59 protein-coding genes (1 of these 59 only partly in view) are annotated in these 56,463 nt (G+C 57.0%); 22 read left to right on the top strand and 37 right to left on the bottom strand.

The genetic code is table 11. The annotated features are described in order from the left end of the window. From C8N36_RS17970 to phnF, 11 genes are all read right to left on the bottom strand, one after another. Positions 1–666, bottom strand: a 666-nt coding sequence (locus C8N36_RS17970; RefSeq protein WP_425451799.1) for a PhnE/PtxC family ABC transporter permease, incomplete at its 3' end; no start/stop codon positions are given. 110 nt (positions 667–776) lie between these two features. Next, positions 777–1,697 (bottom strand): phosphate/phosphite/phosphonate ABC transporter substrate-binding protein, encoded by a 921-nt coding sequence (phnD, locus tag C8N36_RS17975; protein WP_097806304.1) that lies wholly within the window; start codon positions 1,695–1,697, stop codon positions 777–779. Positions 1,698–1,735: 38 nt separating this feature from the next. Beyond that, positions 1,736–2,539, bottom strand: a complete 804-nt coding sequence (phnC, locus tag C8N36_RS17980; protein WP_097806263.1) for a phosphonate ABC transporter ATP-binding protein — start codon at positions 2,537–2,539, stop codon at positions 1,736–1,738. Between the two features lie 79 nt (positions 2,540–2,618). Continuing rightward, a complete protein-coding gene (locus tag C8N36_RS17985; RefSeq protein ID WP_097806262.1) occupies positions 2,619–3,812 on the bottom strand; it encodes an alpha-D-ribose 1-methylphosphonate 5-triphosphate diphosphatase in 1,194 nt (397 codons plus the stop codon). After that, positions 3,799–4,518: a phosphonate C-P lyase system protein PhnL gene (locus tag C8N36_RS17990; protein WP_097806261.1), complete on the bottom strand. Its 720-nt coding sequence runs from the start codon at positions 4,516–4,518 to the stop codon at positions 3,799–3,801. Before C8N36_RS17990 ends, C8N36_RS17985 begins: the two co-directional genes overlap by 14 nt. Continuing rightward, complete coding sequence (locus C8N36_RS17995; protein WP_097806260.1) at positions 4,515–5,315, bottom strand: ATP-binding cassette domain-containing protein; 801 nt, start codon at positions 5,313–5,315, stop codon at positions 4,515–4,517. The genes C8N36_RS17990 and C8N36_RS17995 overlap by 4 nt, the downstream gene beginning before the upstream one ends. Then, positions 5,312–6,223 carry an alpha-D-ribose 1-methylphosphonate 5-phosphate C-P-lyase PhnJ gene (locus tag C8N36_RS18000; protein WP_097806259.1) on the bottom strand — a complete coding sequence of 304 codons (912 nt, stop codon included), beginning with the start codon at positions 6,221–6,223 and terminating at the stop codon, positions 5,312–5,314. Before C8N36_RS18000 ends, C8N36_RS17995 begins: the two co-directional genes overlap by 4 nt. Then, positions 6,220–7,296, bottom strand: coding sequence for a carbon-phosphorus lyase complex subunit PhnI (locus C8N36_RS18005; RefSeq protein ID WP_097806258.1), 1,077 nt, complete (start codon positions 7,294–7,296; stop codon positions 6,220–6,222). Before C8N36_RS18005 ends, C8N36_RS18000 begins: the two co-directional genes overlap by 4 nt. Then, positions 7,296–7,832 carry a phosphonate C-P lyase system protein PhnH gene (phnH, locus tag C8N36_RS18010; protein WP_097806257.1) on the bottom strand — a complete coding sequence of 179 codons (537 nt, stop codon included), beginning with the start codon at positions 7,830–7,832 and terminating at the stop codon, positions 7,296–7,298. The genes C8N36_RS18005 and phnH overlap by 1 nt, the downstream gene beginning before the upstream one ends. Beyond that, positions 7,832–8,275, bottom strand: a complete 444-nt coding sequence (locus tag C8N36_RS18015) for a phosphonate C-P lyase system protein PhnG (RefSeq protein WP_097806256.1) — start codon at positions 8,273–8,275, stop codon at positions 7,832–7,834. The genes phnH and C8N36_RS18015 overlap by 1 nt, the downstream gene beginning before the upstream one ends. Continuing rightward, on the bottom strand, positions 8,272–8,994 hold the full coding sequence (gene phnF / locus C8N36_RS18020) for a phosphonate metabolism transcriptional regulator PhnF (RefSeq protein ID WP_097806303.1): 723 nt from the start codon (positions 8,992–8,994) through the stop codon (positions 8,272–8,274). Before phnF ends, C8N36_RS18015 begins: the two co-directional genes overlap by 4 nt. Before the next feature lie 280 nt (positions 8,995–9,274). Between phnF and C8N36_RS18025 the strand changes: the two genes are divergently transcribed. Further along, positions 9,275–9,553 carry a helix-turn-helix domain-containing protein gene (locus C8N36_RS18025; protein ID WP_097806255.1) on the top strand — a complete coding sequence of 93 codons (279 nt, stop codon included), beginning with the start codon at positions 9,275–9,277 and terminating at the stop codon, positions 9,551–9,553. Continuing rightward, the gene (locus C8N36_RS24255) at positions 9,534–9,722 is read left to right on the top strand and encodes a hypothetical protein (RefSeq protein WP_141468191.1); all 189 of its coding nucleotides are present in this window, start codon (positions 9,534–9,536) and stop codon (positions 9,720–9,722) included. The genes C8N36_RS18025 and C8N36_RS24255 overlap by 20 nt, the downstream gene beginning before the upstream one ends. Positions 9,723–9,725: 3 nt before the next feature. Here C8N36_RS24255 and C8N36_RS18030 read toward each other — a convergent pair whose 3' ends face one another. Further along, positions 9,726–10,043: a hypothetical protein gene (locus tag C8N36_RS18030; protein WP_245910950.1), complete on the bottom strand. Its 318-nt coding sequence runs from the start codon at positions 10,041–10,043 to the stop codon at positions 9,726–9,728. A 156-nt stretch (positions 10,044–10,199) separates the two neighbouring features. Here C8N36_RS18030 and C8N36_RS18035 point away from each other — a divergent pair, with 156 nt between their 5' ends. The 16 genes from C8N36_RS18035 (at position 10,200) to C8N36_RS24265 (ending at position 21,980) form a co-directional block, all read left to right on the top strand. Beyond that, complete coding sequence (locus tag C8N36_RS18035; protein WP_097806254.1) at positions 10,200–10,553, top strand: hypothetical protein; 354 nt, start codon at positions 10,200–10,202, stop codon at positions 10,551–10,553. Between the two features lie 43 nt (positions 10,554–10,596). Then, the gene (locus C8N36_RS18040) at positions 10,597–11,217 is read left to right on the top strand and encodes a lytic transglycosylase domain-containing protein (RefSeq protein ID WP_097806253.1); all 621 of its coding nucleotides are present in this window, start codon (positions 10,597–10,599) and stop codon (positions 11,215–11,217) included. Next, complete coding sequence (locus C8N36_RS18045; protein WP_072632276.1) at positions 11,214–11,507, top strand: TrbC/VirB2 family protein; 294 nt, start codon at positions 11,214–11,216, stop codon at positions 11,505–11,507. Before C8N36_RS18040 ends, C8N36_RS18045 begins: the two co-directional genes overlap by 4 nt. After that, positions 11,500–11,778 carry a VirB3 family type IV secretion system protein gene (locus tag C8N36_RS18050; protein ID WP_073145946.1) on the top strand — a complete coding sequence of 93 codons (279 nt, stop codon included), beginning with the start codon at positions 11,500–11,502 and terminating at the stop codon, positions 11,776–11,778. Before C8N36_RS18045 ends, C8N36_RS18050 begins: the two co-directional genes overlap by 8 nt. Beyond that, a complete protein-coding gene (locus C8N36_RS18055) occupies positions 11,768–14,143 on the top strand; it encodes a VirB4 family type IV secretion/conjugal transfer ATPase (RefSeq protein WP_097806252.1) in 2,376 nt (791 codons plus the stop codon). The genes C8N36_RS18050 and C8N36_RS18055 overlap by 11 nt, the downstream gene beginning before the upstream one ends. Further along, on the top strand, positions 14,140–14,307 hold the full coding sequence (locus tag C8N36_RS24260; RefSeq protein WP_170125915.1) for a hypothetical protein: 168 nt from the start codon (positions 14,140–14,142) through the stop codon (positions 14,305–14,307). Before C8N36_RS18055 ends, C8N36_RS24260 begins: the two co-directional genes overlap by 4 nt. A 55-nt stretch (positions 14,308–14,362) precedes the next feature. Then, on the top strand, positions 14,363–15,451 hold the full coding sequence (locus C8N36_RS18060) for a lytic transglycosylase domain-containing protein (RefSeq protein ID WP_097806301.1): 1,089 nt from the start codon (positions 14,363–14,365) through the stop codon (positions 15,449–15,451). Then, positions 15,451–16,266 carry a type IV secretion system protein gene (locus C8N36_RS18065; RefSeq protein ID WP_097806251.1) on the top strand — a complete coding sequence of 272 codons (816 nt, stop codon included), beginning with the start codon at positions 15,451–15,453 and terminating at the stop codon, positions 16,264–16,266. Before C8N36_RS18060 ends, C8N36_RS18065 begins: the two co-directional genes overlap by 1 nt. Positions 16,267–16,381: 115 nt before the next feature. Continuing rightward, complete coding sequence (locus tag C8N36_RS18070; protein WP_097806250.1) at positions 16,382–17,035, top strand: VirB8 family type IV secretion system protein; 654 nt, start codon at positions 16,382–16,384, stop codon at positions 17,033–17,035. A gap of 1 nt (position 17,036) precedes the next feature. After that, entirely contained in the window at positions 17,037–17,732 is a 696-nt protein-coding gene (locus C8N36_RS18075) for a TrbG/VirB9 family P-type conjugative transfer protein (protein WP_097806249.1), read from the top strand. Beyond that, a complete protein-coding gene (locus C8N36_RS18080) occupies positions 17,729–19,123 on the top strand; it encodes a TraB/TrbI/VirB10 family type IV secretion system protein (RefSeq protein WP_097806248.1) in 1,395 nt (464 codons plus the stop codon). Before C8N36_RS18075 ends, C8N36_RS18080 begins: the two co-directional genes overlap by 4 nt. A 4-nt stretch (positions 19,124–19,127) precedes the next feature. After that, on the top strand, positions 19,128–20,114 hold the full coding sequence (locus C8N36_RS18085; protein WP_097806247.1) for an ATPase, T2SS/T4P/T4SS family: 987 nt from the start codon (positions 19,128–19,130) through the stop codon (positions 20,112–20,114). Continuing rightward, positions 20,111–20,314, top strand: a complete 204-nt coding sequence (locus C8N36_RS18090) for a hypothetical protein (protein WP_097806246.1) — start codon at positions 20,111–20,113, stop codon at positions 20,312–20,314. The genes C8N36_RS18085 and C8N36_RS18090 overlap by 4 nt, the downstream gene beginning before the upstream one ends. Further along, positions 20,314–20,724: a hypothetical protein gene (locus C8N36_RS18095; RefSeq protein ID WP_245910953.1), complete on the top strand. Its 411-nt coding sequence runs from the start codon at positions 20,314–20,316 to the stop codon at positions 20,722–20,724. Before C8N36_RS18090 ends, C8N36_RS18095 begins: the two co-directional genes overlap by 1 nt. Positions 20,725–20,736: 12 nt before the next feature. Beyond that, a complete protein-coding gene (locus C8N36_RS18100) occupies positions 20,737–21,813 on the top strand; it encodes a TrbL/VirB6 family protein (protein ID WP_097806245.1) in 1,077 nt (358 codons plus the stop codon). Positions 21,814–21,815: 2 nt separating this feature from the next. Continuing rightward, entirely contained in the window at positions 21,816–21,980 is a 165-nt protein-coding gene (locus tag C8N36_RS24265; RefSeq protein WP_170125916.1) for a hypothetical protein, read from the top strand. Between the two features lie 497 nt (positions 21,981–22,477). Here the strand turns inward: C8N36_RS24265 and C8N36_RS18105 are convergent, their stop codons facing one another. The 5 genes from C8N36_RS18105 to C8N36_RS24390 form a co-directional block, all read right to left on the bottom strand. Beyond that, positions 22,478–23,302, bottom strand: coding sequence for a cyclase family protein (locus C8N36_RS18105; protein ID WP_097806244.1), 825 nt, complete (start codon positions 23,300–23,302; stop codon positions 22,478–22,480). A gap of 36 nt (positions 23,303–23,338) precedes the next feature. After that, complete coding sequence (locus C8N36_RS18110) at positions 23,339–24,397, bottom strand: cupin domain-containing protein (RefSeq protein ID WP_097806243.1); 1,059 nt, start codon at positions 24,395–24,397, stop codon at positions 23,339–23,341. Continuing rightward, positions 24,397–25,398, bottom strand: coding sequence for a 4-hydroxythreonine-4-phosphate dehydrogenase PdxA (gene pdxA / locus C8N36_RS18115; RefSeq protein ID WP_097806242.1), 1,002 nt, complete (start codon positions 25,396–25,398; stop codon positions 24,397–24,399). Before pdxA ends, C8N36_RS18110 begins: the two co-directional genes overlap by 1 nt. Continuing rightward, positions 25,395–26,000 (bottom strand): nucleotide-binding domain containing protein, encoded by a 606-nt coding sequence (locus C8N36_RS24385; protein WP_211318254.1) that lies wholly within the window; start codon positions 25,998–26,000, stop codon positions 25,395–25,397. Before C8N36_RS24385 ends, pdxA begins: the two co-directional genes overlap by 4 nt. A gap of 72 nt (positions 26,001–26,072) precedes the next feature. Next, on the bottom strand, positions 26,073–26,447 hold the full coding sequence (locus tag C8N36_RS24390; RefSeq protein WP_211318255.1) for a four-carbon acid sugar kinase family protein: 375 nt from the start codon (positions 26,445–26,447) through the stop codon (positions 26,073–26,075). A 75-nt stretch (positions 26,448–26,522) separates the two neighbouring features. Here C8N36_RS24390 and C8N36_RS18125 point away from each other — a divergent pair, with 75 nt between their 5' ends. Then, positions 26,523–27,398: a LysR family transcriptional regulator gene (locus C8N36_RS18125; RefSeq protein WP_097806241.1), complete on the top strand. Its 876-nt coding sequence runs from the start codon at positions 26,523–26,525 to the stop codon at positions 27,396–27,398. A gap of 176 nt (positions 27,399–27,574) precedes the next feature. Here the strand turns inward: C8N36_RS18125 and C8N36_RS18130 are convergent, their stop codons facing one another. The 6 genes from C8N36_RS18130 to C8N36_RS18155 all read right to left on the bottom strand — a co-directional run bounded on the left by C8N36_RS18130 (position 27,575) and on the right by C8N36_RS18155 (position 35,766). Beyond that, positions 27,575–29,566, bottom strand: a complete 1,992-nt coding sequence (locus C8N36_RS18130; protein ID WP_097806240.1) for a type IV secretory system conjugative DNA transfer family protein — start codon at positions 29,564–29,566, stop codon at positions 27,575–27,577. A gap of 8 nt (positions 29,567–29,574) precedes the next feature. Continuing rightward, on the bottom strand, positions 29,575–31,818 hold the full coding sequence (locus C8N36_RS18135; RefSeq protein ID WP_097806239.1) for a relaxase/mobilization nuclease domain-containing protein: 2,244 nt from the start codon (positions 31,816–31,818) through the stop codon (positions 29,575–29,577). Next, positions 31,805–32,386: a helix-turn-helix domain-containing protein gene (locus C8N36_RS18140; RefSeq protein ID WP_097806238.1), complete on the bottom strand. Its 582-nt coding sequence runs from the start codon at positions 32,384–32,386 to the stop codon at positions 31,805–31,807. The genes C8N36_RS18135 and C8N36_RS18140 overlap by 14 nt, the downstream gene beginning before the upstream one ends. Positions 32,387–32,959: 573 nt before the next feature. Next, positions 32,960–33,166, bottom strand: coding sequence for a hypothetical protein (locus C8N36_RS18145; protein WP_097806237.1), 207 nt, complete (start codon positions 33,164–33,166; stop codon positions 32,960–32,962). Positions 33,167–33,525: 359 nt separating this feature from the next. After that, positions 33,526–34,602, bottom strand: a complete 1,077-nt coding sequence (locus C8N36_RS24910; RefSeq protein WP_097806236.1) for an SH3 domain-containing protein — start codon at positions 34,600–34,602, stop codon at positions 33,526–33,528. Positions 34,603–34,836: 234 nt separating this feature from the next. Beyond that, a complete protein-coding gene (locus C8N36_RS18155; RefSeq protein ID WP_097806299.1) occupies positions 34,837–35,766 on the bottom strand; it encodes a DUF2493 domain-containing protein in 930 nt (309 codons plus the stop codon). Between the two features lie 1,400 nt (positions 35,767–37,166). Between C8N36_RS18155 and C8N36_RS24395 the strand changes: the two genes are divergently transcribed. The 3 genes from C8N36_RS24395 (at position 37,167) to C8N36_RS18170 (ending at position 40,345) form a co-directional block, all read left to right on the top strand. Next, a complete protein-coding gene (locus C8N36_RS24395; RefSeq protein WP_211318256.1) occupies positions 37,167–38,162 on the top strand; it encodes a toll/interleukin-1 receptor domain-containing protein in 996 nt (331 codons plus the stop codon). An 84-nt stretch (positions 38,163–38,246) separates the two neighbouring features. Beyond that, on the top strand, positions 38,247–39,086 hold the full coding sequence (locus C8N36_RS24400) for a hypothetical protein (protein WP_211318257.1): 840 nt from the start codon (positions 38,247–38,249) through the stop codon (positions 39,084–39,086). After that, entirely contained in the window at positions 39,083–40,345 is a 1,263-nt protein-coding gene (locus C8N36_RS18170; RefSeq protein ID WP_211318258.1) for an argonaute/piwi family protein, read from the top strand. The genes C8N36_RS24400 and C8N36_RS18170 overlap by 4 nt, the downstream gene beginning before the upstream one ends. Before the next feature lie 1,089 nt (positions 40,346–41,434). Here the strand turns inward: C8N36_RS18170 and C8N36_RS24555 are convergent. From C8N36_RS24555 to repB, 14 genes are all read right to left on the bottom strand, one after another. Continuing rightward, complete coding sequence (locus tag C8N36_RS24555) at positions 41,435–41,599, bottom strand: hypothetical protein (protein ID WP_245910955.1); 165 nt, start codon at positions 41,597–41,599, stop codon at positions 41,435–41,437. A 12-nt stretch (positions 41,600–41,611) separates the two neighbouring features. Continuing rightward, on the bottom strand, positions 41,612–41,974 hold the full coding sequence (locus tag C8N36_RS24560; RefSeq protein WP_245910957.1) for a hypothetical protein: 363 nt from the start codon (positions 41,972–41,974) through the stop codon (positions 41,612–41,614). Positions 41,975–42,181: 207 nt separating this feature from the next. Beyond that, positions 42,182–42,910 (bottom strand): DUF736 family protein, encoded by a 729-nt coding sequence (locus C8N36_RS18180; protein WP_097806234.1) that lies wholly within the window; start codon positions 42,908–42,910, stop codon positions 42,182–42,184. A 213-nt stretch (positions 42,911–43,123) separates the two neighbouring features. Continuing rightward, positions 43,124–43,336 carry a hypothetical protein gene (locus C8N36_RS18185; RefSeq protein ID WP_097806298.1) on the bottom strand — a complete coding sequence of 71 codons (213 nt, stop codon included), beginning with the start codon at positions 43,334–43,336 and terminating at the stop codon, positions 43,124–43,126. Between the two features lie 109 nt (positions 43,337–43,445). Further along, entirely contained in the window at positions 43,446–47,711 is a 4,266-nt protein-coding gene (locus C8N36_RS18190) for a strawberry notch-like NTP hydrolase domain-containing protein (protein WP_097806233.1), read from the bottom strand. A gap of 119 nt (positions 47,712–47,830) precedes the next feature. Beyond that, entirely contained in the window at positions 47,831–48,487 is a 657-nt protein-coding gene (locus C8N36_RS18195; protein WP_097806232.1) for a DUF6927 domain-containing protein, read from the bottom strand. Beyond that, positions 48,487–49,080: a regulator gene (locus tag C8N36_RS18200; RefSeq protein ID WP_097806231.1), complete on the bottom strand. Its 594-nt coding sequence runs from the start codon at positions 49,078–49,080 to the stop codon at positions 48,487–48,489. The genes C8N36_RS18195 and C8N36_RS18200 overlap by 1 nt, the downstream gene beginning before the upstream one ends. 81 nt (positions 49,081–49,161) lie before the next feature. Then, complete coding sequence (locus C8N36_RS18205) at positions 49,162–51,144, bottom strand: ParB/RepB/Spo0J family partition protein (RefSeq protein WP_097806230.1); 1,983 nt, start codon at positions 51,142–51,144, stop codon at positions 49,162–49,164. 148 nt (positions 51,145–51,292) lie between these two features. Next, positions 51,293–51,682 (bottom strand): DUF3768 domain-containing protein, encoded by a 390-nt coding sequence (locus C8N36_RS18210; protein ID WP_090270679.1) that lies wholly within the window; start codon positions 51,680–51,682, stop codon positions 51,293–51,295. 90 nt (positions 51,683–51,772) lie between these two features. Then, positions 51,773–52,705, bottom strand: a complete 933-nt coding sequence (locus C8N36_RS18215; protein WP_097806229.1) for an ArdC family protein — start codon at positions 52,703–52,705, stop codon at positions 51,773–51,775. Between the two features lie 41 nt (positions 52,706–52,746). Then, positions 52,747–53,217 (bottom strand): hypothetical protein, encoded by a 471-nt coding sequence (locus C8N36_RS18220; protein WP_097806228.1) that lies wholly within the window; start codon positions 53,215–53,217, stop codon positions 52,747–52,749. Between the two features lie 472 nt (positions 53,218–53,689). Beyond that, positions 53,690–54,721: an IS110 family RNA-guided transposase gene (locus C8N36_RS18225; RefSeq protein WP_097806227.1), complete on the bottom strand. Its 1,032-nt coding sequence runs from the start codon at positions 54,719–54,721 to the stop codon at positions 53,690–53,692. 198 nt (positions 54,722–54,919) lie between these two features. Then, positions 54,920–55,999: a helix-turn-helix domain-containing protein gene (locus tag C8N36_RS18230; protein WP_245910959.1), complete on the bottom strand. Its 1,080-nt coding sequence runs from the start codon at positions 55,997–55,999 to the stop codon at positions 54,920–54,922. A gap of 124 nt (positions 56,000–56,123) precedes the next feature. Next, a protein-coding gene (gene repB, locus C8N36_RS18235; RefSeq protein WP_090270676.1) for a plasmid partitioning protein RepB crosses the window boundary here: on the bottom strand, positions 56,124–56,463 show its end. It continues 656 nt past the right edge of the window; the window shows 340 of its 996 coding nt (coding positions 657–996); its start codon lies beyond the right edge, outside the window; it ends in the stop codon at positions 56,124–56,126.

Consider the following 56,463-nt stretch of genomic DNA (forward strand, 5'->3'; position numbering starts at 1 on the left):
CCCACCTGCCGCCTTCACCCCTTCCAGCGGGCGCATGTCGATGTTTTCGTTCACCTCAGAGTAAAGTTTCCCCAAAGCACCGGTTGCATGCAACCCAATCGCCAGAACGCCGGCCATGGGCCCTACGGAAAAACAAAAGACGAAGATAAGCGCCCAGACCAGTTCAGGCACTGTACGGGCAATTTCAAGATAGCGGCGCGTGATCCAAAGCACCGATTTGTTAGGCGCTAAATTGCGGGACGCAGGAAATGACAGAACGAACCCGCCAATCACACCTAGTACCGTGGCCATAAAGGCGATCAGGATCGTCTCGAAAAGTAGTTCCAGCCAGATCTTCCAGCGCCAGAACCAGTTGCCAAGGTCCGCGCCAAGGGTATCCCAACGCACAATGGGGATCGTTTGCTCGATGAATTCGCCCAGTCGCGGGATGCCTGCAGAGATGATCCAGCGCCATTCGCGCGATCCGTCCTGCATCGTCACCTGCGTGACCTTGAAAAAATCGCCAATCCAGCTTGTCAGTGCGAAGACGATCAAAAATAAAACGGTGCCGATTGCCCAGCCAATGCGCATGCGGCGGCGGCGGTTTTCAAAATCAACCTCGAATTGCGAGATCGGCGACGCGGCGATGGCGATATCTAATGGGTCTGGATCAGCGGTGGCGGTCATGTCCGTCCCTCGGCTCTATGCTTGGGGGTACCTATGACACAGCCCGTGCCATGGGTATTGGATGAGATAGGCGTCGAGTGGGGCCTTTGCCCCACCCTGCTTTTTCTGGATCAGGAACCGGAACGGCGCTCTTGCTTGATCCATTCGCGCATCTCAACAATCCACTCATAACGCTCTGCGTTGACACGCATAAAACCTGTATCGGGATTAGGGTCTTCGGCGGTCCACGAAGAATAGAGTTTATAGCCCTCGGGGTCTGCCGTAGGGAAGGCTTCGATCGCAGCGGTAACATCTTCGATCAGGGCTTCTGGAAGGTTGCCGCGGAACGTCCAGGGACCAGATGTAATCTCGGGGCTTTCCCAGATTTTGCAGACCAGACCGGCATCGATCATTCCTTTGTCTTCCATACGCTGGAAGACACCGTCCGCATCATTGTTCTGATAGGTTGCGGCTGTATCAAACGTCCCATTCACGACACCTGTCACACCTGCTTCGTGGCTGCCAGAAAACGTGACGGTGCCAAAATGCTCTTCCGGCTTGAAACCTTCAAGATTGACCATATTGAAATAGGGCACGGCGTAGCCCGATGTGCTGTCAGGGTCGGCAAAGGCATGAACCTTGCCCGCTGCATCCTCGAGGTTTTCAATACCGCTATCGCAGCGCGTCACAACGATAGAATAATAGCCTGTGCTGCCGTCCATTTTTTCAGATGTTAGCGTTGGTACGACGCCTCCATTCGTGGCGGTATAGGCCGCCGCATAGGACGAAGAGCCGAGCCGCGCGATTTCAATCTGGTCAGCGGCAAGTGCCTGGATCACACCATCGTAGTTGCCTGCTGTGAAGATCTCGACTTCGACACCAAGCGTCTCGGCCAGATAAGCGCGCAATGGGTCATTGCGCATAATACGGTCCTGCTCGTTCTCGCCGGACAGGATGCCGAATTTCAGAACTTGATAGTCATCCTGCCAACCCTCGGCGAGGGCAGAAGACGCGACCAGCAAGGCCAGAGCAGTTGTGGTAAAGAGTTTCATGGAGGTCTCCATTGGTTGAGTTGTTAAATGAATATTGCTCAAGCCGCGACGACAGCGCGCGCTTGGGTGGAGGTGACAGCCTCGTTGAATTCAGCGAGGCCTTTGAGCCCGTAAATTTCGCGCACAACATCGTCGGTCAGTTGTCGCGCGCTTCCATCAAAGAAGACGCGGCCGTCACGCATCGCGACAATGCGGTCACAATAAGCGCGAGCGGTATCGAGTGTATGGAGATTGACCATAACGGTTAGCCCGTCTTCGGTGTTGATCTGCTTCAACCCGTCCATCACAAGCGTGGCGTTGGCCGGATCAAGCGATGCGATAGGTTCATCCGCCAGCATAATTTTCGGCTGTTGCACCAAAGCCTTTGCAATGGCTACGCGCTGCTGCTGGCCACCCGAGAGCGTCCCCGAACGTTGCAAAGCCTGCGGGACCAGACCAAGCCGGTCGAGAGCTTGAATAGCCATCGCGCGCTCTTCATCGGTAAACCGCATCGCCATAGAGGATAGAAAGCCGTGTTCGGCCAAGCGCCCGATCAGCACATTTGTCAGAACATCCAATCTGTCCACCAGATTGAATTGCTGAAAGATCATCGCACAATCGCGCCGCCAAGCACGCAAAGCCTTGCCCTTCAGGGACGTCACTTCGGACCCCTGAAATGAAATCGACCCCGCAGTGGGGTCGACCAAACGATTGATCAATCGCAACAACGTGGACTTACCGGCGCCTGACCTTCCGATCACGCCAACAAACTGCCCCGGCTCAATTGACAGTGTCACATTATCAACCGCCGTGGTGTCTCCAAATGTCCGCGTTACACCAGACAGGATCAGATTCTCAGTCATATAGGCCCCCTAAAAAACGGATGATTCTATTCATCCGAATGAATATAAGGACAGCCTATCGACGCTTTATGGCAATTAGTTAAACGTTCTGTAAATTCTCTTTGACAATTTCGACGGGCCCCTTTGATGGCAGATCAAGGGTGCCGTTGGCGTAGATTTTTTTCCCCTGGCGCAGCGTCAAAGCCACGTGGCCATCGGGATCAATGAGTACCAAATCCGCACGTTTTCCGACCGTGATGTCTCCCCGATCTGTTAAACCAAGCGCCTTTGCAGGGTTGGCCGTCGCGAGCCTTGCGGCACCCGCCAAACCGTTCGGATCTTGTTCTGCCAACGCCATAATGGCCGGTAGAATCGACGCAGGGTGATAGTCCGCCGCCAGAATCGACAGCAACCCCGCCGCATGCGCATCACGCGCAGACAAGTTGCCAGAATAGCTTTGGCCGCGCATTGCGTTCGGAGCACCCATAGCAATCATCAGACCGCGCGCGGCTGCCGCCTCGGCAGCCTCAATTGTCACAGGAAATTCGCTGATCACGGCGCCGATATCCGCCATCAGATTTGCTTTCGCGACCGTATCGTCGTCGTGGCTTGCCATTGCAACGCCATGGCTCTGGCACAGGCGCGAAACGCGTTCGAGGTTATCGAGAACCTGATCCGCCGGAACAGAGGCGGCGATCCTTTCTTCGATCTGCACGCGCGCCTCCTCCATAGACACACCTTGACCATGGCTTCGGTAGGCGATGAGCTTTTCAAGGTCACGGTACTGGCCCTGCCCTGGCGTGTGGTCCATCACCGACACAAGATCGACAGCGCCAGAGCTGAGCAGCCCGTCGAGCGCCGCAATGGCATCAGTATAGGTCACATCGAACCGGGCATGAATCCGATGATCAACGCGCAGCCTTTCGATATTGTCTTTGAGCGCGCGAATGATCTGAGACGTATGCTCAAAAGAGCGTCGTTCGTTGTCTTTGGCTGTACGCGAAAAGGACACACCCGCATAGGCTGTTGTTACACCAGATGCCGCGAGGCGAGCATCCAAGTGCCCGATTGCAACCTCCATTGGGAAATCGACACGCGGGCGGGGCTCCAGCTCTAACTCGATCATATCACCGTGCATGTCGATGAACCCAGGGAATAACCGATGTCTAGGTGTGCGCACACTGTCCTTAACCGGCCGCTCTGAAATCTCGGCGATCAGGCCATCTTGAACGCGCACCGCGCCGTTCTGGATAAGTCGGTCTGGCAGGACGATGGAAATATCAGACAACCACATCTTCACGCTCCTCTTGGGATTGGGTCTCTGGGGTCAAATCAATCTCTCGGTTGATCAACTGGGCCACGTCGCCCGGGTGGTGAAACACACCAATCATCGCGGTACCCTTGGCCTTCAACTCCGCCAGACGATCGATCAGCGCCGCGCGGGCAGAGGCATCTAGCGAGGCGGTCGGTTCATCCAGCAACAAAAGCCGCTGCGGCAGGATCAGCGCCCTTGCAAGGTTCACCTTCTGCTGCTCGCCACCGGAGAAAGTCGTGGGATAGGCCGCCCAAAGCGCACGTTTAACACCGAAGGCATCAAGCCAGTGCCGCGCTTCTTCCAACGCCTCGCCCGCCGCAACGCCAGACAGGCGCAAAGGTTCGGCCACCAAAGCCTCAGCGCTAACGCGCGGTCGCGCGGTCAGGAATTGGGTGACAAAACCGACTTCGGTCTTGCGAAGAAAGCTGACATCTACATCTGCCGCTCGCGCCAGATCGATCACACCATGAGACGAGTGAAACAGAATTTCGCCACTGCCGGGCAAGTATGATCGGTAGAGCGTGCGCAGCAGCGTTGATTTGCCAGCCCCGTTGCGCCCTTTCAACAGAAGGAACTCGCCTGCATGAAGCTGGAACGAGATGCCGGCGAAGGCAGCCATCTTTGTGCCCAAATGGTGCATGGTGAACCCTTTGTCGAGGTCGCGAATATCCAGAACAAGTGTCATAGTTTTGCATGTACCAATTGTTGCGTATAACTGTGTTGTGGGTCCTGAAAGACCTGATCGACCAGCCCCTGTTCGACCACTTGACCATGGCGCATCACCATAACCCGATCAGACAGCGTCTGGATGACACCAAGGTCATGACTGACGATAACCATGGTAATCTGTCGCTCTTGCTGGAGCCGTTTAAGTGTGTCGAGGACCAAGGCCTGCACGCTCACATCAAGGCCTGTCGTCGGCTCGTCCAGCAGCAAAAGCGCAGGTTCCAGCGCGATAGCTTTGGCCAATTGCACGCGCTGTTGCATGCCCCCCGACAGCTCGCTCGGCGGGGCGTCCATGCGTTCCAGCGGAAATTCCGACGCATCCAGCGCATCGCGGGCTTTGTCGCGCAGCACATCAAAACTGCGCTCGCCCGCGACAAGCAAGCGTTCCGCCACGTTGCCCGAAGACGAGTGGTTCATCAGCAGACCAAGATGCGGGTTCTGATAGACGATCCCGATCTGCGTGGCGCAGAGCATCCGGCGCGCGTAGCGGTCCAGATCAAAAAGGTTCCCCTGAACATCCGGCAAGTCGAGCGAATAGCTGCCCGCGTCCGGAACCTCCTCAAGATTGAGGCAGCGCAAGAACGTTGACTTGCCTGAGCCACTTTCACCAACGATGCCAAGCACCTCACCGGGATAGACTACCGCCGACACGTCACGAAGTGCACGCACGTCGCCGTAGGATTTGCACACATTGCGCGCCGTCAAAAGTGGCTTTGTGTCGACAAATTGGGGGGCATTCAATGTCACCACCGTCATACCATCTCTCCGCTTTTGTACCAGGTTTCACCGACTTGTGCAGCCTCGCCATCGCGGCAGCGGATGGTTTTGACACCCAATTCGCTATCAGATACCTCATAGGTAGACGTCCCGTCACCCTGCGGGATCTCATTCATAAAGAACCCGCGCGCACCAGACCGTGAACAGGTCAGTGCTGCGTGCTCCTCAACGCGGTAAGGGACATCGTCAAACACAAGCGGTTCAACCCGCGTATAGGGGGGCACCGCGTGCAGGCGTTTTTCACGTCCAGCAGACAAGATCGTCAGGTGCGCAGCCATATCCATCTTGGGCACGTCCCAGCGCGGTATAGGTGACGGTGTCATGACAAAGCGACCATTGACGAGGCTAGGATAGCTGGCCCCCTGCATGACGCGGCCCGACCGCACGATTTGTTCGTACAGCTGCAACCACATACGCCCGTAATCTGCGTCTGCATGCATTTGCCGCGCAATAGACATGTTAGGTTGCACCGGGCGAAGTGGTTCGGGATTGGGCACCTGCAGCACAAGGATTTGATCCTCGCGCAGTTTTTCCTCAGGAATGCGGTGACGCGATTGGATCAGGTCAGCCTCAAGCGTATTCATTGTCGTTGGCGCACCTGACACCCGCGCCAGAAACTTGCGTATCGAGGCGGCATTGACGCTGTCATCTGCGCCCTGATCGATCACTTTCACCTGCATCCCAGGATTGATCAGCGTGCAGGAGACCTGCAATCCCCCGGTGCCCCAACCGCGCGCCATCGGCACTTCGCGGCTAGCGTAGGGTATCTGGCACCCGGGCACGGCAATAGCCTTGAGCATCTTGCGCCGGATTTCACGCTTGGCCGAAGCGTCAAGGAAACCGTAAGACATCGGCTCCCACGTCTTGGTAAGGGATTTGAGGCTCATTCTGCGGGCTCCATCTGTGGCTTGACGTCGGTTTTTGAAACTGCGCGTTTGGCCTTGGCATCGCGCATCGCGTCTAGGCTGGATTGAAACGTCACGTAATGCGGCAACTTGAAGTGAATGCAAAAGCCGGAACTTTCCACGCCTTCGGTATGGTACAGAAAGAATTCCTCTTCGGTGGGCGATCCCTTGGGGGCGCCGTGGGCATTCAAATCCAGCGTCGCAGCGGCGATCACCTTGACCTCGTTCCATCCCAGCGTTGCGGCAAACCCTAGCCCCAGTTCTGTATCCTTCTTGGACACGACCTCGGCTTGGCTGACCTTGACCCGACCTGCGCTGAAGACCGTCCCGCACGGATGGCGCACACGGATGTCCGCCTCTGCCAAACGCAGTTCATTCACCGTCGGATGCGCCTGCCCGTAGCCGCGTTGCGCGGCATAGCCAAGCGCCAGAACGCCGCCTGTTTCAGCGCGGGCAAGGCTTTGCAGCGTATGGGCGCGTTTGGCGGGGAACAAAAGCGGCTCGCGGGTGACGTCGGGAATATCATTGCCAATGGCGGTGTCGGTCGTTGGCGCAGTCAGCAGGTTGTTTTCTGCCTGCCATGCCGCCACAGAAGGCTGCTGCGCCGGTGAAGGCGTCGACGCGGGATCCACCGGAACCGGCTGGAACGTGGCCCCTGTCAAAACGTCGGTGGCAAGGATGCGGTGCGCGTAATCAAGCGTCGGCCCCAAGACCTGCCCGCCAGGAATATCTTTGAACGCTGCCGAGATACGACGATGCGTGAACAGACTTTCTTGTGTAACGGGCTCCGCCACTGTCAGACGCGGCTGGGTCGTACGCCACGCCCGCAACAGCAGCACCGCCTCATAAAGCTCTCCGCCAGTTTGGGCCAGCGCAAGGGCGGCAAGATCCTCGTCATACAGCGAGGATTCGCCCATGACACGGTCCACAAGATAGGGCATCGCCGTGCGGATTTCGGTCACTCGGTTTGGCGTGATCTCGCCCATTTCCGCGCGAAACAACCGTTCGGATTGCTCGATCGCGCGTTCACCGCCGCGGGTTGCAACATATGCCATTACAGCACCTCCACATGACAAGATCGCGGCAAACCCAGCACCTGCGCACCGTCGATCAAAAACACTTCAAACCCCATGGGGTAGCGCATCAGGCGCGCCCGATTTTGCCAAAACCCATCAGGAAGCCCCGCGACCTGCACATCGACAGGTCCGTTGCAGCCCGGACCAGAGAGACGCAGATGCACGCCCTGCCCCAGCACCGCATTGCAAACCAGCGTCGCCCCTATTTCGGGGTAAAGATCAGAGCCGAGGTTGATTTGCTCAAGCGTGTCCGCATCGGGCAGGCTGTCGAAAAAGAGATGGTCGGCATGGTCTGACGCCACAAGCGCCGCTCCGGTCCGTGCAACACTCGAAGCCAGTGCGGGGTCGGCACAGTGGGCCTTGCATTCCCGATCCAGCAACGCCTCGATCACACCAGCCTGACCTGTTTCAGGCATGTGTCGGATCAGACCTGGCCGCGACAGCGCCCACATTAGCGCGTCATAGGTAGCGTTTGTGCGGGTCTCGAAATCCGACGGGACGGGATGGGTTGTCATTAGAAGGTCTCCATGTTCACGCGGGTGGCTTCGACGCGACACAAAGTGTCGTGATCTGCAGTGGCCTGCGCGTCCGCCTCTGCCGCAAGAAAGGCCAGACACTCGGCTGTCGAAACCCCAAGCGCCACAGCGACATCAATCACGGCCATCGCCATGACTGCCTCCAGATCGCGACCTCGGCGCATGCCGTATCCGTCTTGAGTGCCTGCCGTTATGCGGGCCTCGCTCATTAAGATTTCACCCAGATGGAAATGCGTCCCTTGGGCTGTGTCACGCATGGGCAACATCACGAGACCCGTGCGATTTTCCAAAACCTCGATCTGAGGCAGATCGGCGATCAGCGGCTCGGCAAAGGCCTTTAGCCGCTCTGCATCGGCCCTCGCCAGTGTCGACAGGACCGCGTCATGGCCCCATTCTGGCAGCACGTCCTGCGCAATCGTCATATGTTGTTCTCCGTGTTAGAAATATCGAAAGTGACGCGCGCTGCGGACCAAATCACCTCGGTGTATGCGATAGGTCTACCACTCATGTCGGCATCAATGGACTGGACAACGATCACCGGCATATCCGGATGCTGTGATAACAGCTGCGCTTCATCCGCGCGGCCCGGGCGCGCGTGCATCTGTGTGCTAGCGCGTTTATAATCCGGCACGCCATAAGACGCATAGACCGCGCTCACCGAGCCCATAGCCTCTCGCCGTTCCGGGAAGTCCGCGAAGCGATTCGCGTCATGAAACAGGGTTCCGAAAGACACTGGCACGCCATCCGCAAAAGACCGTCTTCGCGTTGCGATGACCGGTGCGCCGAGACTGATGGCCAATGCGCCTGCAATCCTGTTCGACGCTTGCAGATGCTCAGCAGACAGCATTTCGCTTGCCACATCGACCCCCTGCGCGTTCATGTTGCTCCGCATCCGAGTCCGGGCGCCGATCGCATAAGTCAGTCTTGGGCGAGATTGCACAAAGGTCCCACGCCCTTGCTCGACGCTCAGCAGTCCTTCTTTGCCCAACTCGGTCACTGCACGCCGGACGGAATGGCGCCCTGCTCCGTAACGCTGGGCCAATACCGGTTCAGTTGGTAGTCTTGATCCGGGTTCCAGCATGCCGCTTTCGATATCCTGTTTAATGGTTGCGCTAATGTCGCGCCAACGGTTTTTGATCATGGTTAAATTCATCCGAATGATTTTATGATTACATTGGGAATGTTACATCTATATGTCAGCTGCAAGGGAATTTTGCATTTGCTGGCGGGTGCAAACGAACGACTGACTATGGGCTGGTCTATTGATCGTGCGGGGCTCAATTGTCCCATTGCAGCCATCGTGCATTATGTGATTCCTGATTTGTCTCTTCAGAAATCGTAGGCGAATAATTTTCACGTAGCGGTCGAATGCAACATTTATCACGTGGAGAAACTTGTGAGATCATGGCTCTTTTCACTCCATGAAGATACTCTGCCGAATTGCCCACAATATCAAAGATATACGCCACTATCACGGACTGAGCCAAGAGGGTTTGGCTGCGAACGCTGGAGTGAGCCGTGCCCATATGGGCAGACTAGAGAACGGCGCGAATGCTGCGACGCTCAACACGATTGCGTCCATCTCGTGTGCGCTGGACGTTGACCCCTTAATTCTATTTCTACCGCGTTGGATCCCGCAGGAGGGGTTGATCTCCTTTGTGGCGACTAAAGGAGGCTACATTGACCTCACTCGAAGCTGATCTTTTTGAAGCCACACCGATTTACCGACTGGACTGCAAGACAAGCGGTGTAATTGTTGGCATTGAGTATCGTTGGAATACTGGGATGGTCGGGGTTCTCTGGCGGGACGGTACTCATGAAAATGCTGTTCGAGTGCCGATCACCAGCCACAACCAAGAACCCGGCTAACCCTTATTCACCCATATTCTCATTCATGAAAGCCCCATATTGATGGCTTACCTCACGCGCTTCCTCAAATGTCCGCGCCCGCTCTGCATCCAGACACCGAAAATACACCTGCACGTCGCGAATATAGTCCTCGAAATCCTGTTGGATCAGATCAGCATATTCGACAGCCGCAACAGGGTCGCTCGGTACAAAAGGCCGCTCTGGCGCGAGACAGTTGGCACTGCTGGCTGAACTCCCAAGCACAGCACTCAATAGTATAACCTGCGGGACCAAATGCAGTAGCTTCATCTTTTGCCAAGAATCCTTTATACGACGCGGCATGGCAAAGCCCTCGGACCGATCAGGCCGACGGAAAATACCACATCAGAATCGCAATAATATATCTTGCGTTTCATTAATATACTTTCGTATGTTCGTGATGTCCATGGTGGGCAGTGCGATCCTACGTCTCGAGAATAGCGAAGTGTGATCGCAGTTATGAACTGGGAAGTAGAAGCACCGAATGTGGTCACTGAGGCTAGATTCCGCGAGCTCGTGGACAACGGCTATAGCGCCGAAATCTTGTGCCAGGACTCTGCGCACAAAAAAGGTCCGAGCTATTACGGCGTCTGGATTATGCGTGCCGTTTCTGACGACGGTGTGGAAAAGCTATTGGTCACGGCTCGGACCCGCACAACTCACAACGATATCAAAATCCGCGAATTCAAAACCATCACGGGTGTTGTGTCTTTCCTTGTTGGTATCGGCTTCTCGCATGCCGATGTCCCGCTCGAAGAAGGGCAGCGGACCACGCATAAGCTCAATGCACCCGTTAAAGGCGGCAGCGACTAGCCTTCTCTTCATTTGGCTGCTTGCACCACCTGCTTCAGCCCAAATGGTTCTGGTCATGGAGAGCGACGGCTCGCTGACTGCGACGCAATCCCAAAACAGCTTTGCTCGGAACTACAATGACGGCGTCGGCCAAGGCTCATCAACCGATGCGCTCGCGATATTTGACGCACCTGATGCTGCCGCCGCAACAGAAGAAATCCGCATCGCCGCCATTGCGCCGCGTGCTCCCCTGCCCCGTGCGGACGTTCTTTCGGCGATTGAGGCCACAGCGCTACGCTATGGCAGCCATTCCGGTTTGCGCCGCGCGGGACTTTCGGTTTCTGACTGGATCACCCTCTTCCGCGCCAACATCGAAATCGAAAGCGCCTATCGTCAGAGCGCGGTTTCCAGTGCGGGCGCCATTGGCCTCGGACAGCTGATGCCCGCAACGGCGCGGGACCTTGGCGTTGATCCGCGCGATCCCCTGCAAAACCTCGATGGATCTGCCCGCTATCTTGCATTGATGCTTGAGCTCTTTGGCGATCCACGGCTCGCCTTGGCAGCCTACAACGCCGGCCCCGACGCTGTGCGCCGATATGGCGGCATCCCCCCTTACCGAGAAACTCAAAATCATGTGGCCCGCGTCATGGCGGTAGTCGCTCGACTGGAAGGAACAAACCCATGAGACACTTTACATCCCTATTCGCGGCATCATTGGCGCTGTTCTTACTGATCGCAGACCCTGCACTTGCGCAAAGCATCGACCTCTCCCCAATTCAAAGTCTGCTACAGGGCATCGTAGATGCTCTGACCGGCCCACTTGGCGTCGTGATCGCCACGCTGGCCGTCTTAGGGGTGTTCCTCAGCTGGTTCTTCAACATCATCGATCTGCGCCAAGCACTCTGGGTACTCGTCGGCATCGCCGGTGTTGCGGCTGCCCCCACAATCGTCGCCGCAGTCTTTGCTGGTGGCTGAGCGCTCACCACTCTTCCTCGGCCTTGTGCGCCCGCCGAAGCTCCTGGGCCTGCCCATCATGTATGCGATGGTCTGGCTCTTTGGCTCGGTGCTGCTGTTCGTATGGGTCCAGCACATCGTGATCCTTGGGGTTGCGATCGTGCTCTATCCCGTCCTTTGGAAAGCGGCCGATTGGGATCCCCGCTTCATCGACGTGATGATGACAGCGCTGCAGGAAACACCACCCACCCGAAACCGGCAAGTTCATGGTGGGGACAGTTATGCCCCGTGATGAAACTAACGACGAAGCCCTCGATTCCCGCACCTTGACGCCGGACTGGTACGCGCGCGAGACGCGCCTCGCGCATATGCTGCCCTATGTCAGTTTGGTCGATGACCAAACGGTGCGCACGCGTGTGAACGAATTATTCCAATGCATCCGGTTGGATGGGGTCAACAGTTACACAACCGATGATGCCTACCTCGACAAGGTCACGTCCCTCTTTGCCCGTATCGTTGCGCAGCTCGGTCCAGAGTTCAGCCACTATGTACACAAGGTATCGAAGGCGATTGCGCCGGAGCTTGAACCCGTGCGCATCGAGAGTTTTGCAGACGAAGTGGATCGCCAGTGGCGCGAGAAGCTGGCAACCAGCGGGCTGCGCGACAAAACACTGACTCTCACGGTCATGCACCGTCCGCCGTCCAAGAGTTTTCTTCCGTTTCTCAATCGCAGCGCACCTGAGCGCTTCAAAGAAGAAACGCAAAAACGCCTTCGCCGGCTGAATGAGGCCGTGAATGTCTTTGCCTCGGGGCTGGCCGATCTCAAACCGCGCGTGCTGTCGGCGAAGTCTGGCGAGCTGGTTGGGTTCCTCGGGGCGCTCAATACCGGTCAGGAACTGCCGCTCTTTCCGGCGAGCACCTACGGTTTCCTGTCGTTCAACGTGGCCAACACCCGCGTGACGTTTTTAGAGGATCACTTTGAGCTTTCAGAAGGCGTCGTAGGCCACCGCTTTGGCAAAAGTTTCACCATTGGCGAATATTCTGAGGCCACGTCTTGCACGATGTTCGACATGCTCAATCTGCCAGTCGACATGATCGTCACCCATTCGTTCACGCCAATCAATTCCAACCTCATGGCCGGACGGATCAAGCGCCAGAAACGGCAGATGCAGGCGTCACAGGATGCTGCTCTCTCGCTCATGGAAGCCCTCGATATCGCCGCCGATGATCTTGAAGCCAAACGTCAGAGTTTTGGTGAACACCACATGGTCGTGACCATTTTCTGCGACACGCTTGATGAGCTGCAGACGCTGAGCGCCGAGATCGTCAATGCCGCAGCAGCCGAAGGTGTGAAGATGATCGGCGAGCGCATAGCTGCCAAGGCCCACTACCTAAGCCAACATCCCGGCAACCAACCCAAGCGCGTACGCGCTAGTGCCATCACCAACCGCAACTTTGCGGATTTTGCAGCGTTCCACCGCACACAACTCGGCAAAGAGGCAAGTGACGTGTCTTGGGGCAAGGTGATCACCATGCTGCCGACGCCGGAGCAAAGCGCTTATCGGTTCTCATATCACGAGCAGGGAAGTCCTGATAAAGAGCCGACCAGCGGCCATACCCTGATCATGGGACGGCCCGGATCGGGCAAATCCGTCCTTTCCGCATTCCTCATGACCCAAGCCCGTCGAGCAGGCGCGCGGATCTTCGTCTTTGATTACCGCCTTGGTATGGAGATGGCGGTCCGCGCTAATGGGGGCAGCTATGCTGCGTTGAAGGCTGGACAAGCCACCGGCCTCAACCCGCTTTGGACCGAGGTGGACGATCGCGGCACGGCTTGGCTGTCGGACTGGCTGGCCACCCTGCTCTACCGCGCGGACAAGCCGCTGACGCCTGTCCAAGCGAACCGCATCCAAGAGGTCGTGCGCCAGAACGCAAACGCTACGGATCCAGCTTTGCGTAATTGGAAAGACTTTGCCTCGCTCTTCGTCTCCACCGATGATGGCGGTGACTTGCACCAGCGATTGCTCGAGTGGACCGAAGATGGGCGCTATGGCTGGATATTTGGCCAGTCCTTGGAAGACACGTTTTCTCTCGAAGGCGATGTGGTTGGGTTTGATCTTACCGGCATTCTGGATTCCGAGTCTGAGAAGGAACGCATGGCCGTCCTCAGCTATCTGTTCCGCCGCGTTGAGCGTGAGATCGAAGATCGCCGCCCAACAATTATCGTCATCGATGAAGCCTGGAAAGCGCTCGATAACGCCTATTTCGCGGAACGCCTGTCCAATTGGCTGGTGACAGCCCGCAAACAAAACACCGTCGCGGTGATGATGACGCAATACGCCAGCCAATTGGAGCGCACGCGCACCGGCAAGACCATTGTTGAGGCGGTGCCGACGCAAATCCTTTTGCCTAACATCCGCGCTCATGCATCCGACTACGCGATGCTGAACCTCTTCGAGAAGGAGCTCGACGTATTGCTAAACACGGGCAGCAATTCGCGGCTTGCGCTTATCCGCGACGATCAAGGCTCGATCGTTGTTGATGCCGATCTCAGCGCACTCGGCCACAACCTCACTATTCTCGGTGGCATGGAGAAGGGAGAAGCGCTTGTAGGTGCAGATTACCGCAACCGACCTGATTTCTGGAGACTTTCATGACACGTACTCTCGTAGCTTTGGCCGTTCTCGGCTTCCTCGCCTCCTGCGCACAATATCAAGAACCCCAAGCCAATTGCTTCACGTTCCTTGCGGCAGTTGCACCGGTTGATCCCAATTGCAACTTCACGCCTCTTGGCACTTTGGAGGGTGACATTGCTGTCTAAGCTCGCTCATATCCTCTGCGTGTCTTTGCTGCCCGGTCTCGCCTTCGCTCAAGGTGTGCCAACGGTCGATAACGGTCTGACCGCACGCGACATCGTAGAAACCGGTGATCGTGAAGTCGATCTTGCGACCCAAGCCGACAAGCTATCCGTGCGCGAACTCATTGCCGAGATCGAGCGCGAACAATTGGAAACGCTGGCGCGCATTCTCGATGCCCAATCAAGCTTTGGAGGCCAAGGTCTGCCCGCAATGGTGTCCGGTTTGGAATCTGGCAGTGGTGATGCTGCCCGGTCGGTGGAGGCCGTCTACGGCTCAGGCGAGGTTGATCCCAATCCCGCAGGGACGCAGATGTTTGGCGATGCTGCCCAGAATATCGAACACCTCATTATCCGCGTTGCGCAAGAGACCAGCGGCTTTGCAGGCGTAGCGCGCGCCGGGTTATCACCAGTCCAATGGCGCGCCCTATTGCAAGCTCTGATCTGGCAGGAAAGCCGTTTTACGATTGGTGCGCGCTCTCCCGTTGGCGCGTTTGGCCTGACCCAAATCATGCCGGGCACCGCCAGCGATCTTGGCATCAATCCTGCCTACTATGACAGTCCCTATTTGCAGGTACATGGCGGCGCGCGGTACTTGGCCACGCAACTCAACACCTTTGACGGCAACATCATCAACGCGCTTGCCGCCTACAATGCAGGGCCGGGTCGCGTGTTCGAATACAGCGGCGTGCCCCCGTTCCGCGAAACCCAGCACTACGTCACTGTCATCCCCGAACGCTACAATCTCTATCTCAGCCGCATCGGCGGTATCGAAGCCCTGGGCACGATCGATCCAGCGCTACTGGCCAATGCCAATCTCTCGATCACGGGGCACGACGCTGCTTTCTACGGAAACAATTCCCCTGCTGCGATCCGGCAAGCCGCCCTTCGTATTCGCAATATTGTCGAGCGGATTTCCGAGACAGAGGATGTGCAAGAAAGCGTCGCGCTCAACACCTACGCGCGCGCGGAACTCGTGCGTTTGGTCGCAGCCCGCGTTCGATTGCAGGCTGCAAGAACGCGCGTCTTGAGTGCGGAAGAACTGGCCCAAGCTTCTGCGCGTATGGCCGAAAGCGACTTTATGGACTTCACAATCGAGGAGATAGACTGATGCATCGATCCAAATGGTTCTTGAGGACTGCTTTGGTTGGTACGCTTGCTATGGGACTCCATGCGGCTTCTCCTCCCTCAGCAATCGCCCAAGGTGTCCCCGTCGTCGACACCCAGAACATCGCCCAGAACATCCAGCAGCTCCGGCAGATGATCGAAGACGAGATCCTGCAAAACGAGCAGCTGGTGCAGTTGCGCGAACAGCTCGCCACACTCACGGATCAACTTGCGGAACTGCAACGCACCTACGAGGCGCTGACCCGTCTTGCCGAACTGCCAGAAATAATCCGCACGCAGATGGAGGATGAGCTCAACGGCCTTTTGGACCAAGAGTTCGGCGATATCATCGCGACCATCGAGGCCATCAAGAACGGGGACTTTTCTGGACTGTCCGGGTCGGGCGCAGGCGAGATCGAGACCCAGATGGACCGCGTTCTGGCTGACCTTGGTTTTGACGAAGATACGCTTTCGGAAATGGCTAGCAGCGGGAACGCGAGCGCCAACCGGATTGCGACCCAAGCCACAACTGGCGCGCTGGTCTCGGCAGCAGCGCAAAACAGCTACGGCGATGCAGGCCAATCACTTGAGCGCGTCGATCGACTGGTCGGTCTTATTGGCGACATGGATGAGTTGAAGGAAAGCGTGGATCTCAACACGCGCGTGACGGCAGAACTTGCGATTGCGCTTGTTGCCATGTGGCAGCTTGAAGCCATTCAAACCGTCGGTGATGGCACCGGTGGTGTGATCGATGCCGCAACCATCGCCGAAGAGCAGCGGTTCATGGATTTCACCTTGCCTAATCTCAGTGCTGATTAAGGTGTTTCGAAATTGACCCACAAAATCAAATATCGGTTTTCGCGTTTGAGCGAAGCGAGAGGCAGCGAAGAACCGATTCAGCTTCTTTCGAAACGCCGAGACCGGGGTGTGATGCGTGGCGAGTGAACAAGAGATTATTGAAGAAGAACTGGTCTACGGCGCGCTGCGTCGAGAACGGCTCTGGCAACGTCTTGGCTTGATTGGCCTCATCTTTGGCATTCTTGGGTGTCTGAGTGCTGCCGCAGTCGCAATCCTCGATGTCGATCCGCCACCTGTAGTGGTGCCTTATGATCCATCGACTGGCTTTGCCTTGCCGGAGGCTTCTGTTGGGGCAACGACCGTCACAGAAAACCAAGCTATTATCGAGGCGGAAGTCTTCCGCTATATCAGTGACCGCGAGGTCTATAACCAACTCGACAATGATGTGCGGGTCCGCAGCGTTTTGCGGCGATCCGACGGCGCGGCCGAAGCGTCACTCCGCCAAATCTGGAATAGTGCCAATGCGGACTACCCGCCTACGCTTTATGGCACGAGCGGCCGCTTGGATGTCGAAGTCCTGAGTATCAATCGGATCGGCATCAACCGCGCCACGGTTCGCCTGCGCAAGCGCCTGAATTCTATCAATGGCGTTCAAACCGGGCTCTTCACCGCCACTCTACTCTTTGAGTTCCGCCCTGAGGCCAGCCGCTCCATTGATCAGGTTTGGTCCAACCCCTTTGGCTTCACCGTGTTGGAATATTCCATCCGCTCCGACAGATTGGAGAACTGACTTGCATCGAATAATTCATATCGCACTCTTATTGACGATACTGCCTGCTTTGGCATTTGCAGAGGCTATTCCGCAACGTGGGCCCAATGACAGCCGGGTGCGCGTTGCCACTTACCAAGAGGCTCAAGTCTATCGCCTTAGCGTCTCCCTCACCCACGTGACAACGGTGGAGTTCGGTGAAGGCGAGAGCATCCGTTCCATCATCGCAGGCGACACCGAGGGTTTTGAGATCGACGGCGTTCCTGGCGGGCAGGCCTTTGCGATCAAACCCGTCGCGCGCGCGGTTCATACCAATGTCACGGTCTATACCAATCGCCGTAGCTACTATTTCAACGTCCAAGAGACACAAAGCCCCACCTTCTATGTCGTGCAGTTCCGCTATCCTGATGATGAAGCGAGGCCAACTCGCGCAATTGCCCAACAAGCCCCCAACTATAACTATGGGGCCAGCACGCAAGCCGAGTTCACCCCGACGCGCGTTTGGGATGACGGGACATTCACGTATTTCGCATTTGCACGAAATGCGCCTGTGCCAGCCATCTTCCGATACTCCAGCGGCCGCGAGCGTACGGTAAACACGCAGGCCATTGAGGACGGTGTGATCCGCGTCTCAGGCGTGAACACGCAGTGGGTGTTGCGGCTCGGTGATGAAGTGGTTTGCATTCAGGCGACCCCTCCAGCTGGGGCGTCATCATGAGTGATACAGGGGACGCAGAGCTCGAGAAACGCCTTGCCGCATTAGAAAAGGGCGGAAATCGCGGGAGTTCACCTAAAGCTAGACGGTCGCCCCTACTGGCCTTCATCGTCGTCGCACTCGTTGGTGCAGGTGGCGCCGTTCTCTACATGATCTCCGGACCAGATGAAGAAACGGCTCTGCCAACTGCAACGCCTGATGTGTTTCAAAATGAGGGTGACGGCTTTGGTGCGATCGAAGCCATACCTCCGCCCCCTGCCCCGGAAACCCAAATTGTCGTAGCCCCGGCTGCGCCAAATGAGCCCAACGCAGAACTCCTCGCGCAACTGGCTGCTCTTCAGGCCCAGATCGAGGAATTGCGCAACGCGCCGGAACCCGTCGTCGAAGAAGATACGGCGGCTGCGGACGCCATTGATGGGCTAACAGCTCAGATCGCGGCCTTGCAAACTGCATCGCAGGCAGCCCAACAGCTGTTTCAGGACGAACTGGCGGCACGTGATCGCGAGTTGGAACAAATCCGTATGGACTTGGAGTTGGCCCAACTTGAAGCCAATCGGCCAATGCCTGCGCCGGTTCCTATCGGACCGTCCGAGGAAGACCTCCTTGCGCGAGAGGCAGAACGGTTGCGCCGCGAGGAGGAAGCACGCCGCATGGCTGATCTTGAACGCCGGGCCGCAGAGGAGCGTGCGTTTCAGGAGCGCCGGGTTACCTCCCCTACAATTGCATTTGGCGGAACATCAGGGGCGAATGAAACCCCGCTTGCAGAGCGCACATTCGGCGAAGTGACGGATTTTGTCCTGAACGGCGCGTTGCCGACCTCCGTCACCCAAGCCGAAGTCATCGCCAACCCTTCCAACACCATCATTCAAGGCACGATGATACAGGCTGTCATGGAAACCGCACTCGACAGCTCCCTGCCCGGTCAAACCCGTGCCGTTGTCTCCGAAGATGTGTTCAGCTTTGACGGATCGCGCCTTCTTATCCCACGCGGGTCGCGGCTGATCGGGCGCTATCGCTCGGGGCTAGATATTGCACAGCAGCGCGTCACCATCGCTTGGGACCGGATTATCCTACCTGACAATCAAACCATTCAGATCAGTTCCTTTGGTGGTGACGAACTTGGCCGTTCCGGCGTCACTGGTTTTGTAGATACTCGCTTTGCGGAACGCTTTGGCTCTGCAGCTCTGATTTCGCTCATCTCGGCGGCCCCGAGTGCGGCGGCAGCCTCTGTAGAAGACGAAGCCACAGCAGGTGTTCTTGAGGATGTTGGCGATGATCTGGCCGATGCAACCGACAGCGTGATCAGCGACTATCTTTCCATCGGCCCCGTTATCTACGTCGACCAAGGTGCCCGCGTCACCGTCATGGTTGACCGAGATTTGGAGATCTTTTGATCCTATGTCGCTCAGCTATCTTCAAACCTCGCTTGATAAGCTCGACGCCGCGTCCCGCGACGATGTCATCGAGATTTGTATCAATCCGGACGGCACCTGCTGGGGTGAATTCCAAGGCGATCACTTCATGCGTTTGCTGGATCAGCGGCTGTCAGAGACTGCCGTTAAAGATCTGGGCAATCAGATTGCCTCCAGCGCAAACACCACCATGAGCAAGGACAGGCCCATTGTGTCGGTCTCGATTGCCTACAAAAACCGCCCGATCCGCGCGCAGGTCATCACGCCACCTGCTGTCATGTCGGCCATGTCGATCAGCATGCGGTTCTTCTCAAGCCTTTCCCTCGAAAAAATTGAGCTGTCGTTTCTGTTCGGCAAAGAGCGCAAGCTCGAAGAGGTGCGGCAGGAGAAAACCCAAGAATTGCGCGCAGTCGTGGCATCCGGCGTGATCGACGATGCGCTGGCCTTTTGCGTTGAGAATAGACTCAACATGATCGTCTCGGGTGGTACGTCGACAGGCAAAACCGTGGCAGCCCGCAAAATCTTATCTCATGTCGGCGCGCAAGAGCGGATCATCACGATCGAGGAGGCTGCCGAGCTTATGCCCGCGCAACCAAACGTGGTGACGCTGATCGCCAACCGCGATGCTGAATACCAAACCGCCGACGTGCTTCTCACCGCGACGCTGCGCATGCGGCCAGACCGGATCATTCTTGGCGAGGTACGCGGTAAAGAGGCCATGACCTTCTTGGAAGCCATCAACACGGGTCACGGCGGATCAATGACCACGCTCCATGCCGAAACCCCGCAACTGGCGGTGCAGAGATTAGCGATCGCCGCCCTCAAAACAGAAATCCCGATGACCTATGCGGACATGGTTCGATACATCGAGAATTCCATCGACGTGATTATCCAAACCGGGCGTCACAACGGCGCGCGCGGCATCACCGAATTCTACCTCCCCGGCATGGAACAGATTGGAGCATCAGCGTGAAAACCTATGAATATGAAATTCTGTCGTTCTCGATGGATCGCAAAAACAGCCTGATCGAGATGCAAGCCGCGTTGAATGCGAAGGGCCAGGTCGGGTGGGAGGTGGTCTCAATCAGCTCGTCCGAATTTGCCAATATCGGGCACACGGCATTCCTGAAACGTGAAACCTCCGAAAGCACAGATGTTGGAGGCAAAGGGTGATGAATCGTGTTGTCCGTCTCACTTGGCTCACGATCGTTTTCGGACTGATCGCACCGCCTGTGGTAGCCGAACGCAATCTGATCCCCAGCCTCGAGAGCAGTCCGGATGTTTGTCCGGAACGCCCAAAAGAGCCCGATTGGATGGAAAACATCGCGCTGCGAGACGCCTACCAGCGTGTCTTGGTCCAAGACATCTATCGGGCACAGAACATGGAGCGGGTCGTTGAGACGGGATCCTGCGACTGCGCCACGCGCTTCCCGACCTGGGACACAGCCGAAGGCACCTTCCGAGAAAACCACGCCGATGCGGACCGTTCAGAAATGCTGCAAGCCTCAGACACCTACAACCGCCGCGCAAATAAACTTCGACCACAAGCCCAATCGATCTGCGAAGCCGCAGGCAATTGGTAGGGAACTCCTGAAATGAGCGTTGTCACCTACTTCGTTGAAACTTCCCAAGGCTATCTCGACACCGCCGCCGAGACACAGTTCGGATCTGTTGCCGCGACAGTGGGTACGCTTCTCGTTTTTGGAACAACAGTCGTCGTGATCTTCGTCTTCCTGAATATGATTTATCAGTACAAAGCGATGGACGGACGAACTGCGTTCTGGTTGGCGGTTAAGATCGGGCTCATCGGGATATTTGCAACCAACTGGGTGCAGTTCAACGCACTATCATCCGCGATCCTCGCAGGGATCGACAGTATTGCAGGCGCGCTTGTCGCATCTGTGGGCGGCGGCGTTCCTGGCCCGTCCGGCACCTTCGCGGAGGAATTTGACCGGCTGATTGCGGAACTGGGCGAGTATCTCAACGCTGCAGGGTCAGAACTTAATTGGATGGCAGGCGCGATGCTCGATATTGTTGGCGTGCTCATGCTGTCAATTCTGGGCGGCTTGGCGGCGTTTATCTTAGTCGCGTCGCGTCTGATGATCGCCCTGCTCATTGGCATCGCGCCGGTGATGATTTTTCTGACGCTGTTTGATGTGACGAAGGACTACTTTGCGCGTTGGTTGTCGGCACTGATTTCCTTCGCGATCTATCCGATTGTTGTGGCTGGTGTGTTCGCGACCATCACTGGCGTGTCTTCTGCGCTGATCGGAGAGCTTGGCGATCCTGAGGGGGCGACCAACATTGGGGCCCTGATCCCGTTCTTTATGATGGTGTTGATGGCCAAGGGGTTCATCGTCGCAACGCCGTTCATTGTACGGGCGATTTCCGGAAACATCATGATGCCAGCCTTGACTGGTGGATTGGGCGGAAGTTACAGCTTTGCTCGCGCGGCGATGGGCAATCAGCAAGCCTACAATCGGTATCTGGTTGGGGGTGCCAGTGGGGCTGAATACGCCGCACTCAGAGCGCGGCAGATGTTTGGTGCGCAGCAAATGCCGCAAAGGCCGGGGATGGCCAATGTGACACCCACAGGGGGCAATCCATCGACGGGGACTGGATCGCAAATGCTGGCTCAGTTGGCGAGGCTTGGCAGATTGGGGAGAAGATGAGCATGTCCGACCCAGACGCAGAAATTGCAATCAAGGAGCAGGCCGACCTATGGGCCATGTCGCATGGGTTTTCTGATGCGGACGAAATGAAACGGTGGGGCGAGCAAATGGAACGTGAGCGCCTTGCAAAATTTGATTCAAAAGAGGTGACCGAGAATGAACAATAATAGAGTGGCAGATCGCCTTGGTGGCTTTATCATCGGCTTCCAACAGTGGCATTGCCCATATGGATTGCGGGTTGGTCGCAGTGGCTGGGCGTAATTACGACGGCCCTGTTTTTGGTTTTAGCCGTGTCTTACGTTTGCGGCGTTACGCCGAAATGGTTTCAACGTGGCAATGCGAAGTAAGCGCAGCCAGACAACACCTTCCGATGACGCGTTTAACTCAATGTGTTGCTTACATGGGGTTCATTTTTAACACGTTGACCTTTTCATGTCATATGAACAGGTAATCTTTGACTGATTGGCAAGCAGCTGCCGCACCTTTCAACAAATCGCGCGATGGGGTCTGCTACGGAAGGCGGCAGGACCATACATTAGTGAAACCAGCCGTTCGTGCATGATGCAGCGAAAGAGGAAAACGAGCCCAGAGTCACCAATGCTGCACAACGCATGAATGGCCGCTATTCACAATTGCGCTTATGCTGGATGAAGCGGTGAGACTACTACAGGAGAGCCATCACACGGCCTGGCCCACCCGTTCCACCGGCAAAGCGCGGTGCGCCCGCGATCAGCGTTGCGCCCAAAGCGGGCAGTGCCTCTAATCCCCTGAGGCATTCAACACCCCAGCGGCCTGAGGGCAGCCAGGCATAGTGGACCGGGGAGTCCGTCGAAGGCCCGTGGTCGAGCGAGAGTGTATCGACGCCGATCCCGTTGACTTGTCGTTCTCGCATCAGGAAATCTGCAGTTTCGACATGGAAGCCGGGGAAGTGCAGAACGCCATCGCCGTCCGCCCCTCGAAAGTCATCGGCTGAAACCTTATCGGCCCAACCGGACAGCATGGCAACGCAGGCCCCTACGGGGATTTCACCATGTTCAGCTTCGAACGCAGCGATGTCATCGGGGGTCAGACGGTAGTCAGCATCCTCTGAGGCAGCTTGCCGCACATCGATGATCGCCAGCGGGCAGACCAAATTCTCCACCGCGATTTCATCGACGGTCGCACCATCTTCTGAGAAGTGGATCGGCGCGTCAAAGTGCGTCCCGACATGTTCGGGATATGTGAGCGTTTTCAGGTTCACCCGGTTTTCGTCCCAAGTAAACGTATCCTCCGCCGTAAAGGCTGGGGTTCCGAAGTAGGTCGGAAAATCGGGCGTCAGTCGGTGTGTGAGGTCCACGACGCGTCCAAAGCTGATCTGTTCTCCGGTCTGGGCCATTGCCGTTCGCGGTTTGAGGGCGATCCCGCTGGCCATTGCAGCGGCTCCTCCTGCCATCATCGCGCGGCGGCTGACGGATGCCGCCACACCATTGGTAATACATACATTGCACATGATTTTTCTCCCTGTTTTGTGCTTTCGTTCAGTTGTTCAGACGGTCGCCAGCTCTTCCACTCGCCGGTCATCGACAGCGGTGCCGGTGTTCACGGTCGTAGCTGGTTCCAGCAGGATGACCTCGCAGATTTCAGTGAGCGCGACAGGACAATGCTCGACCCCATGCGGGACGACGATGAACTCGCCAGCTTCGACCACCTCTTCGCGGTCTCGGAAGCGCATGAGCAAGCGCCCCTTGTGAACGAGGAACAGCTCGTCTTCATGCTCGTGGAAATGCCACGTGAAAGACCCGGCGAACTTCGCCAGCTTGATCTGCATGTCGTTCACCTGACCGGCGACACGCGGCGACCAGGTCTCGGAGAACGCGTCAAACGCCGCGTCGAGGCCCTTTTTGCCGAAAGGTGACAGGTGCCCGTTAAGATCGGCCACGTCCCGCAGAATGGCCGTAAGCTGAGCTTCGACCCCCTTTTCATCAGTAGGATACTCCTCGTTCAGCGCAGCTGTTCCAATGGTGAACCCTGCGGCCCCAGCGCCGTGGACGACAGCAATACGGGTCTCGTCGGCGATGGAGCCTGCTACGATAACGGGCTTGCCCGCAGCCTTGCAAACAGCTTCCATGAGTTTTGGCACATCCTGATCTGGCGAGCGGTAGGCAAGGAGATCGAGACCATGCACGCCATCTCGGGAGGCAAGATCGGCTGCACTTGCCGCGATCTCCTCAATGGTGCCCTCCAGCACGCTCGGATGCCCGGTGATCTTTCCGGGAAACGGGTAGTATTTCAGCCCACTGCCCGCGAGAACCGGAACAACATCATCAACGCGCGTGCCGCCGAGCAGAATATCGACGCCGATCTCGACTGCCGCTTGGGCCGATGCAACTTCACTGTCCCGGTCGAGAGAGACCACTTCGAGGTAGGACGTAGCCCCCTTGGCCTGAATTGCCGCGTTCAGGGCTTTCAGGTCTTCGACGGGTAAGCCGACATCCTTGAAGCCGATGTGACGTACACCCAAAGACAACGCCGTTTCCAGATGCGTCATGGCATCGGTGACAGTCTTGTCATTGCGTGTGAGCATGAAAATGAAACGCAGACCCATCAGGCGGCCTCCTCTGTTTTGTTGCGTGTTGCGGCAAGTTTGCGCGCATAGTCGATAGCGACGGACAGGCTGGTCGCATCTGCGATGTTCTGACCCGCAATGTCGAAGGCGGTGCCGTGGTCGGGCGACGTGCGCACGAACGGCAGGCCGAGGGTGATGTTCACACCTTTTTCGACGCCAAGATACTTCACCGGGATTAGACCCTGATCGTGATACTGCGCGACTACCACGTCGAAGCGGCCTTTGCGGGCCTGCATGTAAACGGTATCCCCCGGCCAAGGTCCGGATGCGTCGATACCTTCCGCGCGGGCCGCTTTGATCGCGGGCGTAATGATCTCGATTTCTTCTCTGCCAAAGAGTCCGCCCTCGCCAGCATGGGGGTTCAGACCAGCGACCGCGACGCGCGGGTTTTCGATGCCGAGCGCGCGGCACCCTTCATGCGCCAGCCGCATGGCCGACATCTGGGCGGCGTAGTCGCCCCGGTCGATGGCGTCGCGTAACGAACAGTGGATCGTGACCAGAACAGTTCGAACTTCGTCATTGGCGAGCATCATCGCTACGCGCTCCGCGCCGCCGAACTCGGCCAACATCTCGGTATGACCCGGGTACGGAAGACCGGCAGCCGCCAATGCCTCTTTATTGATGGGAGCCGTGATCAGTCCCGAAGCCTTTCCCGCCTTCGCCAGTTCGATCCCCTTGCGGATAGCGGCGAACGCGGCGCGTCCACTTTCGGCACTCACTTCGCCAAGCGGGAAAGGGCCATCACCATCTGTCTCCAATACCTCAACAAGATCAGGCGCACCGGATGCGTCTTCAATCTTGCTTAGGACGGATACTGTTTTTCCGGGTGCAGATTGTTCAGCGGCTGCGCGGATCACATCGGCACGGCCAAGAACGACGCAGTGACCTGCGTTCTTCTCCGACAGCGCTTTGACGACGATTTCCGGGCCGATGCCTGATGGATCACCCATCGAGATCACGAGAGGGGGCGTGCTGTTCACAGAGTGAATTCCTTTGTCTGTTTCGATAGCCGTTGAACGGCTCGTTTGAGGGTTGCGTCATCACCAAAGCCGCCCGCTTTCATGCCGAGCAGAACAACCCGCCCGCCAATCTCGGCCGATCCGACGGGGAAGCCAGGTTCAATCTCGCCAAGAAGGTTGAACGTGCAGGTTCCGGTGCGATCCAGAATGGCTTCCATCGTGTCGCCACCAGTCGCGATCACCGCGCCGAACCCGCCGGTCGCGAGCTGTTCGGCTGCATCGTCGACCAGCCGCTCAAGGACTACCTTCGGATCAGTGTGGCGACCCGAGGGTGCAACAAGAAGCTTGGCTGCGTTGCTTTCAATAGCGGCAGCTTGTCGGTGGCTGACTTGGTTCGCACTGCCCACCACGACGAGGACAGCTCCTTTAACTGCAAGCGACTGTCTACTGACAGATCTTCCCGTGCGGAACCTTTCGGCGAGAGCGCGTGCCAAACCCGGAGAGCCGACCCAGAGCACATCTTCAGGGCGCTCTATCTCTGCCACTTGTCGTTCGAGATCGCCCTGCATTTCTGCGTCGAGAATGACCGCATCTGTCGCCTCATCGGGTAGAAGCTCTTGCAACTTTGAAACTCGCGCAGGATGGACCGGGTCTTTTCCGTAAGCTGAAAGGTGAACCGGGACGCCGTCCACAAGCTAAATGCCATCCACAGTCGTTCTTCCTGCAGTGGGAAACGCGGGCGCAAAAACAACCCTGCGACGTTGCGATCCCCGAAGTGCCGCTGCAATTTCTTCGTGGACATGGCCCCGAAGCGTGGAGTCGACAGTCTTGAGCATGACAGGTGTACTGCGCGTGTCGCGGGCATAGTTTTCCACGCGCACAGATGCGTCTGTCGCCGAAGCCGAACGCGACGCCAGATCGATAGCGCAGACATCTACCTCTCCTGAAGGCAAATGCTGTCGTCCGATATGCGCCGTAAGCCCATGTGAAACGAACGGACCGGCCCCATCAGCAGCGCTGGTCAGATCATCCGCGAGAATCGCAACCTTGAAATGTGGAACCTGTGACATGGCTTTACGATGATCTCTGGGCAGAATTATAACAAGCGATGGTTACGCACGTATAATCGTGATATCAGATCACTAATGAAACGATCCGACCTTCCCAATCTCGACGATCTGCGTGCCTTCGAAGAAACCGCCCGATTAGGGTCCGTACGCGCGGCGGCTGACGCTCTTGCGCTGACACATGCGGCCATCAGCAGGCGCAATTCCCGACTGGCTGACTATGTAGGCGCGCCTTTGTTTGAACGCGAAGGACGGGGGTTACGCCTGACTGCAGCGGGTGAACGGTTGCGGGATGCCTGCAGGCGCAGCTTTGATGATATTTCCCGGACTATCGCGTCCATCAAAGAGGCCGCCGCTACAACAGATGACGTAGTCCTTCTGTCCTGTGAACGATCCGTTGCAATGCGATGGCTAATCCCGAGGCTGAGCAAATTTGAGGAGGCAAATCCGTCTCTTACCGTTCACCTCTCTGTCGGCGGTGGCCCAATTGAGGCGACGCACCGCCGCAATGCCCTCGCGCTACGCCGTCTTGATTTTCCGATACCGGATAACTGGTCAGTCGGACCTCTGTGGGCTGAGCGTGTTGGACCGGTCATGGTCCCTACACTAGAAGACGGCTTCAAGAACGGAGATTACGTGGCCCTTGGCACACGGACGCGGCCCGACGCTTGGTCGAAATGGCTTGCCGAAAATCCTGCCGTGCCACGACCGAGTGAAACCCGAATGCTCGACCACCACTTTCTCATGGTGGAGGCCGCATGCGGTGGTCTTGGGGTCGGGATAGCACCGCGTGTAATGGCCATAGACGATGTGGATCGTGGACGCCTTGTTGCTCCAAATGACTTTGTTTCAGACGGCACCCGATACGGTCTGCTTTGGGCTGAAAAAGACGAATTGAGTGCGAGCACCCGCCTGTTTCATAAGTGGTTGTCTAAGATGTCAGTCGACTTATGAACGCGACGACACGACAATCGACGATCTAGATGAACCTTTGGAAACCTTAAGCAGCCATTCGATTAAAATATCTGAATGTCGGCTTCGTCCGCTCTTTTGTCCTTCAAATCTGGTTCGGCGAACGACTGGTTCAGTGACCTACGCGCGTTCAATGGTTGCGTTACGCCTTACCCATCTCAGCCAGACACCCCCTCCCCCTGCTTCAACCGGCTTTCCAGCCCATCCAAATCATCCACCACTGTATCGAGTCGATCTCTATCGCCACCATCGATTTCCTCAATTTGCATCTCAACATGGTCGGCAAAGCTCATTTCCATTTGCCGCTGCTCCTCTTCAACAACGGCTTGAACAGCCTTCGAACTTTTCTTGGTGGGCGGCACAGATTTACCTGAACCGATCTCGTTTGGACCATCCAGACGCTCATCATGCACCTGGGGCTCCGCATTCGTTCCAGCTTGGCTCGGACCCCGCTCTGTACCGCCAAAATCTGGCCCGTGCGCCTTACCGTCACCTTTTCCCAGCTCTGGAAACGGCAATTCCCCCCTCTGCGCGCCATGGATCGCTGCAAACAGCCGATCATCGAAATACTGGATCCGTTTCGCTCGCACTGGCATCTGCGCATCCACGACCATGATAATTTCATCGAGCGGTAATCGGCGCGCTTCATCCTCAGGCAATAGAGATGTTTCTTCCGTCCGCGTGGATTGGCTGCGCCCTTCGAACGGATTCTTGCCAATCGACCGCGACCGCGTGATGACCGTCTTTGTTGTCTTGCCCACGGCCTTGCTGAGCTCCTCGATGGTCTTTTCATCTGAGGGTGTGAGGTAGAGCTTTACGCCTGCGTTGCCCTGCAACGCGCGGCGGGTGTTCTCTCCATAGATTTCATCAAGGGCGGGGATGGTTTGGGTCACCACCGCCAAGTGCCCGCGATAGGTGCGCAGGGTTTCGATGCTCTCGACCACAATGGGCATTTTGCCAAGGCGGTTGAACTCATCGAGCATGATCATCACGGGCCAAGGCTCATCTTTGCCGGGTTCCTTCTCTTGCATTGCCGAGAGAAGGTCTGAGAAAAACAACCGGATCAGTGGCGCGAGTGGCTTCACCATGAGGGGCTGGACTACGAGATAGACCGTGAAGGGCTTCTTGCGGATCGTCCGAAAATCGAAGTCGGAAACCTGCGTCGCCTCGTCAATCGCGGGGTTCTGCCATTGATCCAGACCTGAGGTCATCAGAAGCGAGACATAGGAGGTCAGCGTGTCGTTGTTGGTGGACGCCAGTCGCGTAAAGATCAACTTCGCGGCTTTGTTGTCGATCTCGTGGCCCCGCGCCAAATATTCTTTCTGTTTGTTGCCCCCCGAGGCCGCGATCCGGTAGATCTCGCCCAAATTGGGCTTCTTACGCTGGAAGGCCAGCAAGCCTGCGGCCACAAACAAATCAATGCCGCCCTTCAGAAGGCCTTGAACGCGATCATTGTCGCTTTGCAGGAACAAGGTCGCCAGCAGCTGCAATTCCATTTGCTGACGCGCGGGGTCTTCCAGCTCATAGATGCGTAGCAGCGGATTGTAGCGATGCGTCCGCTTGCCCTCCCAGTCCGTGGGCGCAAAGCGGTAGACCTTGTCGCCTTGCGCAGCGCGGTGGCGGGCCGTCGCCTCAAAACACTCGCCCTTTACATCCAGTGTGACGGCAGACCCCTGCCATGTGAGCAGGTTCGGGATCACAAAGCCGCTGGTTTTACCGCGCCCCGTTGGTGCCACGATCAGCGCATGGGGGAAAACCTTCGAGGTGATATAGCGGGCCCGCGACTTTGGACTGCCCAGTTTGCCCAGAATAAACCCGGTGCCGGGCTTGCCAAAGAACCCGTTAGCCTTCATCTCGCCGCGCTTTTGCCAATGGGTCTGACCAAAGCGTGTGAGGGCGGACCCGGACAGGGCAAGGCTCAACATCAGCCCGGCGACGGCAGCACCGCCGATGATCACATTTATCAGTTGGAAATCATCAGGCCGTCTATCTCTGATCCAAAGGTAATTCTGCGCGATATATCCAAAGTCGATATCGGCGCTAAACCCAAGGGCTTTGAAGGTCAGCACAGCCGAGGCAATGGTGTAACCCATCGCACCCGCCACCAAGGTGACCAGAACGACCCCGATAGCAATCCAAGCCTTGCCCATGGATCCACTCAATGGACCTGGCCCCGCTCTGTCTCGCCGTCCACGTCTGCCGCGCGGTGTCCCTCGACTTCAACGTCTGCCAACTCGTCGACAATCTGGCGCAGCGCATCCGAGTTTGCGGTTGCCGCATCCGATTGCAAATAGACCTTTGCGGCATAGAGACGGTCGAGGCGATCTTCGATGACATTCTCCAAAGCGGCACTGTCGCCATCTTTCAGACGATCCAGCTGCGCCGCGTCCAAAATCTGTGCCACCTCGGCGCGGAAGGCCGCGCGCTCGGTTTCGGTCTCAAAGGGCGACGACAATTCCCCTGCTCGTTCATGGGCGAGAACACGGGACAGTTCAGGCGTTTCAATGGTAGTTGTCTCGCGCAACGTAAGATTTTCCTCCCGTTCCGCGCCGCGCGCTTCATAGACGCGCTCGTAGGTGTCGCCGAGACCCTCCACCAGCTGCTCGGGCATATCGGGATATCGCGTCTGTAGATCGCGCGCGACGGACACGGAGATTGGTGTGCTGCTGTGTGCGCCCAAACGCGCCGCTTCGACCTCACTGATAACCCGGACTGCAGCGGCCTGATCTACGATCACCGCCCTGCCGTCCTCGCTCATGCGGATCACATCGGTAGGGCGTGCAATCAGCTCTGGATGGTCGCGCAGATAGTCCCGCTGTTCGTCTTCCAAACGCTCTACGGCACGGCTTTCGATCACAGCTTCGTCCCGATCTTCAGTCCCGGCTTCAATCGGTGTCTCGATACGAACGGCATTGGCAGCGGTTTCGATCTGGGTTTCCGTGACATGCGCCTGCACCTCGCGGGCGTCTTCAATGACCCCGTCACGGCGCAGCACGCGCTCCCGTTCCAGCATGGTCCCCAGCTGCACATGTACATCATTGAGGATATCCCGCGCCTGTTCCAAATCCGCGCGGCGCTCGAGGTTCAGATCCTTCGCCTCGGCCACCTTGGACAGATCATCCGCAATCCATTGATGCTCCAGAGCTGCGTTCTGCGCCCCTGTCTCCATCCGGGCCACAACCTGCGCTGTGCTGATCCCCGTGCCGCGCAGGGCCGCATCAATGCGGGCGCGCACCCGTGGCTCAGACAGACGCTCCAGCTGGCTTTGCTGAATATTGGCCTCAGAATAGACCCCGCCTTCTGACGGGACCTCCGAAAGGGAATTGGACCGTAATCCAAGCGGCTGCATATGCTGCACCCGCGCTTGGATGGTGTTGAGGGACTTCTCCAGCGCGGGCCGCTCCGCATCCGGCTTTGCCGCGATCAGGTCGGTGATGTTTGCGACCTTTTCCGCGTAACGGCTGCGCAGATCTTCGAACGATTCATCTTCGGCCATGTAAATGCCTCCTGCGGTTTCAACGTGACCACCCTTCGCCAGAACCTCGCCCGCACGGAACAGAACCTCAGCAATGTCTTCGCGGTTCTCGGAGGACGCCTCGGCGGCCAGCGAGTGGAACATGATTTTGGTGTTTGCGATTTCGGCAAGCGTGCGGGTCAGGTCTTTACCCACCCGTTCGCGCTCCAATGGCGTCCTGCCCTCTTCCTTGGCAGCATAGACCTCCCGCGTGCGGGGAGGGTAATGCACCTCGCCGCGATCTACCCGCCGTGTTGCCTCCAACCGTACGCCGTAGGTCTCGGCCTCTTCGACCATGGCCAACCGGAAGTCGTCATAGTTGAACCGATGATTGCGCGCGAGATAGAAGAACTCGCCCTCTTGCGAGCGGCGGTTCAACACGAGATGCGCATGCGGGTGGTCCCGGTCTTCATGCACCGCAATGATATAATCAAAGTGGCCTTCATCGTTCTGGAAGAACCGCTCGGCCACATCCGTCGCGATGTCGCGCACGTCTTCTCCGCGCGTGCCGATCGGGAAGGACATCAGCAGATGTGTGGTCTGCCCAAGCTTGGGTTTGAACCCCGCGTCCCACCGCTTGGCAAAGCGCTCGGTCAGGTCTTTGATCTCGCCGCGATCAAGCTTGGTTTTGCCATCCAGGAACCCGCTGCTGTCGACGATGTGGGTGGACTTCGTCGTGAGGTACTCGAGCTGGTTGGACAGCTGTGATTTGTTCTGCGTCCCCCCGCCCCGGATCGCCTTGAACACAGCAGCACGGTGCCCCGCCGCGGCGCGCACCATCTGCTTTTGCTTGGAGACATGCAGACCCTGCATCGAGCCTCGGATCCGGCTCCACCCGTCCCGAAACACTTCACCGGTAACGACGTCTACCGCATCATTCAGCCGCATGGGCAAACTCCCTCAAAGCGGCTGTCGCTTCCAGCTGCATCACATCGCGACGGCGGCGCACCAGCAGGTCAATCTCGTCTGCACTGTCGAGGATGAAGCGCGCCAACCCGCGCAATTGCGTAAGGCGCAATTCCGAGAACTCGGGGCCCGTTCCCTGCCCCGCCCGATTGGCCTTTTGCATCTGCTTGGCAATCTGGGCGACACCGTTTCCAACGTCATTCAAAGAAGCGCGATAGCGCGCCATCTCTGCCGCCAATGATGTGTCCGCCACAAAGGTGCCACCTGCCGCTTGCATCAAGCGGCGTAGCCCTTCCGAGCGCGTCTCGATCCCTACTGACGCAATCACCGCATCGAACGCTGCCATCTCCTCAGGAGTTACTTTCACACTTACTGCCAAGACCGGGACCGCCGTGTCGCGCTGGCGCTCTGCGTCACTCTTCACCGTGTATTGCACCGCCCGCGGCGTCACCCCGAACCGCTCCGCAAGCACGGACGTAGACACGCCGTCCGCGGCTTCACGCACAATCTCCATGCGTTGCGCATCCGTGAGACGTTTTGAGCGAGACATGCGAAGAAAGACCCCCTATTTCCTGCCACCTTCATACAAGGCTGCACCCAACATACGAAACTATACTAATCTGTCAATAATATACTTACGGTGAATTGGAGCGCAGGCAGCCTTGTATTCCGTTTAACGCCGAGCACCGCAGGTGCGAGGCCGCGCCCGAGAGGGTGCCAACCAACACCAGCCGCAGGCTCCAGCATCGGCCGATCTCAACAGGGCCCGCGCCTGAGGTCTGTCTGAACATGCAATGTTCGGACAGAAACGAAGGGGCGGGACACACCTCAACCGACGGGGCTGACAGACAGGGTCAAGGGAGGCCAGAATTGGCCTGCCAATTCTCTGCCGCAAAAACCGTGAAGGCTCTTGCCGAAAGGTTTTTGGGGATGGCCCCCTTGAGGCTGGCTGGCGGCTCTGTCACAGCCATCTTTCAACACCAATAAGAACCAACAGGACTGCCCTGCAGTCCTGTCATTGGCAACCGTGACCGCGGCCTATGGCCGGGGTCTTGTTCGAGTGCGCAGCAATCTCTGGAACAGAGATCGGGCCGCCTGACGGCGGCCCATCCTCGGCGAGGATTTACTCTTGAGGTTCCTTTGAGCTTGGTGAGAACATCACCAGCTCCTGGACGCCGACGGGGAAGTCGAGCTTAAGGCTGAAGAACTCCGAGCCATCCCCGTTGCGGGTGTTGCGGAACATGGCCCCGACGCGTTGGAAACGGGTGCGTTCTTGGCCTTCGCCATCGGTGTATTTGACGGGAACTGTTGCGACGTAGTGGTTGGTCATTTGGGTCTCTCCTTTTTGCGATGAGGATCAAAAGGCATGGGGGCATCAGGACCGGTCGCAAGCGCAAATGCGGAGGGTCCGCGCCAAAGGCGTGGAAGCCGTATTTGTGCTTGCCGGAGCACAGCGTAGGGAACGGCTGGGCCGACCCCGTGCGATCCACATCAATGAGCAAAAAGAAGAGACCCAAATGTGTGCCCCACATCGCAGTCGCCACGGTTCTCGTTGATCTCGATATAGGTGAAGGTCGGGTTCGCTCTGAGGCGACGTGTTGGGATTTGGTCCGTCACGCTCAACGAAAAGCAGGGAGGGTTTTCAGCTCGGGCGAAGATCAGTTTGCCGGTGTTGAGCTGGCTGCGACGTTATCGGCACCAAGCTTGAGGACGTGGAGGACAGCTTGTCCGGCCGCACCGGTATGGCACGGCCAATCCCTCACCAATCAGTGTGCGCCCCACATCCTGGCCGTCGACGACCAGCGAGCCACAAAGCCGACCAAAATTACATTGATCTGTACCTTCGGTTCCGGGTCGACACGAACATGCCACGCGTTCAAATTCTATCGATGCCGCATTCCGCACCAGTTGGCTCAAACGCGCCGTTGCGCGCTCCCCGACCTGACGCTCTGCAGCGCAGGAAGGCCGCCACGTCTCTGGGGCATTGAAACCGACAAGGCGTACGTTAGGAGTAATCCCACGCACGTTTATTGTATCACCATCAATGATCCTGACATCGCTGGCACGAAGGCCCCGATCCTGTGTTGTGGGTTGCGCCGTGGTCGGCCTATTGAGAGACAGGAAGCTAGAGGACATCCAGCCGGTTCCCAAGTCAGACCTAATTTGCGCCCATTGTCCTTGGTCACGAAGCAGTTGCACACGCGTGCCTTCAACCAGAACGCCCATGACCCGATCAGACGTGGACGGCCCGTCCCGCTGATTGACCCGAGTGCCTGTCACATAGACGTAAGCGGCACTTGCCGTTTGCGGTGCGGACGTCGCTGGCGATCCGTAAGACGTGGATTGCGATGATGTAGAATCGAAGAAGGATCCAATCAACGCAACGAACGCCACCGCAATAACGAGCGGCACCATGATTTGTCGCTGAGCCCTACGGACCGCCCGCCGCGGTGCAGTGATTGCACGGGTTACAGACATCGGTCGGGATCTTGGTGGGTAAGATTTGGTGCTGTGCTTCGGTGCCGGACGCGAAGTAACATCGTTGGCCTGCGCTGAAGTCCGCGATGAGGGATCACGTTCCAACTTCAGGACTTTATGTAGGCTGCCATATTGAGCCTTACTCAGACGCGTGTTGGTTCCGTACTGCTGAAACCGCGCGGCCATGTTCGTGAGAAACGACACCTCCCAATCGTTCGCCTGCCCAGACTGCAAACGCGCATCAATGCGCGATTGAATCTCTTTGGTGCGGTCTGGAGAAAAGGGCATCGACTGAAAAACCTGCGCGCATGATATGCTGTCCAACAAAAGTCATTTGTGGCGCGGACACAATAGTCAGGGATTTCATTGAGATAAGGTCAAGCTAATCGGAAAACGGGAAAATCGGACATCCACCGTCATGACTTAAATGAACCTTTACTGCAGATCAGCACCGCGCATCTGAATGTCTACCCACGATCTTGAGAACGAAGAAAGGGCCACCCGAAGGTGACCCTCTCTAAGTTATGCCTCGTCTGGTATCTTCGCTGGATCCGCGACCCGCATCACCGTCAGTCCTTTCGCTTCGGCTTTCTGCCCGAGGTTTAGCGCGACCCCGTTGCCGCCAAAGAGGACAACTCCCGTCGCGGCGAACTTATCGTCCAGCATCTCGTCGTTGCACTTGAAGGGTGCCGCTCGTCCATGTGCGGACCAACGCGGATCGAAGCGCGCTTGGTTGATGCCCCGCGCGCGTGCCCACCGAGCCGCGATCATTTCCGCCCCATGCTTGCCGCCTTTGTGGCAGATGAAGATATCCTGATTGCGATTTTGCTTGATGCGATCCCGCACCTTGTCGAGGGTCCGGAATATGACGTCGATGTCGATCCAGTCGGTTGACCCCGACACGATGAGCGGTACGCCTTCGACTTTTGACTTGGCGGCGGTCTCACGATCATGCTGCTCCAGAAGCTGCTTGGCTTCAAAGACGGCACCTGTCTCTTGCGCCCGAACGCTGGCGCGCGATCCCGCTGCCGGGATGAATGCATTGCCTGTCTCGACCTCGTAGCACTCTGCAGCGGCCTCCCCCATCGTCTCGATGGCGTCCACGATCTCGCGCAACTGCACGAAGCGCGCCTGTGCCTCTTCCAGAGCCGTCTCTGCGATCTCTGATCCATCGTGGCATTTTGCCAGTGCGCCGATCTTATCCGCTGTGCGATCAACTTCCTTACCGAGGGCAACCTTGCGGCGCTGCAGGATTGTTGCCAGCCCGTGGGCGAGAGGCTCTATCTCTCCCTCAAGTCCGGTGTTGCGTAGCTGCCCGAGCAGGGTCTCAAAGGTTTCGCGAATGATGTTGTCTTTCAGGATATCGTCCTGCGGGATTGGCAGGTGTGCATCTTTCTCCGTCAGGCCGAAGAGTTCGATTGTCTCATATGTTGTCGCTTGATCGTAGGCCATGTGTTCATCTCCAGATGTTTGAGTTTGATGACCACCACGTGAGTGTGGGGGCATGGCCGATTTCTGGTTCACCGAATCTGTCCGGGTCAGGGACGGCGCAGCCGCCAGCTTGCTGGGCGCAAAAGTTTTCCAAGCGCCGTGCTCACAACACGCACAACCTTACGCGCGCGATTGACCTCTCCACTCGCGCCACCTTCGCCGAAAAGTTTTGCGATCCTTGAAGCGGGCTGATTTGGGGGCCATCCGGAGGATATGCTTCCATACTCATGTGTGTGTGTTTTGACGCCAGGTTTGCCCGACACGAGCAGGCAAGCGGTGGGGCCGGACACGCAGGCGGACGCAGCGACGGGATCGTTTTGCCTTGGCAAAACAGACCAGAGCGAAGACCGCAGGCGTGGCCGAGCGCCGCCGTGCTCGCGAGACGGGCAAACCGGGACCCATGAGCCGACACCGCGGTAAGGCCGCATGGCCGCATGCGCGACGGACCGCAGGGCCGTTCTCACCTGTGACACGCGCAGCCGAGCAGGGGAGGCCGTCAGGTATTTCGTCAGAGGCTCAATTGGTTGGCAAACACGGCAGAGGGAACTTGTTGCCTTTCGCTGCAAGCGCGAGAACATCTTTTGGAAAACACGAAAGCGAACCTTAGCGCCAGCAGTTGCAGAATATGTGCATATAGGGGCTTACGCGCCTTTAGCATGGCTTATCCTTTCGGTGGGTAACTGCAGGATTTCCAGAGGGCTGGTATGATGCTCCAATTTAGAAGTGAACCCAAAAGTTCTTTTTCTACCATATCTTGAATGATGCCTTTTTTATCATAAATATATGAGATCAGGGGCGGTGCAAACGCACCACATAAAAGACCCGCCTACGTTGTAGGAGCCAAACCCTCGAATAAAACTGGGGCCGCTGACTTCCAAACCATATGCTCCGGTATGTGGCGGGGGTCATGTGGCTGCGGCTTACACAAGATCTCAAACCTTCAAAGCCGCATCTCAAAGGAAACGAGATGTCAAAAATTGATCATGTTGCGCGGGCAAGGGCTGCCTGGAAACCCCTCTATAAGCTTGCTCGAAAAGGTGGGTGGATCTCATATGGAGATCTAACCAAACCTCTCGGACTTCACCACCGATCTGCACGCTGGTTTTTGGGGGTCATTCAAGAGGAGTGTCGACGTCAAAACTTACCACCGCTGCAGGCCATCGTCGTCAATAAGCAGACGGGTGCCCCCGGTGCGGGTTATGTCGCAACCGGTAGACAGGGTAAGACTTACCGCAAAGCTGTTCAGCGGGTTCACAAATACAGATGGCCGAAAAAGGCTCCCTTTTAATACCATGTTTTGTATTGCTACCCAAAAAAAACACAACTTGTAGGAATAGGAACATGTTGGCACTATCAGACTCATGTCTTTTAGTTTCCCTTCATTGTCCCCCTCTCAATTTGAAGCTATCTCGGCCGATCTGATCGGCCGAGATATCAGCGTGCGATTTGAGCAGTTTGGTGCCGGGCCCGATGGCGGCATGGATGGCCGACACGCAAAAGGGCCAGATCTGACGATTTTGCAAGCGAAGAACTACGAGGGCTCAGGCTTCTCGCAATTGACGCGCGTGCTCCGAAAGGAACGGGCGACCATCGATAAGCTCGTCCCAAACCGCTACATTCTGTCCACATCTGTATCAATGACTCCGACCAAAAAGACGCAGCTGATGGAGATCATCGGACCGTCCTTGTTGGAGCCAGGCGATATCTACGGAAAAGAAGATATCGAAGCCCTTCTTCGCAATCATCCCGATGTGTTAGAAGCTCATCCTGAGTTGTGGCAAGCCAGCGCCACCGTGCTCGAGACGGTCTTGAACAGAACACTGGATAAACGCAGTAAAAGGGCGCAACCACCCACAATTCTGTCATCTCTCCTGCCCCGTGCCGGCTCGGATCCGGGCTCGACAAAAGAAGCAGCTCGAGACGTTCTTTTCATTCTTGGGACCCGGCCTGCAGATGATCAGTTTATTCTTTGGTTAGGTCCGAAACTGGAGGCGCTTGGATATCGAGTTTTCTCGGAGCTCATGACGCTCGAGCCCGGCGACCGGTGGCGGAAAGAGGTATACCGCGCACTTGAGCATCGGGCAGTAAAAGTCCTCGTGCCCACCAGCCCCGCGACGCGACAGGACGATGGCCTGATGGATGTGATCGACAAAGCTGGTGAGGTCGCCAAGGTGCTTGAGGACCCGAGGTTCGTCATCCCTCTGCGAATGGAAGAAGGAAGCAGGATTGAAGGATTGAGGGACGCCGTCCCAGTCGATTTCTCGCGCGGCTGGGGCCGAGGGTTGGAACGGCTTGTTAGCGCGCTCCATCGCCAAAAGATTCCTTGTAAGATCGAGGATATCGTCGTTGCCTCGTAGTGGGATGAGTTCCGCACACAGCGAGCCATCCCCCTCGTGCGGGAACCAGAGCAGCTTACTTCAAACTGGCTTTCGATCGTTGAGATGCCGGATGAGATTCACTACTACGATGCGGAAGGATCTCTCCGCGATGATGCGCTTAAGCGCCGTATTTCCCGCCTGTCTTATCCCGCCGTGCAACATGGCAGGAGCTTGATCGCCTTCGCAGACCCGAAGGATATTGAGGACAGCTTCGAGGGTGTCGCTAGTTTGCGGCTACGGGCGTCTGTTTCGGTAACAAATTTCGTCGAGGAAGGTTTTCCGGACGTAGATCTACGAGCACGTGATGCGTCGAATATGATGACCCACCTGATCCGGGATTCTTGGGAGCGCCTTTGCCGGGACAGAGGAATGATCTCTTACGCATATTCTGGGGCGGAAGGGTTTCATATTTCCTCAGAACAGGCTGCCAACGGCCACAGGGTGCCATGGGGGAGGCAGGGTGGAGGACGACGGTCATCTATGCTGCGTAATGTCGCGCGCAAACATGTCTGGAAATACGGTGTCACCGCGCTTCCGAGGCTTTGGCCATTCTGGCATGTCCGATTGAAAGCCCGCGTGCTCTTCGCAGAGGAAAATGGCACGCCTGAGGGTAAGAGTGTCGACGATCCGAAAAAGATGCACCGCCTCCGCCGATCCGGTTGTAAAGGCTGGCGCAACAAGCAGTGGCATGGTCGTTTGCTGGCCTTCCTGGAAATTATGTCGATGGATTCTGCTTACATTCGTGTCCCGCTTGCACCCGGTCAAAATATGCTTCTCTCCTCCGAACCGGTGCTTTTCACGTCACCAGTCAGCACCAGCATGCCGGACGTGTTGGACGCGGATGGGGAGGAGGCTGACGAGAGCACGCTTGGGCGCCCCGAAGTAGAGGAGGAAGAAGCATGAGGTTTCGTGAACCCGGCATCGCCGTTGAGCATCTTAATGAGCCCGAGCTTGAATTCAGGTTTGGACAACGGAGCCATCACCCGAAGGACGGCCTGTTTCTTTATGGACCTCATGCGGCTGGACGGAAAATTTCGGAGGTCCGAATTGGTGTCGTGGCCACGCAGAGCGGCATCAAACATTTCCGAGGTTGGAGTAAAAGGCTTCTACAGGGAATTTCTGTGCCACCTCCCGGCCCGACGGAGAAAAAGGACAGGCTGCACTTGGCTGATTTCGCGGGTCTGGAGGAGACTTTCGGCATCACGTTCGACCCTGACGGGTGCAGCGAGCTCATAGTTGATCTGAAGGATATCGACCGGGCGACTAAGATTGAAAATAAGCACGAGGCTGTCGATACTGTTGCTCGCATCTACACCGACCGGGTCAGGCGATATCTTCGCAACGAAGAGCGCGCGATCGATGTGTGGATCTTTGTCGTTCCGGAGATTGTCTATGATCGCTGTCGTCCTGAATCGAAGCGGACAGGCATCGAACTTACGTCAGGACGTGCGTCGAAGAAGCAAAAAGCACGTGCCAGCATGCCCCTGTTCGAAACTCTGGCTGACTTCGATACGAGTTCAGAAGATATCTTCGACGATGTTCCTGATTTCCGTCGACGGATAAAGGCCGAATTTCTGGCTATCGTACCCACGCAGGTTCTACGGGAAACAACCTTGGACCCAGACGCTTTTCTAAACAGTGCAGGTTATCCAACTCGGAAGACACAGGACGCGGCGACGGTAGCTTGGAACCTAGCGACGGGGCTCTACTACAAATCCCAACCGAAACCACCTTGGCGGTTGTCTGACATACGACCGGGGGTTTGCTACATTGGGATGGTTTATAAAAACCTTCCAAACAATCGCGACAACCATGTCTGCTGCGCCGCACAGATGTTTCTCAACGAAGGCGACGGGGTCGTATTCCGTGGTGCGAACGGGCCGTGGAAAACCGATGAATACGAATATCACTTAGCCCTGCGGCTGCCGAAGATCTCCTTGCGACCGTCATCGATACTTACACTGAAATGCATGGTTCCCCACCAAAGGAACTTTTTATCCATGGCCAGGCATCGTTTAATGATGTGGAATGGAAAGCCTTTTGCCGTGCAGCGCCTCCGGGAACGAGCGTCGTTGGAGTCCGGATTAAATCGACCGGTGGGGATGCGAAGCTTTTCCGTAACGGAGACTACCCGGTCATCCGGGGAACGGCGCTGCTCTTAGATGATCGAAACGCATATCTTTGGACAAGCGGATACGTCCCTCAACTGGATACATACATCGGACCGGAAACACCCAACCCCCTTTTCATCACAGTGCTACGGTCAAAATATTCTCGTCCTGATATTCAGTCCGTCCTAACTGACATTATGGGGCTGACGAAGATCAACTATAACTCATGCAATTTCAACGATGGCCTGCCGGTGACCGTCCGGTTCGCTAAGATGGTAGGGGATATTCTGGTGATGGGATCAGCGAAGGAGGGCGGGCCGCAGCCTTTCAAATATTACCTGTGAAACATCCAGATAAAAAATAGATTTCAGAGCACGTTTTCAACCGCCCGCATGCCGCTGCGTCCAGTCGAAGCTGAATGGCGGCGGGTAGCCGGAACAATCCGACCTTTCTGTCCCAAGACCAGTCATTCAACGTAGAAGTGATTGGTCTGCAGGGCTAAAAGGGCAAATTAGCGATAGCCCTCTTTCATTTCTTTTTTGGGGGCTTGCTAGATTTGCTAGGTTTCAGGGAAGGTGTATTCCCTGGCGTGGTTTTGTTATCACGACGGCGCTGATCTGGTTTCCCTGTTGATTTTGCTATCGGCTTTGGTCCTGGTTTAAGTGCCATGAATACTTTCCTTTTTTCGGTTTAAAATTAAGCCTGCGCGTTCTTTCTGACTGGGTGATACGGCACAGCGACACTGTGTAAAAGTCCACACGAGTTCTGGCTGAAGTCAAGGCCAAATGGATATTCATACACTTCCAACACCCCACGAAAATCGGAAGGCGGAGCCAGAAGCTCTTTGCCTCTCTGCACCTATGAACGGCAGTGCGGGCGATCCGGTTTTTACGTCTGGACGAAGATTCTGATCGCCTGCTATCAGCCTGGATTGGCGTCAGCTTCGGGCCGATCGCAGCAAGCTGAATTTTCTGCTCAAGCTAAATGCTGCGGGACGGCATTTGGGAAAGAGGACTCTTTCGAGACTTTTGCTGCACAAGCCGTCTATTTCCGGCTTGGGCCGCACCTAAATATCCCACCCAACAGCGGTGCCAGAGTGTCAGTGCCTGATAAGATCGGACAAAACACGGCGCCGCTTGCCTAGACAATATAGCCTCGCCGCAATGGAACGCGCTCACGCTCCGGACGCTTCAATGCTTCCGCATACTTTCTGGCATTGCCGTCGATCCCATCATGCCAAAGCTTCGATACAAATTCGCGGGCATCCTGCACCGTCATATCTTTGAGTATGGGAGAGAGGGCCATAAAGAGCTCGTCCTAGGTGAGGGATGCCGCGCGACACATCGCGTCCTGATAATACGATGGATCGTTCAGGACATATTCGCTTATTGGCATCAACGCGACATCCTCGTCCGGAATCGCCAAGAAAATCGTATCCTGTATGGTCGTTAGAAAGTCCCGGCGGGATGTGGAGACAGGCTTGCCCGAGATCTTCGCATCGGCGTAAGCCTCTTTCGTTTTACGCAACCGAGACGCCGCGTACGAAAATGCCAGATCGCGTTTTTGGTCCGGAAGCGTGAACTTGGTACATGTCTCGATACGGGTGATCAGCGCGGTGATTTCGGCTTCGAGGTCAAAGTTCTCGAACCAAACTCGGTCCATTTTCGGTTTTCTAGCCATCCGCCCTCTCAAGAACCACGCTACAATAGTATATCCTTGTAGCATAATTAGGTGATTCGACAAGGCCGCACATGTCAAGCGATGGTGTTGCGGGTGCCAATCAAAGCACCGGGTTAGGCACGGGTATCTTTCAAGCACACTCACACAAAAAAGGGGAACCGCGTTGCCGCGGCTCCCCTGCCCTGTCTGTCGATGGTCACGATCTGATCAGGCAACCAGCGCCAATCCACCGCTGGCGTCCGGCTGCTCATCCCCGCTCTGCACCAACGGAATGATCGAGAACGTCTGCCCGCCCCGCTGTTCTTCGTTCTGCACGGCATTGACCCGCAAATCACCGTCAGGCGTGTTGATCAGCAACGACAGATAATCGTTGCCGGTCCGGGTGCTTTTCGCCATCCAAGCAGAACCGACGCGGATCGCTTTGCCCTTTGGCGAACTGACCTCGATCCGGTAGTCGGGATGGGTTTCCTCGGTCTTGTAGTCGTTCTCGATCAGCATGAAATCCAGATCGAACATCATATTGGCGATGTAGCCGGCAAATGCGTTGTCAGCATCCATCGCCGTCAGTTCGCCCGAGATTGAGCCGGATTTCATCGTGCCGTTTGAGACCAACGGGATGATCTCGAAGTCTTCACTCTTGGCTTTGCGGGCTTCCTGCGTTTGCACCGCATTAACGCGGAACGGGCCAAGTCCAACATCGATCTGCATCGAAATGTAAGGATTACCACTGGTATTTCCGGTTTCATTCCAAGCCGTGCCGATACGCACCTTGCGACCGGATTTATTGACGGCGGTAACGTCGAAGTCCGGGCTGCGCTCGGACATCTTCGGGCGCGTCTCCAGCTGGATTGCGATGTCGAACTTGGTGCTGTGGATTGTGCCGGTGAAGACAGTTGCTGCGGTGTCGACGTTTTTGGTAAGGGTTCCTGCGAACATGGGTCTTATCCTTCTTGGGTTATCGGGACCTGACATCTTGCCAGACCATCCGAGATTGCTTTGTTGACCCCTCATGGGATCACAGAACAGAAAGCCTGCTTTCAACTTTCTCCCTCGGTCTCCAAACCCGCTGTGCCACATTGTGAAAAGCTAGCATCGCCAAACGCGCTCCCCCGTTCTTGAGATCATCTCATCTGGCGCATCCAGCCTCGATCACTGGTTATTGTTTGCACCCGCAACGTAAAATTCCGCCTCATCCCCGTTCAAACGGGTTCCCGACTGATCCGTCAGCCCAATGGTGCCGCCACCATGGCGATAGGTGATCAGGTATTGGCCGAGGGCGTCTTTGTGCACGATGTAGCCCGTGTTCGCCCAGTGGACGGTCTGACCCGCATCCACTGCGGCTTTGATAGCTTCAATGTTCATGTCGGTCTGCGGTATGTTTTTTGTTCGGGCAAGAAGCCAAAGCACCGCGCGTTGGCGCAGGCTTCGGCGTACGAGGTTTGCAAGGCATGCAGAGCACTTGCCCCGCTGATCAGGCCGCGTTTCGCGTGCTGCCGCCGTTTTCACCAGTGATGCGGGCCAGAATGGCAATCGTATCCATACCCTCACCGTGCGGCACGAACACCCGCAGCTGGAAGGCGATGATTTCGGTAAAACATCCAAGGGCCTTGAGACCCTCAATCGTACCCCTATTCGCTCCACCAATCTCCAAGCGCACATCACCCGCAACGCGGCGGCGCGTGAGCGTCAGGCCGCGGCCCAGATCGACCGGTGCTGTCGTGCCAAGGGCCGCCGTCAGCATCTCACCCGGTGTTTCGGGCGTTCCTGTCATGAACCGCGCCCGAAGCGCTGCGGCCCCCTCCTCGCTGAGCGTGCGGCCTATCATGCTGGCACGGCCTTCGGGCGTGACGCGATAGATACGCTCGTTGCTTGTCGGGATGGTTTTCCAGATCGGCAGCAACAGACCCGTGAGCAAGTAGAGCTTTGTCGTGGTGGTCGTGGGGAGATCGTCAGCCTCCTCGTCCCAAAGCCGGATGAACTCCGATTGCTCGACAGCCTCCCAAGCAGAGGTTTTGAGCTTGCCCTCTTCAAGATAGGATTTACCAGTTGGGCGCACGACCTTGCGCATCAGGGTGACCATGTCTTCGTCATACATCTGCATAGGACGTTTTGAGATGAGCCCAACCCGCCCCGATGCGCGATTGACCATAGGGATTTTGTCGAAGTTGTTACCGAGTGCACCATCGGCGCGCGCAATGTGAACAGGATCCGTCACCTCCAATCCGATGATACGAGTGACTGCACCCGATTGCGGGCAGGTCCATAGATCCTCCGCCGAGACCTGCCTTATCGTCTCGCCTCTCAGCGTTTCAACGCCAAGATCAAGCGTACCTGCGTCCCGCGCACGTTCTGTTTGGTCCGCGATGCGCCGCATGAACTCTGCAAAGAGCGCATTCTGCATATGGATCGGCAAGGCCAGCACCCGATTGAGGAACCGCTGGATGGGCGGCAGTTCTTCCAGCAGCACGCCATCCTTGTCGATCAGGCGCAATGCCGTCCAATCGGTGAAGACCTCATAGCCCATCGCCTCCGCACGCCCTGCGGCAAGATCGGCGTAGTATCCGCGCAGTGCGGACCGCGCGATGGGGCTTTCGAGATTGTCTTCCTCGCGAAACATGCCTTGCGAGCCTGTCTCGCGTTGGCCTTTGGTGAGCGCGCCAAGCTGATCGAGACGTTTGCTGATTGTCGATGTGAAGCGTTTTTCACCATGAACGTCCGAGGTGCAGACCCGGAAAAACGGTGCACTGACCTGAGCGGAGCGATGCGTCCGCCCAAGTCCCTGAATGGCTGCATCCGCGCGCCAGCCGGGCTCCAGCAAGTAATGGCGACGCCGCTTCTGGTTTTTGGCCGTTTGTGCCGCATGATAGGATCGCCCTGTGCCACCCGCATCTGAGAAGATCAGGATGTTTTTCTCCCCATCCATAAACGCCTGCGTCTCGGACGAATTGCTGCTCGCAGCGCGCTTTTCGATGAAGAGCGCGCCGTCGCTGGATTTGAGCGGGCGAATAGATCGCCCTGTGACTTCAGCGACTGCCTCATCCCCGAACGCCCAGAGGATTTGATCCAGTGCCGCGGGGATCGGGGCCAGCGCCATCAGGTCCATCATCGCCTCGTCCCGCAATGCTAAGGCTTCACGGGAGACGACCAAGGCCCCTGTTTCATCCCGCAGTGGCTCTGCGACGACATTGCCGTCAATTTCCACAAGCTTCTGGGTGTGGATAGGAAAGGCCTGTTCGAGATAGCCAAGCACGTAGTCGCGCGGCGTCAGCGCGCCTTCGACCAGCTCGTCATCGGGGTCCATCACCTCCAAGCGTCGTTTCAACAGGCTCTCACCGGTCGAGACCACTTGGACGACGCAGGCAAAGCCATCGGATAGGTCCTGCTGAATGGCGCTGACAATTGATGGGGCTTTCATGCCCATCAGCAGATGATTGAAGAAGCGTTGCTTTGTGCTCTCAAACCGCGACTTGGCGGATGCTTTTGCAGCAGACGCATTTGTTTCTCCCGATGCATCATTGACGCCTGTCGCGGTCAGCGCGGCTTCGAGATTGTGGTGTATCGTGCGGAACGCGCCCGCATAGGCATCGTAGATCTCCGTTTGGGCGGGCGTCAGTGCATGTTCCAGCACATCATATTCGACCCCGTCAAAGCTCAGCGCCCGCGCCGTGTAGAACCCGAGTGTTTTGAGATCGCGGGCCACCACCTCCATGGCGGCCACACCACCCGCTTCCATCGCTGAGACAAAGCTCTCGCGGCTGGGGAAGGGATATTCTGTGCCCTGGCCCCAAAGCCCGAGCCGGGAGGCATAGGCGAGGTTGTGGACTGACGTGGCCCCGGTCGCCGAAACATAGAAGACGCGAGCGCGCGGAGTGGCCAATTGCAAACGCAGCCCCGCAAGACCCTGCTGGGACGGTTTAGCCCCCCTGCCCTGCTCCGATCCAGCCGCATTCTGCATCGCGTGGGCCTCATCGAAAGCGAGCACGCCATCGAAGTCGTCACCCATCCACGCGAGAAGCTGGTTCAGGCGCGTGGTGCCGCATTTGCCCGCGGACCGCAGCGTAGCATATGTCACGAACAAGATGCCGTCGCCCATGGTGACAGGTTGGTCGGGCTTCCATTTCGAGAGCGGCTGGATATCTGCGGGTGAACCGCCGAGATCGGTCCAGTCTCGCACGGCGTCCTCAATCAGCGTTGCGGATTTTGAGACCCAAACGGCTTTGCGACGTCCCGAGAGCCAATTGACCAGGATAAGGCCTGCGCACTCGCGTCCTTTGCCGCAGCCGGTGCCGTCCCCGAGGAAATACCCCAAGCGGTAGGCACGTGCCTCCGCATCTTCATCACTGCGCAGCATCTTGGTCTGGTCGTCATCTATGGTGAACTTGCCGGGCAAATCCCTCGCATGGGCATCGTTGGCCATGATGATGGTTTCCAGCTGGGCCTCAGAGAGATGACCCTCTGCAATCAAGCGGTTTGGCAGGCGCAGTCCCTCGGCGGCCTGCAAGGACGGCAAAGGTGGTGCGACCGAGGCCATCGCAATGCTTTCAACCAGCGGCGTCGGGTGTTCCTGTGCACCCGCAATGTCGATCCGCTGCGGGCGATAGCGGGCATAGATCTCGGAGATGGGGGTGTTTTCGCGCGGGATCTCGAGCGTGGTGAACGACAGCGGTGTCGCTGCGTGTTTGGGAGTTTTGGCGGCAGATGCCTTTGATGCGGCAGGCTTGCGTGCCTTGTGGGACGCGGGTGGCATCAGAGGGCGCCCGACATTCAATGAGCGTGCCGCCGTCACAGGCGCTGCAATCGGACGCGCCTTGGCGATCCGGTCCACGATACTGACTGCTGCATCGAGATCATCGACGGAGGTTCGGATCATCTCGACGTCATCACTGGTCTTGTCAAAGACCATCACCTGGGTTTCCACGCTGGTGCCGAGCTTGCGATAGACATGGCCTGGGATGGTTAGAGCAAGCCGCGGTGTGAGAAGGCACATTGCCCGCGCCCAATGTGCTGCGTCGCGCTCGGGGGTGAAGCCCATCGGCATGATCGCAACAAGACGCCCTCCGGGTGCCAATCGTTTGGCGGCCCCAATGAGATGTTTGGCAGCAATGTGCTTATCGCGGGAGCGATCGACCGAGGAGGCAAACGGCGGGTTCATCACGACAACGCTAGGGGCTGTTGTTGATGTCAGCAGATCATCGATATGTTCCGCGTCATGACCCGTCGCCTGCGCGTCGAACACCACATCGAGCAGCCGCTGGCGAAACGGATCAACTTCGTTGAGCATGACCTTAGCCCCTGCTCGCTTCGCAAAGCCCGCCAATGAGCCGGTTCCCGCAGAGGGTTCCAGCACGGTCTCGCCTTTGCGGATCGCCGCCGCGCGCACGGCGAGGGCTGCGTAAGGAAGAGGGGTCGAAAACTGTTGCAGGCGGATCTGTTGCTCGGACCGGCGGGTTTCGGTCAGAAGCCGCATCGCGAGGTTCTTGGCAGCGCCAAGGGGGTCTGACCCGCGTACGTCCGAGTAAAGTGTCTGAACCGCAGCGGCCTGCATCATGTCGTAGGCTATACGCCAGTTCCATTCACCGCTGGCATCGCTGCCGCCGAAGGTGTCGCGCATGATCTTTGAAAGAGAGGAACTGCGCAGCGGACCGCGCGCGATCTCGGCGGTGATCAGCGACAGGGCTAATTTAAGCTGAGCGTTAGATGGGGATTGATCGGAGTGCTTCTGGTTGGGATGGGCCATAATTTCTGTCCTTTGTGATCCGGTTTGAGGTTCACAGGACAAAAAGCCCCCTCTACGCTTTGCAGCGCGGAGGAGACCCCTAAGGCTAGAATACCGCGGAGAACGCGATGTGGGCGCTCCTACGGCACCTGCTGGGCAAAAAACTCCGCCAACACCGCACTGCCCTTAGCCATTTCGCGACTGATGAGGGTCGATCCCACCAGTGACGCCATTGAAAGCCGCACAAGGCTGCCGGTTTCCTCAATGCGGTAGCAGCGCCGTTTTTGACTCCCACGCCTGTAATGGGTTGCTGTGACGATCTGGCAGGTGCTGCCATCGCTGAGCGTCACAGGGGAGGCGAGTTTGATCTTGTCGCCCTCTGCGTAGTCAGGGATCGCTGCCCAGTCCCGACACCGCTGCCGCCAAGCATGGGCGTAGCTGTCGGGGTCTTTCAACTCGGACAGCAGATTGAGAAGGCTCAGCGGCGCGCGGGATTCGCAAGGACCAGCGCTTTCCTCCATATCTTTGTAGCCCCAGCACCCGTCGTCGTACCGGGTCAGAAATACTGCACCAAAGGTGAACGACCCGTCCTTATCGGTCATATAGGTCCTATCCTCCAATGGTGCGGCATCATGGCTCTCGACCTTTGCGGCCGCATACCACGTCGAGCCAACCTTGCTGGCTTTGACCAATGTCGTGCGGCGCGCATCTGTCTCGAAGGTGCAGAGACGGGTGATCTCTGCCTTCTCGTCGGCGTAGGTCTGAACCCGCCGGTCGGTGTAAAACAGCCAACCCATTATGCTGCCCTCCGGTCTTCGAGCTCCATGAGTGCATCGAGCGGCACGCGATACGGCTGCATGGCATCGAAGTCTTCGCAGTTGCCGCAGTTCTGAACGATGGCAAAGGTGTCGCAGGCGTCCTTTAGGATCACACGGAATGTGCCACCCAAGCCTGACGGAACCTCATAGGTTCCGTCAATCAGGAAGTCTGAGGCGCAACGGACGAAGACGCGGACGGAATGTCCATCGGTTGCTAGTCGGATGGCCCCCTGCCCGCGATCAATAAGTGTCTGCACATCGTCCAAAATATCTGTGTAGAACTGCCCGGTCAGATCGCGGAACGCCATTTGACGTTGTGCCATCCAATCGCTGTCCCGAAACGGATTGATACCGTTCGCAAAGGCAAAGCTGGGATCGTACTGCTCGGTGGTGACAATACGGGTGGTAGAGCCGTCAATACCGTTGGAGCGCAGATGCACGCCGTTGCCAACGATGAGGATCAGGGCGGGTTTGTCGACTGGCCCGTTCCAATTCGGCAGGAAGGTTGAACAGGAGCGCGCATGCGTGATTTGCGCCGCAACTGCTGTTGCGGAGAACTTGAGAATAGCCATGGGGATGTCTTTCTTAGTGTTGCAAGGGAATGTCGGGTCTGACCCGCGCCTAGTGTTTCCAAGCGCGGGTCATTGAGGCGATCAGGCGGCTTTTGCTTGAACGGGCTCGGTTTGAGCGGCGTCTTCCGCCGCGTCGACATCCAAGCTGACGCCACCGGTCGTTTGCATCATTGGCGGGCACCAGGCCGCAACCGCCCGCTGCTGCCCCTCTGTGAGGGTCGCAAAGGGCTCGGCGAAGAGCTTGTCACAAAAAGCGACGATCTCCTTCTTGCTCATGGAGGCCAGTGTCACGGCCTCCTGAGCAAGGCCGAGCTCTTCACCAAGGATTTTGAGCAGCCACGCCTTCTTGAACCGGTTGAACAGCGCCGCGTTCGGCGTCCAATGCGCGCGAATGTCAGGCATGACCTCGATCTCGAAGTCGTGCATCAGGCTGTCGCTCTTAACGCTGCGGGCAAAGCAGGATTGCGTCGTGCTGGCCGTGGCATAGGCAACCAGTTTGGCCTTCTCGCCCGCCTCAAGGGCACGGAACGCCGCAAACTGATCAGCTGGAGACTTCGCTTCATCCGCCCAGGACAGATCGAGCGCGTCATGCGCCTCGGCCACCTGTTCCAGCGATGTGCTATCGATCTCGTCCATCTTGGCGTGGCTGCGGTATTCTTTGCGGGCCTCGACCTTGACGGCGTGGGTTGCGCTCATTCCGCCAAGCACGTCCGTGACCAGCTTGAACAATGTCAGATCAAGTGTAGCTTCCGGATGCAGCGTCATCGCCGCTCCGAGGGCCATTGCCCGTTCGGTCTTGAGGTCTTGGGTCAGGGAGGCGGGATAGACGATTGCGTCTGCGCCCTGCCCTTCTGCGTCACCAGACGTGCCGCCGGCGCTGGTTGTCTGCGCTGTCGCCTGAGGCTTGTCCTCTGGCCGCACCAGACCGACATGCAGGGTAATCTTGCCGTTCGACCAGGATGCGATGACGCCACCCTGCGCAAGATCGTCTGCACTGTAGGCCTCCTGCAGATCCCGCGCCTCTTCTTCGAGCGCATCCACACGGTCGTAGAGGACGTTGTAGGCATCGGTCTCAAGGGTCTCGTCCTCCATCTCAAGTTGGAGTTTCTCCAGCTCCTCCGTGATCTCATCCACGCGCTTTTGACCTGCAGCATCAGGCTCGACCGGGCCGGGATAGACGCGGCCATATTCCGCCATCGTTGCATAATCGTAGCGCACCAATGCCTCGGCCCAAGCAAACCCCATTTGGGCCCGTGCCTCTTTGGCCGCGGCCGTGAGTTTTTCGACCATGATCGTCTCGACCAAGGCGATGTCTTCCAGCACAGAGTGCTCTTCGAGGAGATCAGCAGCGATGGGACCACCCCGCGCCTCATAGTCCTCGCGCACGAAGGCCCCGATATCGTCGCTCACCTGCACACCGCGGGTTTTGAGCGCCTGACGCACCGGGTAGGCCTGCACGTAGCTGTCATCGCTCGTCAGCGCCTCGTACACCTCAAGCTGCACGGCCTGACTTGGATGGTCCGCAAAGGCCTTCATCGTATCGAGGGTGATCGTCTTGGCGCGCGCGGCTGCGCGGATATCGGGATGGATCAAACCGTAGCGCAAGCGACCCTTCACGGCCGCGACTGTGGTGCCGAACGTCTTGGCAATCGTCTCAGGTGACTGCCCATCGACTTCCATCATACGCGCAAACGCCTCGAACTCGTCGATAGCGTTCATCGGGGCTTGGGTGATGTTCTCGGCCAGCGACAGGGCCGTGGTCACATCACAGTTGTCCGGCACCAACCGGCATTCGATCTTGGTTTTGTTGGTGAAGCCCTTGGCAGCCTTGTCAGCGACCAGTTCGTTCAAGGCGGCGCGACGTCGACCACCTGCCAAGACACCGAATTTACCATCGATCTTTTGCACCAGCAGCGGTTGGATGATGCCGAGAACGCCAATGCTGGCCGTGAGGTGAGCGATAGCCTCTGTCTCGTAAGTTTCAGGTGAATTGCTGCGCACATTGGCAGGATGCGATGTGAGATCGCCAATAGCGACGGAGATAGATTTGAGTGCATGTGTCATGTGATGTCCTTTTGAGATGTTGCGCCGCTCCAACGTGTGGAACGGCCTGACCAATCCCCGGATTTGAGGATCACACGGGAAAAAGGCCTGCTTTCCCTTTGAAGAGAGGAAGCAGGCCTCGAATGTTCAGAACGTCGGATCCCCTGCCCTACCAGTCGGATGCCATCATAATGGTGAGCACGCGCATGGTGGTTGCAGGGTTGTCAGAGGCCTCAGCACCGTAGCGGAAATCGCCATCCGCCTCATAAAGATCGATTTTCCAAAAGACCTTTTGCCCCCTGATATCCACGGCTCCGAAGTCGTGGCACCCGTCTGGATCATTCTCTGGCTCAAAGACATCGAACTCACCCACAGCTTGCACGGCCTCAAGGGCTAAGCCATCTTCTGCCATGGCCAGAGAACTTGTGAGGTGCATTCGACCCTGAATGGGCTGCGAAGGGGTTTCACCAAGGCAGGCGAGTTTGCGGAAGGCATCATTCTGCGCCGCGATTGCTGCGATGTCGGGGCCTTCGGTTTGAGGGCGTGCGGAAGTGGTCATGGGTCTGTCCTTTCAAGGAAATTGAAAACACAAAACCCAAAGCTTGCTTTCACTCTTTGAGTGCCGCCGCCTGCGACAGCACCAGACCTCTCAAGCTGCCTGATCCTTGGCCCCTGCCCTGCCCGCATCTGAGCGTGCGATCAGGTAATCGCAGGCCTTCTGGGCATCGGCCGCATGTTTGAAGATTGCCGTCTTGTCCGAGCGCAGCACACGTAACCAGTGATACAAATACGACGCGTTCAGCTCTAGCGTATGCGCTGTGAACCCGAGCTCCTGCCCTAAAAAGCAGGATGTCAGTTCTGCGACGATCTCTTCGCGGGAATAGGCTGTGTTGCCAAATCGGCTGAGACCGTAATCGCGGTTTAACCGATGCGGTGCCTTGGTGGCATGCGCAAGCTCGTGCGCCCAAACCCCGTAAAAGTTAAGGGGGTCCTTGAAGCGCTCAATGCTTGGCATGAATACCTTGTCGACGGGCGGATTGTAGCGTGCCTCGGTCCCCCCAAAGACCGTCGTAATATCGATGGCATCAAAGAACGCCTGCATATGCGGGATTGGCGCGGATGGCATATGATCGGGGACTGGGCAAGCATCCGGGTGGAATGCATCCGGCAGGCCCTCGATTTGATCTGCATTGAACACACGATATGACTTCTGGAACCGAAACACGCGGGCTTCTTCGGCATTGCCATCGTTGGCATCCTGCTCATCATCGGACTGCGTTCGACTCTGGCCATAATAAACAACAACGGACGAGCGTTCGCCCTTCCGGATCTTAGCTCCAAGTGAGTTCGCCTGTGGCACGGTCATCCAGAACGGAGAGGTATAACCGGCCATCACCGTGCGCATGGTGAGCAGGAAGTTGTTCACGCCCTGATAGGGCTCAGAGTTGTGGCGCAACGGACGCGCGCTGCCGCCAGCGGTCCACGGTTTGCGCCATGGGAGAACACCGCGTTCAATGATACGGATGAGTTCATTGGTGATAGCTTCTGATGCGTCGAATTTGGACGTGCGGGAACGGGCCATGGCTGGCCTCCTTTCGGTTGAAGTTGATTAGGAAGGTTGGGTTAGGTTGCGCGACCTGCGCGCGGATCGTTGACGATACGAGCGCCGAGGCGTTCGGCAGCGTCGATATATGTCAGGAGTGGTACTCGGCTTGAGGCCGTCCAAGGTTCCGAATTGATCTGGCCGTCCATTGTGACCTTGGGCAGGTTTGCGAAAGCAATGATGTCCCGGACGGGGCGGCAGTCGATCAGCGGCGTTCCAAGCCGGACAGCCAAGCTGGCGAGCGGGAAGCGTTCAACGGGAGCATAGAGCGAGACTGTTGTCAGCCCGAGGTGAAGAATGGTCCCTCCCCCACCGCAGCTGACATAAGCGTTGGGGTTGTTGATCGCAGTCCGAAGGTAGCCAAGGTCACGTAGGATCGTTTGGCGTTCCAGCCGATGCGCCGCATCAAGGTCACCAGTTCTTCTAAGCTCTCGATGTCGCCACCACGAGCGCGCCTCGGCGCGCAGCACGCGTAAGACTTCTGTTTGCATGGGAGGTTCCTTGTCAGGACAGACAGGCCGGAAACCGACCCGGACCCGTCAGGAACACACACAAGGGTTCCTTCAGACAGTCCCAAAACAAGAAGGAAACTTCTGTAATGGGGCGGGTCATTGTCAAGGGTTTCAGGAAAGCCAAAAATTCCGGCGGGAATCTCTTTCTTCACCGGGTTTAAGACACAAGAACAAAAGCCAGCTTTTTCTTTTTTACTACAACCGCACTTCAGGACAGAGGACTCCCCCTTCTCGGGCTTCGTTCTTCCGTCCGTGGTCAGCATCAATGCTGCCACTCTATGCCTGGTTCAAATCTGGTCCTGGGTGCCCATCTTTCACGCGCATTCAACAGCTGTTGATAGCCTGTTTCCTTACGGCATCTCCAGGAACCTCGTCCCGAAAAGGACCTCTATGTACCTGTCGTTAGTTGTAGTTCATGCCTCCATTATGAAAGTTCCTTGAACCGTTTTGCTTAGGCCGCCGGGCCCGAGCTCTGTGTGAAGCGAAACGGCGAACCGTCCACCCACATGCGGTGTAAAATGACCCCAATTCGTCGGGCGAGCGCAACCAGTGCTCGTTTCTTTCCGCGTCTGTGCGCCACTCTGAGTGCCCAGGCCTGCAACCAGTTTGGTGCTCCGCGATGCATCAAGATCATCGCGGCCTGATAAAACGCGGATCGCAATCCTCGATCACCCGCTCGTGTAATCTGCCCAACGATGTCCATTTCTCCAGATTGAGTGCGCCTTGGCGTCAGCCCCACCCAGGGACCAATATCTTTCGATCGCGCAAAGCGGGTCGGATCGTCGATAGCGGATCTCACAGTGAGAGCAACAATTGGGCCGACACCTGGCATCGTCATCATCAGACGACAGACATCGTCGAGTTTTGCCAAGCCGGCGATCGTTGTATCCAGACTCGCCAGCTCCGCCCGCAACTGCTCCCGGGCACGTAGAAGCGACAATGCCGAAGCGGACAGGATGTCGTTTTGGGCTACCAGCTCCTTCACCCTGGCTTCGTACCTGATCCGGGTCACGTGTCCGAGCTTCAAGCCAAAGTTCCTGAGAACTCCTCTCATCGAGAGTTCAATGTTGATGATCGCCTGTAGAACGGATTTTCGCGCGGTCAGCAAAGCACGAATCTCCTGCGAGGACACAGATTTACGGTGCACCGGCCGGTACCAACCCATTTGCAACAATCGAGCAATTCCCTGGGCATCGCGCCTGTCGGTCTTGATAGGCATGGCTTTCAAGGCGGCCTTCACCAACCGCGTTTCCATCAAGACCACGTCAAATCCGGCCTCTTCGATGCCCTTGCTCAGCCATTGGGACAGTGGTCCGGCTTCGAGCCCGATCGCGTCGACCGCGTACGGTAAGGACGCCATCGCACGCACCAGCGCCTCAGGCTCGCTGGCTGCGTCCAACTCCTCAACAATCTTGCCCTGCGGCCCCAGCACACAAATCGCCGTGCTTGCCAGAGAAACATCCAGTCCGATAAATACATTCATGTCGTTGCCTTTCTATTCTTAGGAATTGAGGCGCATGGAAACATATGACCTCGTAGACGCGCTGCAGGCGCATCAAGGGCAACGGCACTCCAAATCAAGCTGACAGACAAGCGAAACGAATTTGATTCGCGATAAGCCCCATTACGGCATCTTTCACTTTCGCACAGCACTACCACCCAAATCAGTGTCTAACCGGCCCTACAGACTCTTTCTTTTTCTCATGGGCTGAAGCAATGTGTCCCAGGCCAAAGTCCCATTGGTAAGTCCTTGTAGGAGATGGAATGCATAGCCACGAGGTTTCTTGATGCTTTCTATGCGCTCTAATAAGTAACCTAGGGTCATAAACGTTTTTGCTGGACCAAGTTTTTTAATATCGAACCAAAGGTTACCTAAGTCGAGATGGTTTGCGATATCGCTCATTCGACGTTCACAATCTATCTGGCTACGTGCTGTTCTCAGTTCAGCGCAGAGTCTAGGGTAGGCGCGTTCCATCTCGTCTGGACTAACTTCAATCCTAAATGAATCTTCTTCTTTAACTGACTGATTCAAATGAGGTTCTTTGTGCCCCTCATTTTTTGGGGCTGTGTCCCTCAAATTGTCTGTCTGTTCAGGAGCAACTTCTTCAATGCGAGAGGTAATATTCGTCAACAAGGCCGTTAGAGCTTCTTCGGGCGAACGCCTGCGCAGGAGGTTTCGAGCAGTGTTGAAGAAGGCTTCAAGATCTGGGCGGACCGGGAGATACCTCTTGAGGCTTGCGAGCGCGATTGCACACTTGTCTCGTAAGATCGATAGGCTAGCAGCGCGTTCTTTATGCGTTTGATTTATTTGAACAAATTCAGAATATCGCGCTGCTAGCGGCATCAAAGAAAGTCCTGTGGCGAGCACTATACGGCCATTTGTGTCCCGTCGAGCCCATCTTTTGCCGTTGGCGCTGGAGCGGCGCGACAGGAGGCCAAGAGAGACGAGTTTGGTGATGTGCCGTTCTACGGTTTGAACACTAACATGGGTCCGCTTTGCCAAGGCAACGTTTGATGCAAAGCAGATATGCCCGTCATCTTGTGCGGCAGAAATATGATCGCCCTTGATGAAGGAGATCATGGCACGCAGGAGGGAAATCGATGTCCCCTTGAGCCCCAAGGGCTCTCGGATGTCTTCTATGACCTGCAAAAGTGACCACTTTGACGGGGCAATATCTCGCTGCCCCGCCAAATATACTGGCGAGTGGGCTCCATTTGGAGCCAGTCCTGTCATTGTTTTCATGATTTTGTCGGCAAACAAAAAATTCCCATGCGCTCGGAAGCGTTTTTTCTTGTTCGATGATTCGGGGACTGCTACCGTTTAGGTGTCTAGTCTAACGGCGCTTACGCGCTGCAGCCCTCGAAGCTCCGGCTTCGGGGGTTTTCTATTCGCCGTCCTCCTTTCTGCTTTGGCCTCGGGTGTCATCCTGCGAGTTTACAGCTGTAAACTCCTTATAGGATTTGGTGATGATGTCTTCGAGATGGCGGTCGAGCCATGCCCCGAAGGCGGCATCCTTGCCAGTCTTTTTAACGGCAAGGGTGACGGAAGAATTGCTAGATTTGATCGTAACGCCTGGTGCGGGCGTGACCGCCCTGCCCTCTTTTGGGCGTGCACCGCGTCGGGCGATCTCTGCCAAGAGCCGCTCCAGGCGATCATCTGATGAGAGATCAGGATCCAGTTTCGAGAGAATCGAAAATGCGGCGCTTGCGGTAACCTTCTTCGCG

The sequence above is a fragment of the Pelagimonas varians genome (assembly GCF_003208435.1).
Classification (GTDB): Bacteria; Pseudomonadota; Alphaproteobacteria; order Rhodobacterales; family Rhodobacteraceae; genus Pelagimonas; species Pelagimonas varians.

What these genes read in the sequence shown, in the direction of transcription:
- C8N36_RS18040 (WP_097806253.1), top strand. Translation starts at nt 10,597, where the DNA reads ATGGTTCTGGTCATGGAGAGCGACGGCTCGCTGACTGCGACGCAATCC.
- C8N36_RS18030 (WP_245910950.1), bottom strand. Translation starts at nt 10,043, where the DNA reads ATGCCGCGTCGTATAAAGGATTCTTGGCAAAAGATGAAGCTACTGCAT.
- C8N36_RS18190 (WP_097806233.1), bottom strand. Translation starts at nt 47,711, where the DNA reads ATGGCCCATCCCAACCAGAAGCACTCCGATCAATCCCCATCTAACGCT.
- C8N36_RS24260 (WP_170125915.1), top strand. Translation starts at nt 14,140, where the DNA reads ATGACACGTACTCTCGTAGCTTTGGCCGTTCTCGGCTTCCTCGCCTCC.
- C8N36_RS18180 (WP_097806234.1), bottom strand. Translation starts at nt 42,910, where the DNA reads ATGTTCGCAGGAACCCTTACCAAAAACGTCGACACCGCAGCAACTGTC.
- C8N36_RS18195 (WP_097806232.1), bottom strand. Translation starts at nt 48,487, where the DNA reads ATGGGTTGGCTGTTTTACACCGACCGGCGGGTTCAGACCTACGCCGAC.
- C8N36_RS18080 (WP_097806248.1), top strand. Translation starts at nt 17,729, where the DNA reads ATGAGTGATACAGGGGACGCAGAGCTCGAGAAACGCCTTGCCGCATTA.
- C8N36_RS18135 (WP_097806239.1), bottom strand. Translation starts at nt 31,818, where the DNA reads ATGCGGCTGAATGATGCGGTAGACGTCGTTACCGGTGAAGTGTTTCGG.
- phnF (WP_097806303.1), bottom strand. Translation starts at nt 8,994, where the DNA reads ATGATCAAAAACCGTTGGCGCGACATTAGCGCAACCATTAAACAGGAT.
- C8N36_RS18000 (WP_097806259.1), bottom strand. Translation starts at nt 6,223, where the DNA reads ATGAGCCTCAAATCCCTTACCAAGACGTGGGAGCCGATGTCTTACGGT.
- C8N36_RS18015 (WP_097806256.1), bottom strand. Translation starts at nt 8,275, where the DNA reads ATGACGATTGCGCAGGACGTGCTGCCAGAATGGGGCCATGACGCGGTC.
- phnH (WP_097806257.1), bottom strand. Translation starts at nt 7,832, where the DNA reads ATGACAACCCATCCCGTCCCGTCGGATTTCGAGACCCGCACAAACGCT.
- C8N36_RS17995 (WP_097806260.1), bottom strand. Translation starts at nt 5,315, where the DNA reads ATGACGGTGGTGACATTGAATGCCCCCCAATTTGTCGACACAAAGCCA.
- C8N36_RS24560 (WP_245910957.1), bottom strand. Translation starts at nt 41,974, where the DNA reads ATGGCTAGAAAACCGAAAATGGACCGAGTTTGGTTCGAGAACTTTGAC.
- C8N36_RS24400 (WP_211318257.1), top strand. Translation starts at nt 38,247, where the DNA reads ATGCCGGATGAGATTCACTACTACGATGCGGAAGGATCTCTCCGCGAT.
- C8N36_RS18005 (WP_097806258.1), bottom strand. Translation starts at nt 7,296, where the DNA reads ATGGCATATGTTGCAACCCGCGGCGGTGAACGCGCGATCGAGCAATCC.
- C8N36_RS18210 (WP_090270679.1), bottom strand. Translation starts at nt 51,682, where the DNA reads ATGACCACTTCCGCACGCCCTCAAACCGAAGGCCCCGACATCGCAGCA.
- C8N36_RS18110 (WP_097806243.1), bottom strand. Translation starts at nt 24,397, where the DNA reads ATGGGTCTGCGTTTCATTTTCATGCTCACACGCAATGACAAGACTGTC.
- C8N36_RS18220 (WP_097806228.1), bottom strand. Translation starts at nt 53,217, where the DNA reads ATGCAAACAGAAGTCTTACGCGTGCTGCGCGCCGAGGCGCGCTCGTGG.
- C8N36_RS24910 (WP_097806236.1), bottom strand. Translation starts at nt 34,602, where the DNA reads ATGCCCTTTTCTCCAGACCGCACCAAAGAGATTCAATCGCGCATTGAT.
- C8N36_RS18225 (WP_097806227.1), bottom strand. Translation starts at nt 54,721, where the DNA reads ATGAATGTATTTATCGGACTGGATGTTTCTCTGGCAAGCACGGCGATT.
- C8N36_RS17985 (WP_097806262.1), bottom strand. Translation starts at nt 3,812, where the DNA reads ATGTGGTTGTCTGATATTTCCATCGTCCTGCCAGACCGACTTATCCAG.
- C8N36_RS18140 (WP_097806238.1), bottom strand. Translation starts at nt 32,386, where the DNA reads ATGTCTCGCTCAAAACGTCTCACGGATGCGCAACGCATGGAGATTGTG.
- C8N36_RS18185 (WP_097806298.1), bottom strand. Translation starts at nt 43,336, where the DNA reads ATGAACATTGAAGCTATCAAAGCCGCAGTGGATGCGGGTCAGACCGTC.
- C8N36_RS18215 (WP_097806229.1), bottom strand. Translation starts at nt 52,705, where the DNA reads ATGGCCCGTTCCCGCACGTCCAAATTCGACGCATCAGAAGCTATCACC.
- C8N36_RS18065 (WP_097806251.1), top strand. Translation starts at nt 15,451, where the DNA reads ATGCATCGATCCAAATGGTTCTTGAGGACTGCTTTGGTTGGTACGCTT.
- C8N36_RS18130 (WP_097806240.1), bottom strand. Translation starts at nt 29,566, where the DNA reads ATGGGCAAGGCTTGGATTGCTATCGGGGTCGTTCTGGTCACCTTGGTG.
- phnD (WP_097806304.1), bottom strand. Translation starts at nt 1,697, where the DNA reads ATGAAACTCTTTACCACAACTGCTCTGGCCTTGCTGGTCGCGTCTTCT.
- C8N36_RS18095 (WP_245910953.1), top strand. Translation starts at nt 20,314, where the DNA reads ATGAATCGTGTTGTCCGTCTCACTTGGCTCACGATCGTTTTCGGACTG.
- C8N36_RS17990 (WP_097806261.1), bottom strand. Translation starts at nt 4,518, where the DNA reads ATGACACTTGTTCTGGATATTCGCGACCTCGACAAAGGGTTCACCATG.
- C8N36_RS18145 (WP_097806237.1), bottom strand. Translation starts at nt 33,166, where the DNA reads ATGACCAACCACTACGTCGCAACAGTTCCCGTCAAATACACCGATGGC.
- C8N36_RS24390 (WP_211318255.1), bottom strand. Translation starts at nt 26,447, where the DNA reads ATGTCACAGGTTCCACATTTCAAGGTTGCGATTCTCGCGGATGATCTG.
- C8N36_RS24265 (WP_170125916.1), top strand. Translation starts at nt 21,816, where the DNA reads ATGTCCGACCCAGACGCAGAAATTGCAATCAAGGAGCAGGCCGACCTA.
- C8N36_RS18055 (WP_097806252.1), top strand. Translation starts at nt 11,768, where the DNA reads ATGCCCCGTGATGAAACTAACGACGAAGCCCTCGATTCCCGCACCTTG.
- C8N36_RS18125 (WP_097806241.1), top strand. Translation starts at nt 26,523, where the DNA reads ATGAAACGATCCGACCTTCCCAATCTCGACGATCTGCGTGCCTTCGAA.
- C8N36_RS18200 (WP_097806231.1), bottom strand. Translation starts at nt 49,080, where the DNA reads ATGGCTATTCTCAAGTTCTCCGCAACAGCAGTTGCGGCGCAAATCACG.
- C8N36_RS18035 (WP_097806254.1), top strand. Translation starts at nt 10,200, where the DNA reads ATGAACTGGGAAGTAGAAGCACCGAATGTGGTCACTGAGGCTAGATTC.
- C8N36_RS18105 (WP_097806244.1), bottom strand. Translation starts at nt 23,302, where the DNA reads ATGTGCAATGTATGTATTACCAATGGTGTGGCGGCATCCGTCAGCCGC.
- C8N36_RS18155 (WP_097806299.1), bottom strand. Translation starts at nt 35,766, where the DNA reads ATGGCCTACGATCAAGCGACAACATATGAGACAATCGAACTCTTCGGC.
- C8N36_RS18100 (WP_097806245.1), top strand. Translation starts at nt 20,737, where the DNA reads ATGAGCGTTGTCACCTACTTCGTTGAAACTTCCCAAGGCTATCTCGAC.
- C8N36_RS18085 (WP_097806247.1), top strand. Translation starts at nt 19,128, where the DNA reads ATGTCGCTCAGCTATCTTCAAACCTCGCTTGATAAGCTCGACGCCGCG.
- C8N36_RS18045 (WP_072632276.1), top strand. Translation starts at nt 11,214, where the DNA reads ATGAGACACTTTACATCCCTATTCGCGGCATCATTGGCGCTGTTCTTA.
- C8N36_RS18025 (WP_097806255.1), top strand. Translation starts at nt 9,275, where the DNA reads ATGAAGATACTCTGCCGAATTGCCCACAATATCAAAGATATACGCCAC.
- C8N36_RS24395 (WP_211318256.1), top strand. Translation starts at nt 37,167, where the DNA reads ATGTCTTTTAGTTTCCCTTCATTGTCCCCCTCTCAATTTGAAGCTATC.
- phnC (WP_097806263.1), bottom strand. Translation starts at nt 2,539, where the DNA reads ATGACTGAGAATCTGATCCTGTCTGGTGTAACGCGGACATTTGGAGAC.
- C8N36_RS18170 (WP_211318258.1), top strand. Translation starts at nt 39,083, where the DNA reads ATGAGGTTTCGTGAACCCGGCATCGCCGTTGAGCATCTTAATGAGCCC.
- C8N36_RS24555 (WP_245910955.1), bottom strand. Translation starts at nt 41,599, where the DNA reads ATGGCCCTCTCTCCCATACTCAAAGATATGACGGTGCAGGATGCCCGC.
- C8N36_RS18205 (WP_097806230.1), bottom strand. Translation starts at nt 51,144, where the DNA reads ATGACACATGCACTCAAATCTATCTCCGTCGCTATTGGCGATCTCACA.